The organism is Actinomadura alba (genome assembly GCF_014323705.1).
Classification (GTDB): domain Bacteria; phylum Actinomycetota; class Actinomycetes; order Streptosporangiales; family Streptosporangiaceae; genus Actinomadura_C; species Actinomadura_C alba.
This window is the reverse complement of record NZ_JABVEC010000012.1, coordinates 114,202-170,110: the sequence shown is the minus strand read 5'-3', so window position 1 is coordinate 170,110 and position 55,909 is coordinate 114,202. Positions and strand designations below refer to the sequence as shown.

The 55,909-nt window shown below is 69.8% G+C and carries 58 protein-coding genes (2 of these 58 running past the window's edge); 31 read left to right on the top strand and 27 right to left on the bottom strand.

Annotated features, from left to right (window positions below; translation table 11 throughout):
• On the bottom strand, positions 1–1,039 hold the 5' portion of the coding sequence (locus HKK74_RS17955) for a sensor histidine kinase (RefSeq protein WP_187244368.1). The gene continues 182 nt to the left of window position 1, outside the view; only the first 1,039 of its 1,221 coding nucleotides appear in the window; the start codon lies at positions 1,037–1,039; its stop codon lies beyond the left edge, outside the window.
• Between the two features lie 173 nt (positions 1,040–1,212).
• On the opposite strand from HKK74_RS17955, the gene HKK74_RS17950 reads away from it, so the two are divergent.
• The 5 genes from HKK74_RS17950 (at position 1,213) to HKK74_RS17930 (ending at position 7,913) form a co-directional block, all read left to right on the top strand.
• Positions 1,213–1,944, top strand: a complete 732-nt coding sequence (locus tag HKK74_RS17950; protein WP_222722402.1) for an ABC transporter ATP-binding protein — start codon at positions 1,213–1,215, stop codon at positions 1,942–1,944.
• Entirely contained in the window at positions 1,941–4,373 is a 2,433-nt protein-coding gene (locus tag HKK74_RS40030) for an FtsX-like permease family protein (RefSeq protein WP_187244367.1), read from the top strand. The genes HKK74_RS17950 and HKK74_RS40030 overlap by 4 nt, the downstream gene beginning before the upstream one ends.
• Positions 4,374–4,586: 213 nt before the next feature.
• A complete protein-coding gene (locus tag HKK74_RS17940) occupies positions 4,587–5,396 on the top strand; it encodes a GNAT family N-acetyltransferase (RefSeq protein ID WP_312881584.1) in 810 nt (269 codons plus the stop codon).
• Entirely contained in the window at positions 5,393–6,493 is a 1,101-nt protein-coding gene (gene menC / locus HKK74_RS17935) for an o-succinylbenzoate synthase (protein ID WP_187244366.1), read from the top strand. Before HKK74_RS17940 ends, menC begins: the two co-directional genes overlap by 4 nt.
• Positions 6,494–6,533: 40 nt before the next feature.
• Positions 6,534–7,913 carry a serine hydrolase domain-containing protein gene (locus HKK74_RS17930; RefSeq protein WP_187244365.1) on the top strand — a complete coding sequence of 460 codons (1,380 nt, stop codon included), beginning with the start codon at positions 6,534–6,536 and terminating at the stop codon, positions 7,911–7,913.
• A 158-nt stretch (positions 7,914–8,071) separates the two neighbouring features.
• Here HKK74_RS17930 and HKK74_RS17925 read toward each other — a convergent pair whose 3' ends face one another.
• Genes HKK74_RS17925 through HKK74_RS40885 form a run of 4 tightly spaced genes read right to left on the bottom strand, consistent with a single transcriptional unit; the run spans position 8,072 to position 12,214 of the window.
• Positions 8,072–9,562, bottom strand: coding sequence for an MFS transporter (locus HKK74_RS17925; protein ID WP_246491675.1), 1,491 nt, complete (start codon positions 9,560–9,562; stop codon positions 8,072–8,074).
• Positions 9,559–10,830, bottom strand: coding sequence for an SGNH/GDSL hydrolase family protein (locus HKK74_RS17920; RefSeq protein WP_187244364.1), 1,272 nt, complete (start codon positions 10,828–10,830; stop codon positions 9,559–9,561). Before HKK74_RS17920 ends, HKK74_RS17925 begins: the two co-directional genes overlap by 4 nt.
• A gap of 3 nt (positions 10,831–10,833) precedes the next feature.
• A complete protein-coding gene (locus tag HKK74_RS17915; RefSeq protein WP_187244363.1) occupies positions 10,834–11,202 on the bottom strand; it encodes a nuclear transport factor 2 family protein in 369 nt (122 codons plus the stop codon).
• Positions 11,203–11,215: 13 nt separating this feature from the next.
• Complete coding sequence (locus tag HKK74_RS40885) at positions 11,216–12,214, bottom strand: zinc-dependent alcohol dehydrogenase family protein (protein ID WP_187244362.1); 999 nt, start codon at positions 12,212–12,214, stop codon at positions 11,216–11,218.
• Between the two features lie 92 nt (positions 12,215–12,306).
• Between HKK74_RS40885 and HKK74_RS17905 the strand changes: the two genes are divergently transcribed.
• The gene (locus HKK74_RS17905; RefSeq protein ID WP_312881582.1) at positions 12,307–13,017 is read left to right on the top strand and encodes a TetR/AcrR family transcriptional regulator; all 711 of its coding nucleotides are present in this window, start codon (positions 12,307–12,309) and stop codon (positions 13,015–13,017) included.
• Positions 13,018–13,381: 364 nt separating this feature from the next.
• Positions 13,382–13,780 carry an oligopeptide/dipeptide ABC transporter ATP-binding protein gene (locus tag HKK74_RS17900; protein WP_187244360.1) on the top strand — a complete coding sequence of 133 codons (399 nt, stop codon included), beginning with the start codon at positions 13,382–13,384 and terminating at the stop codon, positions 13,778–13,780.
• 29 nt (positions 13,781–13,809) lie between these two features.
• Here the strand turns inward: HKK74_RS17900 and HKK74_RS17895 are convergent, their stop codons facing one another.
• From HKK74_RS17895 to HKK74_RS17885, 3 genes are read right to left on the bottom strand one after another with little or no spacing between them, the layout of a single operon-like run.
• Positions 13,810–14,124 carry a hypothetical protein gene (locus HKK74_RS17895; RefSeq protein WP_187244359.1) on the bottom strand — a complete coding sequence of 105 codons (315 nt, stop codon included), beginning with the start codon at positions 14,122–14,124 and terminating at the stop codon, positions 13,810–13,812.
• A 7-nt stretch (positions 14,125–14,131) separates the two neighbouring features.
• Positions 14,132–14,398, bottom strand: coding sequence for a hypothetical protein (locus tag HKK74_RS17890; protein ID WP_187244358.1), 267 nt, complete (start codon positions 14,396–14,398; stop codon positions 14,132–14,134).
• 26 nt (positions 14,399–14,424) lie between these two features.
• Entirely contained in the window at positions 14,425–14,637 is a 213-nt protein-coding gene (locus HKK74_RS17885; protein WP_187244357.1) for a hypothetical protein, read from the bottom strand.
• A 167-nt stretch (positions 14,638–14,804) separates the two neighbouring features.
• Between HKK74_RS17885 and HKK74_RS17880 the strand changes: the two genes are divergently transcribed.
• The 6 genes from HKK74_RS17880 (at position 14,805) to HKK74_RS17855 (ending at position 20,562) form a co-directional block, all read left to right on the top strand.
• Positions 14,805–16,064, top strand: a complete 1,260-nt coding sequence (locus tag HKK74_RS17880; protein ID WP_187244356.1) for a sensor histidine kinase — start codon at positions 14,805–14,807, stop codon at positions 16,062–16,064.
• Positions 16,055–16,708 carry a response regulator transcription factor gene (locus tag HKK74_RS17875; RefSeq protein ID WP_187244355.1) on the top strand — a complete coding sequence of 218 codons (654 nt, stop codon included), beginning with the start codon at positions 16,055–16,057 and terminating at the stop codon, positions 16,706–16,708. Before HKK74_RS17880 ends, HKK74_RS17875 begins: the two co-directional genes overlap by 10 nt.
• A gap of 113 nt (positions 16,709–16,821) precedes the next feature.
• Positions 16,822–17,397, top strand: a complete 576-nt coding sequence (locus HKK74_RS17870; RefSeq protein ID WP_187244354.1) for a helix-turn-helix domain-containing protein — start codon at positions 16,822–16,824, stop codon at positions 17,395–17,397.
• 226 nt (positions 17,398–17,623) lie between these two features.
• Positions 17,624–18,568, top strand: coding sequence for an ATP-binding cassette domain-containing protein (locus HKK74_RS17865; protein WP_187244353.1), 945 nt, complete (start codon positions 17,624–17,626; stop codon positions 18,566–18,568).
• The gene (locus HKK74_RS17860) at positions 18,565–19,362 is read left to right on the top strand and encodes an ABC-2 transporter permease family protein (protein ID WP_187244352.1); all 798 of its coding nucleotides are present in this window, start codon (positions 18,565–18,567) and stop codon (positions 19,360–19,362) included. Before HKK74_RS17865 ends, HKK74_RS17860 begins: the two co-directional genes overlap by 4 nt.
• 450 nt (positions 19,363–19,812) lie before the next feature.
• A complete protein-coding gene (locus tag HKK74_RS17855; RefSeq protein WP_222722401.1) occupies positions 19,813–20,562 on the top strand; it encodes a hypothetical protein in 750 nt (249 codons plus the stop codon).
• A gap of 107 nt (positions 20,563–20,669) precedes the next feature.
• On the opposite strand, the gene HKK74_RS17850 is transcribed toward HKK74_RS17855, so the two are convergent.
• From HKK74_RS17850 to HKK74_RS17840, 3 genes are read right to left on the bottom strand one after another with little or no spacing between them, the layout of a single operon-like run.
• Positions 20,670–22,265: an SMI1/KNR4 family protein gene (locus HKK74_RS17850; protein WP_222722400.1), complete on the bottom strand. Its 1,596-nt coding sequence runs from the start codon at positions 22,263–22,265 to the stop codon at positions 20,670–20,672.
• A gap of 51 nt (positions 22,266–22,316) precedes the next feature.
• Complete coding sequence (locus tag HKK74_RS17845) at positions 22,317–22,955, bottom strand: maleylpyruvate isomerase N-terminal domain-containing protein (protein ID WP_187244350.1); 639 nt, start codon at positions 22,953–22,955, stop codon at positions 22,317–22,319.
• Positions 22,952–23,836, bottom strand: coding sequence for an NAD(P)-dependent oxidoreductase (locus HKK74_RS17840; protein WP_187244349.1), 885 nt, complete (start codon positions 23,834–23,836; stop codon positions 22,952–22,954). The genes HKK74_RS17845 and HKK74_RS17840 overlap by 4 nt, the downstream gene beginning before the upstream one ends.
• 127 nt (positions 23,837–23,963) lie before the next feature.
• On the opposite strand from HKK74_RS17840, the gene HKK74_RS17835 reads away from it, so the two are divergent.
• The 5 genes from HKK74_RS17835 (at position 23,964) to HKK74_RS17820 (ending at position 28,183) form a co-directional block, all read left to right on the top strand.
• Entirely contained in the window at positions 23,964–24,977 is a 1,014-nt protein-coding gene (locus HKK74_RS17835; protein ID WP_187244348.1) for a GlxA family transcriptional regulator, read from the top strand.
• A 133-nt stretch (positions 24,978–25,110) separates the two neighbouring features.
• Positions 25,111–25,575 carry an ADP-ribosylglycohydrolase family protein gene (locus HKK74_RS17830; protein ID WP_187244422.1) on the top strand — a complete coding sequence of 155 codons (465 nt, stop codon included), beginning with the start codon at positions 25,111–25,113 and terminating at the stop codon, positions 25,573–25,575.
• Between the two features lie 184 nt (positions 25,576–25,759).
• A complete protein-coding gene (gene bla, locus HKK74_RS17825; protein WP_187244347.1) occupies positions 25,760–26,689 on the top strand; it encodes a class A beta-lactamase in 930 nt (309 codons plus the stop codon).
• A 73-nt stretch (positions 26,690–26,762) separates the two neighbouring features.
• Positions 26,763–26,891, top strand: a complete 129-nt coding sequence (locus HKK74_RS40880; RefSeq protein ID WP_281397804.1) for a hypothetical protein — start codon at positions 26,763–26,765, stop codon at positions 26,889–26,891.
• 11 nt (positions 26,892–26,902) lie between these two features.
• The gene (locus HKK74_RS17820) at positions 26,903–28,183 is read left to right on the top strand and encodes an MFS transporter (protein WP_187244346.1); all 1,281 of its coding nucleotides are present in this window, start codon (positions 26,903–26,905) and stop codon (positions 28,181–28,183) included.
• On the opposite strand, the gene HKK74_RS17815 is transcribed toward HKK74_RS17820, so the two are convergent.
• Positions 28,167–29,819, bottom strand: a complete 1,653-nt coding sequence (locus HKK74_RS17815) for a penicillin-binding transpeptidase domain-containing protein (RefSeq protein ID WP_246491674.1) — start codon at positions 29,817–29,819, stop codon at positions 28,167–28,169. The two genes, HKK74_RS17820 and HKK74_RS17815, sit on opposite strands and share 17 nt — an antisense overlap.
• A 118-nt stretch (positions 29,820–29,937) precedes the next feature.
• On the opposite strand from HKK74_RS17815, the gene HKK74_RS17810 reads away from it, so the two are divergent.
• The 7 genes from HKK74_RS17810 to HKK74_RS17780 all read left to right on the top strand — a co-directional run bounded on the left by HKK74_RS17810 (position 29,938) and on the right by HKK74_RS17780 (position 36,217).
• On the top strand, positions 29,938–30,900 hold the full coding sequence (locus HKK74_RS17810) for a LysR family transcriptional regulator (protein ID WP_187244345.1): 963 nt from the start codon (positions 29,938–29,940) through the stop codon (positions 30,898–30,900).
• Complete coding sequence (locus tag HKK74_RS17805) at positions 30,897–31,817, top strand: serine hydrolase (RefSeq protein WP_187244344.1); 921 nt, start codon at positions 30,897–30,899, stop codon at positions 31,815–31,817. Before HKK74_RS17810 ends, HKK74_RS17805 begins: the two co-directional genes overlap by 4 nt.
• A gap of 33 nt (positions 31,818–31,850) precedes the next feature.
• Positions 31,851–33,029, top strand: coding sequence for an MBL fold metallo-hydrolase (locus HKK74_RS17800; RefSeq protein ID WP_246491673.1), 1,179 nt, complete (start codon positions 31,851–31,853; stop codon positions 33,027–33,029).
• A gap of 19 nt (positions 33,030–33,048) precedes the next feature.
• Positions 33,049–33,219, top strand: a complete 171-nt coding sequence (locus HKK74_RS17795; protein WP_187244342.1) for a hypothetical protein — start codon at positions 33,049–33,051, stop codon at positions 33,217–33,219.
• Positions 33,219–35,318, top strand: coding sequence for a transglycosylase domain-containing protein (locus HKK74_RS17790; RefSeq protein WP_187244341.1), 2,100 nt, complete (start codon positions 33,219–33,221; stop codon positions 35,316–35,318). The genes HKK74_RS17795 and HKK74_RS17790 overlap by 1 nt, the downstream gene beginning before the upstream one ends.
• A gap of 521 nt (positions 35,319–35,839) precedes the next feature.
• Positions 35,840–36,001 carry a hypothetical protein gene (locus HKK74_RS39115; protein ID WP_222722399.1) on the top strand — a complete coding sequence of 54 codons (162 nt, stop codon included), beginning with the start codon at positions 35,840–35,842 and terminating at the stop codon, positions 35,999–36,001.
• A 78-nt stretch (positions 36,002–36,079) separates the two neighbouring features.
• Positions 36,080–36,217 (top strand): hypothetical protein, encoded by a 138-nt coding sequence (locus HKK74_RS17780; protein WP_187244340.1) that lies wholly within the window; start codon positions 36,080–36,082, stop codon positions 36,215–36,217.
• Positions 36,218–36,229: 12 nt separating this feature from the next.
• Here HKK74_RS17780 and HKK74_RS17775 read toward each other — a convergent pair whose 3' ends face one another.
• From HKK74_RS17775 to HKK74_RS17765, 3 genes are all read right to left on the bottom strand, one after another.
• The gene (locus HKK74_RS17775) at positions 36,230–37,456 is read right to left on the bottom strand and encodes a sensor histidine kinase (protein ID WP_187244339.1); all 1,227 of its coding nucleotides are present in this window, start codon (positions 37,454–37,456) and stop codon (positions 36,230–36,232) included.
• Positions 37,453–38,139: a response regulator gene (locus HKK74_RS17770; protein WP_187244338.1), complete on the bottom strand. Its 687-nt coding sequence runs from the start codon at positions 38,137–38,139 to the stop codon at positions 37,453–37,455. The genes HKK74_RS17775 and HKK74_RS17770 overlap by 4 nt, the downstream gene beginning before the upstream one ends.
• 184 nt (positions 38,140–38,323) lie before the next feature.
• Positions 38,324–39,532: a M23 family metallopeptidase gene (locus tag HKK74_RS17765; protein WP_222722398.1), complete on the bottom strand. Its 1,209-nt coding sequence runs from the start codon at positions 39,530–39,532 to the stop codon at positions 38,324–38,326.
• Between the two features lie 196 nt (positions 39,533–39,728).
• Here HKK74_RS17765 and HKK74_RS17760 point away from each other — a divergent pair, with 196 nt between their 5' ends.
• The gene (locus tag HKK74_RS17760) at positions 39,729–40,094 is read left to right on the top strand and encodes a hypothetical protein (RefSeq protein ID WP_187244337.1); all 366 of its coding nucleotides are present in this window, start codon (positions 39,729–39,731) and stop codon (positions 40,092–40,094) included.
• 34 nt (positions 40,095–40,128) lie between these two features.
• The gene (locus HKK74_RS17755) at positions 40,129–40,989 is read left to right on the top strand and encodes a GNAT family N-acetyltransferase (RefSeq protein WP_187244336.1); all 861 of its coding nucleotides are present in this window, start codon (positions 40,129–40,131) and stop codon (positions 40,987–40,989) included.
• Positions 40,990–41,030: 41 nt separating this feature from the next.
• Here HKK74_RS17755 and HKK74_RS17750 read toward each other — a convergent pair whose 3' ends face one another.
• The 3 genes from HKK74_RS17750 to HKK74_RS17740 are packed head-to-tail and all read right to left on the bottom strand — an operon-like array spanning position 41,031 to position 43,474.
• A complete protein-coding gene (locus HKK74_RS17750; RefSeq protein WP_187244335.1) occupies positions 41,031–41,786 on the bottom strand; it encodes an SDR family NAD(P)-dependent oxidoreductase in 756 nt (251 codons plus the stop codon).
• A 43-nt stretch (positions 41,787–41,829) separates the two neighbouring features.
• A complete protein-coding gene (locus HKK74_RS17745) occupies positions 41,830–42,717 on the bottom strand; it encodes an SRPBCC family protein (RefSeq protein WP_187244334.1) in 888 nt (295 codons plus the stop codon).
• Positions 42,710–43,474, bottom strand: coding sequence for an ArsR/SmtB family transcription factor (locus HKK74_RS17740; protein WP_312881579.1), 765 nt, complete (start codon positions 43,472–43,474; stop codon positions 42,710–42,712). The genes HKK74_RS17745 and HKK74_RS17740 overlap by 8 nt, the downstream gene beginning before the upstream one ends.
• A gap of 48 nt (positions 43,475–43,522) precedes the next feature.
• On the opposite strand from HKK74_RS17740, the gene HKK74_RS17735 reads away from it, so the two are divergent.
• Positions 43,523–44,305, top strand: coding sequence for an N-acetylmuramoyl-L-alanine amidase (locus tag HKK74_RS17735; RefSeq protein WP_187244418.1), 783 nt, complete (start codon positions 43,523–43,525; stop codon positions 44,303–44,305).
• 259 nt (positions 44,306–44,564) lie between these two features.
• A complete protein-coding gene (locus HKK74_RS17730) occupies positions 44,565–45,374 on the top strand; it encodes an SAM-dependent methyltransferase (RefSeq protein ID WP_187244333.1) in 810 nt (269 codons plus the stop codon).
• A 445-nt stretch (positions 45,375–45,819) separates the two neighbouring features.
• On the opposite strand, the gene HKK74_RS17725 is transcribed toward HKK74_RS17730, so the two are convergent.
• The 9 genes from HKK74_RS17725 to HKK74_RS39110 form a co-directional block, all read right to left on the bottom strand.
• Complete coding sequence (locus HKK74_RS17725; protein WP_187244417.1) at positions 45,820–46,635, bottom strand: SAM-dependent methyltransferase; 816 nt, start codon at positions 46,633–46,635, stop codon at positions 45,820–45,822.
• Between the two features lie 331 nt (positions 46,636–46,966).
• Entirely contained in the window at positions 46,967–47,089 is a 123-nt protein-coding gene (locus HKK74_RS40875) for a hypothetical protein (protein ID WP_281397803.1), read from the bottom strand.
• 52 nt (positions 47,090–47,141) lie between these two features.
• Positions 47,142–48,074, bottom strand: a complete 933-nt coding sequence (locus HKK74_RS17715; RefSeq protein ID WP_187244332.1) for a DUF2157 domain-containing protein — start codon at positions 48,072–48,074, stop codon at positions 47,142–47,144.
• A 285-nt stretch (positions 48,075–48,359) separates the two neighbouring features.
• Positions 48,360–48,632, bottom strand: coding sequence for a peptidoglycan-binding domain-containing protein (locus tag HKK74_RS17710; protein ID WP_187244331.1), 273 nt, complete (start codon positions 48,630–48,632; stop codon positions 48,360–48,362).
• Entirely contained in the window at positions 48,632–48,994 is a 363-nt protein-coding gene (locus HKK74_RS17705) for a C40 family peptidase (protein WP_187244330.1), read from the bottom strand. The genes HKK74_RS17710 and HKK74_RS17705 overlap by 1 nt, the downstream gene beginning before the upstream one ends.
• Positions 48,995–49,193: 199 nt before the next feature.
• Positions 49,194–51,074, bottom strand: coding sequence for a peroxidase family protein (locus HKK74_RS17700; protein ID WP_187244329.1), 1,881 nt, complete (start codon positions 51,072–51,074; stop codon positions 49,194–49,196).
• A 37-nt stretch (positions 51,075–51,111) separates the two neighbouring features.
• Positions 51,112–52,500 (bottom strand): Dyp-type peroxidase, encoded by a 1,389-nt coding sequence (locus tag HKK74_RS17695; protein ID WP_187244328.1) that lies wholly within the window; start codon positions 52,498–52,500, stop codon positions 51,112–51,114.
• 27 nt (positions 52,501–52,527) lie between these two features.
• A complete protein-coding gene (locus HKK74_RS17690) occupies positions 52,528–53,802 on the bottom strand; it encodes a hypothetical protein (RefSeq protein WP_222722397.1) in 1,275 nt (424 codons plus the stop codon).
• 4 nt (positions 53,803–53,806) lie between these two features.
• On the bottom strand, positions 53,807–54,271 hold the full coding sequence (locus HKK74_RS39110) for a hypothetical protein (protein WP_222722396.1): 465 nt from the start codon (positions 54,269–54,271) through the stop codon (positions 53,807–53,809).
• Between the two features lie 155 nt (positions 54,272–54,426).
• Here HKK74_RS39110 and HKK74_RS17685 point away from each other — a divergent pair, with 155 nt between their 5' ends.
• A complete protein-coding gene (locus HKK74_RS17685) occupies positions 54,427–54,819 on the top strand; it encodes a hypothetical protein (protein WP_187244327.1) in 393 nt (130 codons plus the stop codon).
• A 42-nt stretch (positions 54,820–54,861) separates the two neighbouring features.
• Positions 54,862–55,909, top strand: the 5' portion of a protein-coding gene (locus HKK74_RS17680; protein ID WP_222722395.1) for an esterase/lipase family protein. Its footprint extends 449 nt past the window's final position; the window shows 1,048 of its 1,497 coding nt (coding positions 1–1,048); it begins with the start codon at positions 54,862–54,864; its stop codon lies off the right edge, out of view.

Sequence of the window (55,909 nt, the reverse complement as noted above, 5' to 3'; positions counted from 1 at the left end):
GGCGGACGGTGACGGACGCGTGGGTGGCGCCGCTGTGCTTGGCGATGTTGGTGAGGGCCTCGGCGACGACGAAGTAGGCGGCCGCCTCGACGGCCGCGGGCGCCCGTCCCTCGTCGAAGTCGGTCTCGATCGGGATCGGCTGCCCGGCGGCGAGCGCGCGAAGGGCCCCGGCCAGGCCCCGGTCGGACAGGATCGGCGGGTAGATCCCCCGGATCACCGTCCGCAGCTGGGTGAGGACCTCCTCCACACCGTTCCTGGCGTCCAGGAAGAGGGCGCGGGCCGCCTCCGGGTCGGTGTCGAAGCGGCGGTCGGCGAGCCCCAGGCGCAGCGCGACGGCGACGAGCTGCGCCTGTGTGCCGTCGTGCAGGTCTCGCTCGATGCGCCGCAGCTCGGCGCCGTGCGCCTCCAGCGCCTCGGCGCGGGTCTCGGCGAGCTGCTCGACCCGCTCGACGAGGCTGGTGCGGCTCGTGGGCCGCAGAAGCGCCTCCGCCAGCCGGGCCTGCCAGCGCGCGAACCGCGGCACCAGCCACAGCAGTATGAAGACGTAGAGAGCCCCCTGGACGAACGGCAGCGTCAGCGCCTTCGGCCAGCTGTCCAGGGTGACGAAGGCCGACTGCGAGCCCTCGGGCACCGCCCACCACCACAGCGGCAGCGAGAGCGTGTACGGGATCGCCGGCCACAGCGACACCGCGAGCACGGCGGCAAGCAGGCCGGTGAGCCCGTGCGCCACCATCCAGGCGACGTCCCGCCACACGACCGGGGACCTCACCAGCATCCCGCCCCGCTCGAGGCCGTCGCCCGGCAGCGGCCGGTACGGCACGGGGATCTCGCGGCCCAGCAGCCGTCCGGCCCGGCGCCGTTCGGCGTTCGCGAGCGCCCGCAGCGGTTTCACGGCCGCCGGCAGCCACGGAAGGGCGATGACCAGCAGCACCAGGACGCCCGCCAGCGGCACGAGCCCGAGCATCGCGGGCACGGAAGTGCGCAGGCCCGCGAGGAGATGGCTCGTCGCGTCCGCACTGCGTCTCAGGGCCTTGTTCATGTCACCTCGCGACTCACCGTAAGTGACGCCGGGGTCCCGCGGACCGAGGCGTGCACCCAGATCGATGGTGTAGCGCACTACACCATCGATTCGGGAGCGCGCACCAATGTGACCGGCCTCCTCCGAAGCCTAAGTTCGACCAGGTGAGAGGCGCTTTCCCACAGAGGAGGATCATGACGACGATGACGGCCGAGGCCACCGCGCAGGCGGTGAGCCTGGAGTCGGTCACCAAGGCCTACGGCGCCGTCCGGGCCCTGGACGGCGTCACGTGGACGTTCCCGCGCGGCGGGTTCACCGCGGTCATGGGGCCGTCCGGCTCGGGCAAGAGCACGTTCCTGCACTGCGCGTCCGGCCTCGACCGGCCCAGCGAGGGCACCGTCCGGATCGGCGGCGTGGACCTCGGCCGTCTGGGCGAAGCCAAGCGGACGCGGCTGCGCCGCGAGCGGATCGGGTTCGTCTTCCAGGCATTCAACCTGATCCCGTCCATGGACGTTGAGCAGAACATCACGCTCCCGCTCGAACTCGGTGGCATCGAGGCCGACCCCTCCTGGCTGAACGAGGTGGTGCGCCGCGTCGGGCTGTCCGACCGGCTGCGGCACCGTCCGTCCGAGCTGTCGGGCGGCCAGCAGCAGCGCGCCGCCCTGGCTCGCGCCCTGGTGACCCGCCCCGACGTGGTCTTCGCGGACGAGCCGACGGGGGCGCTCGACCCTCGCACGGCCCGCGAGGTACTGCGGCTCCTGCGCGAGGCGGTCGACATCACCGGGCAGACGCTCGTCCTCGTGACCCATGACCCGATGGCGGCCGCCTGGGCCGACTCGGTCCTCTTCCTCAGCCAGGGCCGGATCGTCGACGAGATGGTCGGCCCGTCCCCTACGGCCGTGATGAACCGCTGGGAATCGCTGTGAAGAACAAGGGTGCGTTCACCGGGGTATTCGCGGCGCTGCTGTTCGCCGCCGCGCTGGTCGGGGCGTTCGGGGTGCTGCTGGAGTCGGCCTGGCGGGCACATGCGCCGGTCGAGCGGTTCGGTGCGGCCACCGCGGTCGTGACGGGGCACCAGAGCGTCAAGGACCGGATGAAGCGGCTCGGTGACGAGCCGGAGGAGCAGAGCCGGCCGCTGGCCGAGCGCGCCCGGGTGCCGGTCGCCATGGCCGAACGGCTGCGAGCCGTCCCCGGCGTACGGGGCGTGGTCGCGGACGTGTCATTCCCCGTCCTGGCGTCCTCGGGGCAGACGATGACCGGCCACGGCTGGGACTCGGCGGCCCTTGGCCCCTACAGGCTGAGCGCCGGGCGGGCTCCACGGTCAGCGGTCGAAGTCGTCCTGAGCCGAGCGGCCGGTGTCCCGCCGGGCGGGTTGGTCCGGTTGCAGATCAACGGGAGACCACAGCCGTACCGGGTCACCGGGCTGGTCTCGTCCGGGCACGACACGGCGTTCTTCACCACGGGAACGGCGGCAGCGCTGTACGGCCATCCCGGCCAGGCGGACGCCCTCGCGGTGCTCGCGGACGCCAAGGTGACCCCCGACTCCCTCCGCAAGGCCGCGCCCGGGCTCACCGTGGCCACCGGACCGGCGCGCGGCGACGCCGAGGACCTCGCCGTGGCCGTCGCCCGGCCGGACATCCTGGAACTGGGCGCGTCGCTCGCCGGCGTCGCCGTGATGACCGCGCTGGTGATCGTCGGCGGGCTGATCGCCCTGTCGGTACGAGAGCGCGCACGCGAGTTCGCGCTGCTCCGCGCGATCGGAGCGACGCCCTGGCAGGTACGCCGACAGCTGATGCGCGAGACGCTGACGGTCGGGGTGCCCGCCGCCCTCCTCGGCGGCGTCCTATCGCTCGCGCTCGGCGCCGGCATGCACGCGGCGATGCTCCACAAGGGCGTCCTGCCGAAGGGCTTCGGGCTGTCCCTCAGTCTCGCGCCCGCGCTGGCCGCATTCTCCGTCACGCTGCTCGCCGCGACCGTGACCGCGCTGCTGGCGTCCCTGCGAGCCTCGCGGATCCGTCCCCTCGAGGCACTGGGCGAGGCCGCCGTCGAGCCCGCCGACCTGCCCCGCCGGCGCGTCGTCACCGGCGTGGTGTTCCTCGTCATCAGCCTGAGCGCGCTCGGGGCGTCCACTGCCACCACCGGGCCCACCGCGACCGCCTCGATCGGCGGTCTGGTCATCTGCCTGATCATCGCCACCGCCCTGCTGGGGCCGCTGGTGGCACGCTTCGGCAACCGGGTTCTGGGCCGCGCGGCCCGCCTGGTGTCGCCGGTGGCCGGGCGGCTGGCCCAGCACGCCGGCGGAGCCGCCGCCCTGCGCGCGGGGTCCGTCATCACGCCTGTCGCGCTGGCCATCGCCTTCGCCGGTACTCAGCTGTTCGCACAGTCCACGGTCGTCCACGCGACGGCCGAGCAGGCCTCCGCCGGCAACCGCGCCGACCAGGTGCTGGTGTCGGCCGGGCCAGGGCTACCGCAGGGCGCCGCTGAGGCCGCGCGCCGCGTGCCCGGCGTCACGGCCGCCACACCGGTCAAGCGCACCACCGTTGTCATGGCGGTCAAGGAACTGGGCGAGAAGAACCTCAGGTCCCTGTCCGCCCTGGGCGTCGGCGAAGACGCCGAGGCGACGATGGACCCGAAGCCGACCTCCGGCCGGCTCGGCGATCTGCGCGGCGAGACCATCGCGCTCAGCCGGGACGTCGCCGGCGGGCTCCACGTCGGCTCTGTGACCCCGCTCTGGCTCGGCGACGGAACCCGCGTCAGGGCCCGCGTGGTGGCGGTGTACGAGCGGGGCCTCGGCTTCGGCGACGTGATTCTTCCCCACGCCCTGGTCGGCGCTCACTCCTCCACGAGCCTGGACGACCACGTCCTCATCCGTGGGAACGCCGGCCTCCGGCCGGTCGCCGCCGCGTACGCCGGGGCCCACGTGATCGATCGCACCGCGTTCGGCGCCAGGCTTTCGCAGGAGCTCCGGCTTCAGGAGTTCATCAGTCATGTGGTCGTCGTGGCGATCACCGGGTTCATCGTCATCGGCCTGGTCACGACGCTGGCGCTGGCGACCGCGGCACGCCGGCGTGAGTTCGCCCTGTTGCGCCTGGTCGGCGCGACGCGCCGGCAGGTGCTGCGAATGCTGCGGCTCGAGGCCGCCATCGTCCTCGGCACCGGAGTCGCGGCCGGGTCCCTCATCGTCGCGGTGACGCTCATGGCCTTCGCCACGGCGGTCACCGGGCTCCCGTTGCCCGAGATCTCCCTCGTGAGCTGCGCAGCGCTACTCCTCGGCGTGGCCGGTTCCGGCGCCGCCGCGATCCTCCTCCCGGCACGGGCCATGCTGCGCCGGCGCACCTCCCCGAACATCTCCTGACGGCCGCCTCTTGGGATCGGGCGACGAATCTCCGGCTCCTCTTGTCGCATGGGACGAACTCCGGGGCTCTGACCTCGCTTAGTGTCCTGGTATCGACTCCTCGGAAGGCCGGTCCGTGTTCATTGAGCCTCAGCTCCGCGCCGCGATGACGGCCGACCTGGAAGAGCTCGTGGTCTGCGGGTCCTTCTCGTCCGGCCACCCGGCGGTGGCGCGGTGATCGAGGTGCGCGAGCTCTACGAGCTGGAGGACCTCTACGAGGTCTACCGGCTGATCGACGCCATCTGGCACCCCGATCCCGGCGCGGAACCGGTCCAGGTCGAGCTGCTGCGCGCCCTGTCGCACGCGGGGAACTACGTGGCCGGGGCCTACCAGGACGGCCGCTTGGTCGGGATGTCGATAGCCTTCCTGGCCGCCCCGCCCGGGGTTTCGCTGCACTCCCACATGACCGGCGCCAGGGCCGGCCGCGGGATCGGCATGGCGCTGAAGCTGCACCAGCGCCGGTGGGCGCTGGACCGCGGGCTGAGCCGCATCACCTGGACCTACGATCCGCTGGTCAGCCGTAACGCGCACTTCAACTTGGTCAAGCTGGGCGCCCGTCCCGTGGAGTACCTGGCCTCGTTCTACGGGGCCATGGACGACTCGATCAACAGCGGGGACGAGACCGACCGGGTGCTGGCGGCCTGGCCGCTGGCGGACCCGCGGGTCGTCGCCGCCGCGGCGGGACGGGCCGTTCAGGCCGGGGTCCCCGCGGGGGCGGTGGCCGCGCTGAGCGACCACGACGGCCGGCCGGTGCCCGGCACGACCAACGCGCCGGCGCTCCTGGTCGCGGTGCCGCAGGACATCGAGGGGCTGCGCCGGCGGGATCCGGAGGCCGCCCGCGCCTGGCGGGTCGCGCTCCGGGACGTGCTGGGCGGTCTGCTGGACGAGGGCGCGCGGGTCACCGGATTCCACCGCAGGTCCTGCTACGTCGTCGAACGCGAGCCGATCGAACGCGGATTCAACCACGCCAAGGGGTCCTCATGAAGATCACCGGAATCGAGCTGCGGCGGATCGCGATGCCGCTGGTGGCGCCGTTCCGCACGTCCTTCGGCACCGAGACCGCGCGCGACGTGCTGCTGGTCCGCGTGGTGACGCCCGAGGCGGAGGGGTGGGGCGAGTGCGTCGCGATGTCCGGGCCGCTGTACTCCTCCGAGTACGTGGACGGCACGGCGGACGTGCTGCGGCGATTCCTGATCCCGGCGCTGCCCGCGAACGTGGACGCCCACGCGGCCGAGCGCGCGCTCGAACCGTTCAAAGGCCACCGGATGGCCAAGGCCGCGCTGGGCACCGCCATCCTCGACGCGCAGCTGCGCGCGGTCGGCGAGTCGTTCGGGCGGTCCCTCGGCGTGGCCCGCGACCGGGTGCCCTGCGGGGTCTCGGTCGGGATCATGGACTCGATTCCCGAGCTGCTGGACGCCGTCGCGGGGTACATCGCCGAGGGCTACGTCCGGATCAAGCTGAAGATCGAACCGGAGTGGGACGTGGCGCCCGTCCGCGCCGTCCGCGAGCGGTTCGGCGACGACCTGCTCCTCCAGGTCGACGCCAACGCCGCGTACACCCTCGCCGACGCCCGGCGGCTCGCGCGGCTGGACGACTTCGACCTGCTGCTGATCGAGCAGCCGCTGGCCGACGACGACCTTGTCCAGCACGCCAGGCTCGCCCAGATGATCAAGACTCCGGTCTGCCTGGACGAATCGATCGAGTCCGCCGCGCACGCCGCCGCCGCGATCTCGCTGGGCGCCGCCGCGATCATCAACATCAAACCCGGCCGCGTCGGCGGGTACCTGGAGGCCCGCCGCATCCACGACCTGTGCCAGGCGCACGGCGTCCCGGTGTGGTGCGGCGGGATGCTGGAGACCGGCCTCGGCCGCGCCCCCAACGTCGCACTGGCCGCACTGCCCGGCTTCACCCTGCCCGGCGACACGTCGGCGTCCCGCCGCTACTACGCCGCCGACATCACCGAGCCATTCGAGCTGGACGACGGCCACCTCGACGTGCCCGTGGGACCGGGCATCGGGGTGGACCCCCTCCCGGAGCGCCTGGACGAGTTCACCACCTCCGCCGAATGGATCCCCCTCTGACCAGGCCCCGGCCTGGAATCACGACACATTGGAGCGTTCGATGTCCCTCAACCGGGGGCGCTGGCAGCGCCTGCTCGACGAGGCGGCGGCCGCGGGCGACGTGCCCGGCGCGACGCTGGCCATCTATCACGGGGGCGAATCTCTGGCGCTGGCGACCGGTGTCCTCCACCTGGAGACCGGCGTCGAGACCACCCCCGGCTCGGTCTTCCAGATCGGCTCGGTGACCAAGGCGTACACGGCCGCGCTGGTCATGCGGCTGGCCGACCGCGGGGTGCTCGACATCGACATCCCGCTGATCACCTACGTCCCGGAGTTCCGCGTCGCCGACCCGGTGGTCTCCCAGCGGCTGACGCTGCGTCATCTGCTCACGCACACCGGCGGGATCGACGGAGACCACTTCCTCGACACCGGGCGGGGCGACGACGCGCTGGAGCGGTATGTCGAGTCGTGCGTCACGCTGGAGCAGGCACAGCCGCCGGACACGATCATGTCGTACTGCAACAGCGGCTTCGTGATCATCGGGCGGGTGGTGGAGAAGGTCACCGGCGGCACGTTCGAGGACGCGATCCGCACCGAGCTGCTCGACCCGCTCGGCGTCACCCGGACCGTGGCGTTCCCGGACGACGTGCTGCGGTTCCGTGCGGCGTACGGGCACGTGCCGGGGACCGACGGGAAGCCGGTTCCCGCGCCGCGCTGGTCGTACCTTCGATCCATCGGCCCGGCGGGCGGGCTCAGCGCGACCGCGGAGGACGTCCTGGCGTTCGGCCGGATGCTCCTGGACGACGGGGTCTCACCGCTGACCGGCGAGCGCGTCCTGCCCGCGGACGCCGTCCGGCTGATGCGCACCGCGCAGATCGCCGTCCCCGACACCCGCCTGGCCGACCACTGGGGCCTCGGGCTGATGCTCATGGACTGGGACGGCGGCCGGGTCGCGGGGCACGACGGCGGCAACGTCGGCCAGGGTTGCCTGATGCGGTTCGCGCCCGGTCATGACACCGCGGTGGTCATCACCTTCAACGGTGGCGACTCCTCGCTGCTGGGCGCGCGCCTGTTCGGGGAGATCTTCTCCGAGCTCGCCGGGATCACCATGCCCGCCCAGGCCGTCGCGGTGTCCGGGGCGCCCCTGCCGGCCGGCGCCGACGACTGGACCGGCACCTACGACAGCGTCAACGTCACCATGCTCGTCGAGCCCGGCGACGACCGCGAGCTGGCCCTGACGCTCATGCCGCGCGGCATCATCGCCGACAACCTCGGCGGCACGAACTTCAAGGGCCCGCTGCTGCCGACCCTGGACGAGAACATCTACGCCGCCGGCCACCTCGGCAGCGGCGAGGCCCAGGCGGTGGTGTTCCTCCAGCTCGGCGACGGCACCCGCTACATCCACTGCAACGGACGCGCGCTGCGCCGCGTCAAGGCCTGAACGCCATGCGAGGGGGCCGTGGCTGCGCGGTCCCCCGCATCGTGCGCCACACTTACCCCGTCCGGTGCCTGCGGAGCGCAGGGTTTGACGCTCCTTCACCACCGACACCACGGGGCTGGTGGAGCGTGCCGGGCGGGCACGCTACACCAGCAAGTGGATCACGATTTCACTGTGTCCGCGTCCTCCGGCCGAGCTGTCGGCCTGCCCTCCGCCGTTCGGGGCCGCGTCGGAGTGCCCGGCCGGTGCAGGGCAAGGGCCAGCAGGCCGCCTCCCATCGAGGCGGCGCCGCCGATCCACATGGCTGTCTGCATGCCATCGGCGGTTGAATCCGTCCCCGCGCTGTCGCCGAGGCCGGCCGCTGTCGCGATGGCCACCAGGATCGCCAGCCCGGCAGCGCCGCCGATCTGTTGGAAGGCCGACGCGACACCGGAGGCGATGCCTGCCTTGTCCGGCTCGACCCCGGTCGCCGCGCTGGCGAACATCGCCGGGAAGGTCATGCCACCGCCGATTCCCCAAACGACAAGCCCGGGCAGCAGCGCCCAGAAGGGCGCCCCCGTGCCCACGGCCGCCGCCGTCAGCACGATGCCAATGCCGTTGACGGTCATGCCCGTCACCAGCGTGACGCGCAGCCCCAACCGTCCAAGCACCCTGGCCAGCCACAGCGCCGCCACCATGGAGCAGGCGGCCAGCGGCAGGAACGCCAGCCCGGCCGCCAGCGCGTCGTAGTGCAGCACGCCTTGCAGGTAGGTGGTGTAGAGGTAATAGCATCCACCGAGCGCGCTCTGGAAGATCAGGATCACCAGCACCGAGATCGCTAGGTTCCGGTTGCGGAGCAGCCCCGGCGGCATCAGTGGGTCCCGGGTCCGCCCCTCCGCAAGCAGGAACGCACCGAGCATCAGCACCCCGGCGGTGATCGAGCCTGCGCCCTGGAGTGACCCCCAGCCCGACTCCGGTCCGTTCACCAGGCCCAGCACGAGGAGTGAGGATCCGACGGTGGCGAGCACCGCGCCCGGCACGTCGATCCGGCCCCACACCCCTGCTCGGTCATTGCCGGGCCGGTCCGGGTCCAGAACCACCGGGGCCGCGGCCGCGGCCAGCAGCGCGGGCGCCGCCAGCACGAACAGCACCCACCGCCATCCCCACGCGTCGGTCAGCACCCCGCCGAGCAGGGCGCCGGCCGCCAGCCCTGCGCTGCCGACCGCGCCCCACACGGCGAGCGCGTGGTTACGCTCCCGCCCTTCCGCGAAGCGGGTGTTGATGAGGGTCAGCGTCGCCGGTGCGAGCAGCGCCGCGCCGATTCCTTGGACGGCCCGGGCGGCGATGAGTGGGGCGGGGCCGCCGGCAAACCCGCCGGCCAGGCAGGCCAGCCCGAACAGGGCCAGCCCAAGTATCAGCATCCGGCGTGCCCCGAGCCGGTCGACCAGCCGCCCACCGAGCAGGAGGAACCCGCCGAGGGCGATGGCGTAGGAGCTGACGACCCACTGCAGGGACTGCGCGGTGAACCCGAGTGCCCGCCCCATGTCCGGCAGCGCGACGTAGACGATGTTGTAGTCGGCGGCGACGGTGAACTGCGTGGCGGCGATCAGGGCGAGCATCAGCCCTTTCGACTGCGGCTTGGACACCTGAGCGCCAGGGCTCGAGCCGGTCATACGGCACCTCGTGGTTGGACGAGGACGGCGGGGTCGACGGCGTAGGCCATGGCTCGGTAGCCGGCGTTGTTGGGATGCAGATGGTCGCCCGAGTCGTAGGCCGGGTTGAGCCGGTCGCCATCGGACGGTGAAGCCATGACGCGGTCGAGATCGATCACTGCGTCGTACTCGCCCGATGTGCGGATCCAGGCATTGAGTGCCTCCCGTTTGGCTTCGCTGTGCGCGGTGTAGTACGCCGATCCCTTGATCGGAGGCAGCGTCGCGCCGATGACTCGGAGGCCGTGGGTGTGTGCGAGCCGGATCAGTTCACGATGCCCGGAGATGATCTTCTCGGTGGAGACGTCGGGGTACGGCGCGAAGATCGGGGCGGGCGATGCGGCCGCCAGCTCGCTGATGCCGAGGTCGTTGATGCCTTCCAGGATGATTACCGTGCGCACGCCGGCTTGGCCGAGGACATCGCGCCGGAACCGTGATGTGGCTTTGTCGCCGAACCAGGCGGAGTCGACCGTGACGCGGTTGCCGGCCATGCCCTGGTTCAGCACGGCGTGCGGCCGGCCGGCGGCAGCCAGCCGTTCGGCGAGTTCGTCGGGGTAGCGGTTGTTGGCGTCCGTGCTGCTGGTGGCTCCATCGGTGAGGGAGTCGCCGAAGGCGACCACGCCGTTGCGCGATGCGGGGCCGATGACGTCCACGCCGCTCAGGTAGTACCAGGACTGCGAGGTCTGCGTGAACGCTTCACCGCCGATGTCGGCCGTGTGGTCGCCAGCGGCTCGGTAGCTGGTCGCAAGGGCCTGGGCGTGGAACGTCGCCGGACCAGTCGGCGCTGCCAGGAAGAAGGTGACGGTGACCGACTCCAGGGTGGCCAGCCGCAACGGTACCGGGTCGCTGGCGAGTTCGGCGCCGACCGGGATCGTGAAGGTCCGTGCCCGGCTGACGGTCAGGTGTCGCAGCGAGCCTGGTCGTACGGCGGCGCCGCGTGAGGTGCGGGCGACCGTAGCGCCGGCGATGGTGAGCGGGGTGGTGCCGTAGGCGTTCGACAGCCGTATCCGGGCGGCCACGCCGCCGGCGCTGACCCGGACGGTCTGGCGGACGGTTTGGTGCGCGAAGCCCTGCTCCGACCAGTTCGGGGCGAAGCCGGCGCTCGGACGCTGTGGCGAGGCGGTCCAGGTGGCTGTCCAGTCGCGAGCTGTAGCGGCGGCCGGTTGTGCGCTCGAGAAGACAAAGCCGGCCAGCAAGGAGATGGCAAGCAGCCATCGTGTGGCAGAAGACATGCGTCAGTCGTTCCTTGTGTCGAAGAAGGCGTAGATGTGGCGGATACGCCCGCCGGCGAAGAGGGCGACGTCCGAGCCCGTTGCTGCGGGCGTGGCCGCATCCGCTTGGCCGAACTGCCAGAAGAACCGTGCTTGGTCGTGGTGGACGTCGACCGGTGCCCTCAGGCTGAACCGGAAGCCGGGTGGAGTCCGCTCCTTCAGGCTCGAAAACGCGGCATCCAGCGACTCCAGTCCTTCCACGGCGACTTCCGGGTCGGTGTAGGTGCAGTCCGGTGTGAAGATCTGCTCGATCGTCGAGCGGCGTCGCGCCGCGTCGCTCTCGTTGATGGCGTTGATGAACTGGTCGATGAGGTCGGTGTAAATAGCGCTCACAGTGGTGTCCCCTTCAGTGCTGGACGGTGACGACGATCTTCCCGACGTGGGTGCTGGCTTCCATGTGGCGATGGGCTTCAGCGATGTCAGCCAGGTCGAAGGTGCGGTCGATCACCGGGGCGAGCGCGCGGCTGCGCAGGCCGTTGTTGATGAACGCTTGGGCCCGGTGGGTGCGCTCTGGATCGGCGAACAGATGGAAGATGGCGTAGCCGTACACGTTGATCGGCCACCACATCGGCATCGGGGTGGGCCGCCCATCGAGCGATCCGTAGACGATCAACATGCCGTCCGGGGCCACGGCGGGCACCAGATCCGGCAGACCGGGACCGGCGACGCCATCGAAGAAGAGCCGCGCGCCGCGGTCGCCGGTGAGCGCGCGCACCTGCTTGGCCACGTCCCCGTCGTCGCCGGCGATCACATGCGCGGCGCCGGCCTGCAGGAGCCGCTCGGCTTTGGCGCCCGTCCTGGTGACGGCGATGGGCGTGGCGCCGACGTAGTTGGCGATCTGGATGGCCGCCAGCCCGATGCTGCTGGAGGCGGCCGTGACGACCACCGTGTCGCCGGCTTGCATCCGCCCGATCTCGATCAAAGCTCCGTAGGCGGTGAAACCGGCCACCCACACGGCGGCACCGGTGACCGCGTCCACGTGCTCCGGGCGGTGCATGAGCCTGCCGACGGGGACGATGGCCCGCTCGCCGTAGATGCCGTGGGTCGACATCCCCTCATCAACGGGCCTGGCCAGCATGCTGACCGCGTCGCCGACGGTGAAGTTCTCCACGCCCGCCCCGACGGCTTCCACGACACCGGCCGCCTCATGTCCCAGGCGGGAGCCGGGCAGGACGGCGTCGTAGTAGTACCCGCCCGTCCGCAGCAAGACCTCGTTGCGGTTGAGGCCGATGGCGTCGATGCGCACCCGTACCTGCCCCGGGCCGGGCTCACCCAGCTCGACGTCGGCGAAGTAGAGCACCTCGGGACCGCCCAGCTGGTCGAACAGCACTGTCTTGGCTTTCATCACACACCCATCTTGATGCGCGGCGTTCTAAAACCGTGCGCCGTTCAAATTCCGTGAGTCGCACTGTAATGCAGCGGTGTAGGATGTCAAACGTGCAAGACCAGACCCTGGGCCGACGGGCGCGGTTGCGAGCCCAAACCACCGCGGAGATCAAGGCCATCGGGCTCAAGCACCTGGCCGAAGGCGGCCCGGACGCCCTCTCGCTGCGCGCCATCGCCCGCGACATGGGGATGAGCGGCAGCGCCATCTACAGCTACTTCGAGACCAGAGACGCGTTGATCAACGCCTTGATCAACGACATCTACACCTCGCTGCTGGACCAGGTGGAAGCCGCCCGCGACGCCGTCCCGCCCGACGACATCGCCGGCCGGATCCTGGCCTGGGGGCAGTCCCTGCGCGCATGGTCGCTGGCCAACCCGGAAGGGTTCCGGCTGATCTACGGTGATCCGGTCGCCGGGTACCACGCGCCCGACAACGGGCCCGCCCCCGAAGCGGCCAAGCGCGCTTGTCTGGGACTCACCGAACTCGTCGCCACCGCCTGGCCATACGCCAAGACCACGCAATCGCGCACCGACCACCAGTGGTCCGACTTCTCATCCGCGCTGGTGTCCACCGTGCGCGAGGAATTCCCCGACCTGCCCCCGGTCGCCCTGGCGCTCGCGCTGCGGGTCTGGGGTCGCATGCACGGGCTGATCTCTCTCGAGGTCTACGGCCACCTCCGCCTCCAGACCGGTGACCCGGCCAAGCTCCACCGCGCCGAGATGCTCGACCTGATCACATCCCTGAACCTCGAAGCAGACTGACTGACCAGCCAGGGACCCTGCGAACAGTTCGATGTAGTGGCGGTGCTCGCCAAAGGAAGATCACTCCACCGGCGTTGGCGCAGTAGTCGGGCGCGTAAAGGACCCCCGCGGCGGTGCAGCTCCGTGCCGTAGTGCGGCTCGGCGAGCACGTTGTTGGCGGCCCCGGCGACCGCGCCGGCGTCCAGGTCCCGCAGGTTGCGATCGTTGATCACGCCGCCGAGCGCGCACGGCGCGAAGACGTCGCACGGGACCACGAAGATCTCCTCGGGGTCGGCGGACCTGGTCATCCCGGACGGCACGGTGATGGGACTGGTCGGGGAGTCTGGATCGGGCAAGTCCACGCTGGCGCGCGCAGCGGTGGGGCTTGGGCCTGACGATGCTGTTCATCTCCCACGACCTGGCCACCGTGCGGTACGTCAGCGACCACATTGCGGTGATGCACCTCGGCCGCGTCGTCGAGTGTGCCCCCGTGGACGACCTGCTCGCCGACCCCAAGCACCCGTACACGCGAACACTCCTGGAATCGTCCGCACGCGACGCACCGCCGCTCCGGGACACGCCCCCCATGGAGACCCAGACCATGGACGCGGAGCCGCCCGACCCCCGGGAGCCGCCGTCCGGATACCGGTTCCACACCCGGTGCCCCGCAGGCCCTGCCCTGTTCCCCGAACGCGTGTCCTGCACGGAGGACGATCCCCACGCGGCCGCGGTGGAACGGCCGCACCAGGCCGCCTGCCACTTCGCGGAGGCGGAGTTCCGATGAACGCGGCTCCGGTCGGCACGGCCGCGGGCTCAGGGCACGTGCAGCCGCAGGTGGAGCATTGCCGCGAACCGCTCGTCGGGGCCGTCCACCGTCTCGATGCGGCCCTCGTCCGCCTTCAGCTGACGTCCGGAGAACGCCATGACCCGAGAACGGCGGTCCTCGATCGTGACCGGCGCGTCCAGCAGCATGCTGACCGCGTTGGCCACGGCGAACAGGTCCCCCGCGGGGATCCCGCCGAGCTCGGGCGGGACCGCGGGTCCCGGGCAGCCGTCGGCGGGCATCGACCGGATCAGCTCGGCAAGCCACGACCACGACGCGCCGCGGATCAGGCCCAGCAGCACCACCCCCGTCTCAGCGACGGCCGCGCACGGCATCGGTGACCGGCACTGGCGCGCGGATCACCAGCGCCGCGGCGGCGTCCTGCGCGAGCCGCCGCAGCAGCCCGCCGATCTCGTCGGGATCCCGGACGCCAACCCCGAGCACCACGGCACCGGGAGGCGGCCGCAACTCGTCGTGCGGATCGTGGATCACCACGCTGCCGAGCTGCGCGGCGGCCCCCGGATCGCCGCACACCAGGTCGAGCAGGGTGCCCCCTAGGTCGTCCAGGAGCTGTTTCAATCCGGTCCGGCCAGGCGGCTGCATGGTCAGCGGCGGTTGCTCAGAAAACTCACGATCAGCCCGGCGATGCACACCACGGCGACGACCCCCGCCGTCAGGTAGACCGCCATGTTCTGGCCGCTGACACTGGCCCAGGCGTTCACGCCGACGCCGGCCAGCAGGACGACCCACAGTACGGCGCGCAGCCCTCCCCCCGGGCGGGCCTGACGACGCTGATTGGTCTGGTATTGATTGCTCAAGACATCCTCCTTGATTCCGGTTTAAACGCTAAAGGCCGCTCTGATCTGCGACGACCCGGCCTGCTACCCAATCGGAAGTACAGCAGGCTGTACCGCTCCGGGTGCCGGGCATCTCAGGCTGCCGGAAACGACATAGAGTGACGATTCGAGTGCTTACGGGGGTGTCGATGGCCGGGACGGAACCCGACGGCCACTCCTTTCTGCGCGACATGGCGGCGCGGGCCGTACGGGAGCCGTTCAAGGCGCTCGAAGACCTGGCGGGCGGGCTGGGCACCTCCCTCCTGGCCCTGCTCACGCTGGTGTTCGTGCTCGCGATTGGCGCGTTGTGCCTGGTCGGGATCGGGCTGCCGCTCGTATCGCGGACGCTCCGGCTGGTGCACGCCGTCGCCGGCAGGGAACGCGCGCGCCTCGTCCAGCGCGGCCACGAGATCATTGACCCGTACCCGCCCGGGCCACCCACCTCGCCGGTCGCGCTCACCGAACCCGCGACCAGGCGCGATCTTGGCTGGCTCGTCCTGCACGCGACCGCGGGCCTGATCCTGGGCCTCATCGGCGTCCTGTTGCCGATCTTCGCCTTCCGGGACACCACCTTCCCCCTGTGGTGGCGGCTGATCCCCGACGGCGAGGCGACCGCGGGCATCGGGATCCCGGTGGACGGATGGACGCAGGTCCTCGCGGTCGGCCTCATGGGACTGGCCTGGTTCGCGGTCACCATCGGCCTGGGGCCGGGCATCGCCCGGTTGCAGGCCGCCCCGGGGCTGCGGCTACTCGGACCGCACCCCGGCCTGGACCTTTCCGCGCGGGTCGCCGAGCTGTCGGCGACCCGGGCCGCGGCGCTCGAATCGCACGCCGCGGAGCTGCGGCGGATCGAACGGTCCCTGCACGACGGCGCCCAGAACCGTCTCGTCGGGGTCGTCGTACTGGTCGGCGCCGCGCGGCGCGCGCTGGCGAAGGACGCGGCGCTGGCCGAGAACGCGCTCGAACGGGCACAGACCGCCGCGGAAGAGGCCCTGGAAGAGCTGCGCGGCGTCGCACGCGCGATCCTGCCGCCCGTCCTGGAACAGCGCGGTCTCGACGGAGCCCTCAGCGCCCTGGCCGCCCAGTGCTCCGTACCCTGCCGGCTGACCGTGGACCTGCCCGGCGCCTGTCCCGCCTCCGTACAGGCGACCGCCTACTTCGTCGCCGCCGAGGCACTGACCAACGTCTCCCGGCACAGCCACGCCCGCCACGCCACCGTCGACGTCCGCCGCCACACCGGGCGGCTGCGCATCCGCGTCACCGATGACGGCCACGGCGGCGCCCACGAGGACGGCGGAACCGGCATCGCCGGCATCCGCAGCCGCGCCGAAGCCCACGACGGGAGCATGACGCTGTCCAGCCCACCCGGCGGCCCCACCGCGATCGAGGTGGAGCTCCCATGCGCATAGTCATCGCCGAGGACGACGCCCTGCTGCGCGAGGGCCTCACCCTCGTGCTGCGCGGTGAGGGACTCGAGGTCGCCGCCGCCACCGCGACGCCGTCCGACTTCCTGGCCGCGGTCGACCTGCACCGGCCCGATGTCGCCGTCGTCGATGTGCGGATGCCTCCGACCCACACCGACGAGGGCATCAAGGCCGCTGTGGTGGCCCGCCGCAGGTTTCCCGGCCTGGCCGTCGTCGTCCTGTCCGCCTACGTCGAGCAGACCTTCGCGTCCGACCTGCTCGCCCACGGCCCCGCCCGCATCGGCTACCTGCTCAAGGAACGCGTGGGACGCGTCGAGCACTTCCTCGACGCACTGCACCGGGTGGTCGACGGCGGCACCGCCATCGACCCCGACGTCATCACCCAACTGCTCAGCCGCCGGCGCGCAGGCGACCCGCTGGGCCGCCTCACCCCCCGCGAACGCGACGTCCTCGCCCTCATGGCCGAAGGCCTCGGCAACACGGCCATTGCCAAACACCTCACGGTCACCGACGGCGCCGTCCACAAGCACATCCGCAGCATCTTCGCCAAGCTCGACCTCAAACCCACCCAAGAATCCGACCGCAGAGTCGCCGCTGTCCTTCAGTACCTCAACACCACCCGCCAGTGACCCCGGCGAGGTGTTGTTGCAGGGCCCGTACATCGGATGGGAGCGGGACGGTGTCGACGCCGGCCAGATCGTGTGGGTGGCATTCTCATTATCAATAATGATAAAATCACCTCGTGGGGACATCGAAGGAACGCTGGGCCGAGTTGGCGTTGCATCCGGTTCGAATACGGATCCTGCGGGCCGTCGCGGGCGCTCGCCGTACAACGCGTGAACTCGCGGAGCTGCTGCCGGACGTGCCGCAGGCCACGCTGTACCGGCACCTTGCGGCCCTCACCCAGGGCGGCGTCCTCAACGTGGTCGAGGAGCGAAAGATGGGGGGTGTGGTCGAGCGGGTCTACGCCTTGCCCGCCGGCGGCGCGGCGCTCAGCGGCGACGCACTGGCCACGGCAACGCCGGAGGACCACGGCCGTTACTTTACCGCGTTCGTCGCCGGCCTGCTGGCCGAGTTCTCCCGCTACCTCGGCCGGCGCCAGGTCGATGTGGTCGCCGATGGCGTCGGCTACCAGCAGGTCGTGCTGCATCTGGACGACGCCGAGTTCGCCCGGTTCGCCCGCGACTTCAGCGAGGTCGTGCGGCCACTGCTCAACAACGAGCCAGGGAAGGCACGGGTACCCCGATTGCTCGCGACCATCGTGCTGCCCGTGGACGAACCGACCGCCGAAAGAGGCGGCGACGACGACACGGCCTGAGCCGACCTCGGTCAGCGGCACATCCGCTCATGGACCGTGACCGCTCATCAGTGTGATCAGAGACCCCGCGGCCGAAGCCGGCATCGCGCGGGGCAGGCAAGGAAGGTGGCTCCATGGCATCGGTGACGATCACAGGAGACCAGATCAACATCCAGTTCACCCCGAGGGAACGGACCTGGACCAGGCGCGAGCGGCTGACCGTCCAGCGGGCTCTGCAGGCAAGCTCATGACGGGCGAACACCTCCGGATCGAGGTGTCGAATCTGACGAAGCGGTTCGGTGCCGTCACCGCCGTGGAGGACCTCTCCTTCACTGTGGAGCAGGGCATGATCACCGGGTTCCTCGGCCCGAACGGCGCCGGAAAGACCACGACGATGCGCATGATCATCGGTCACGTCGCCCCGACCTCCGGCACCGCGACGATCGGTGGCAGACGCTACGGCGACATCCCGTGTCCGTCGGCCACGGTCGGTGCCGTCTTCGACGCCGCCGCGTTCCACCCCCGCCACTCGGCACGTGACCACCTGCTCGTCTACGCCGCGATGGGCGGCTACCCGGCGAGCCGTGTCGCCGAACTGCTCGGGCTGCTAGGTCTGGCCGGCGCCGCCGACCGCAAGACACGCGGCTTCTCCACTGGCATGCGGCAACGGCTCAACCTGGCGACCGCGCTCCTCGGTGACCCTCGCGTACTGCTGCTTGACGAGCCGGGCAACGGCCTGGACCCGGAGGGTATGTCCTGGCTGCGCTCGTTCCTGCGTCACCTGGCCGACGAAGGACGCACGATCCTCATCTCCAGCCACGCGCTCGGCGAAGTCCAGCAGATCGTCGACGACGTCGTGGTGATCCGTCAAGGGCGGCTGGTGGCCTCCGGGAGGCTGTCCGAACTCGCCGGCTCGGCGCCACCGGTCCTGGTCCGCTCACCCGATGCCGCCGTGCTCGCCAGAACTCTCATGGAGAACCCGCCCGAAGGCGTCGCCGCGCCGCGCGTCGAACCGGTCCAGCCGGGGGAGTTGCGGGTGCATGGGCTCGACGCCCCCCAGATCGCCGAGCTGGCCGCGGCGCACCGGTTGCGGGTCCACGGGCTCGTCACCGAGAACGCGAGTCTTGAGCAGCTCTTCCTTGACCTGACCACCAGCGATCTGACGGTCGAAGAACGGGGGAGCGCCCGATGAGACGGTTGATCAAAGCCGAGTTTCGCAGATTGCTGGCGACCCGGATGTGGCTGGTGACCCTGCTGGTCGCCGCCCTTCTCGGCGGCGGGCTGATCGGGATGATGACGATCGTCGGACCGGAGAACTTCGATCCTCCGATGCCGGGACTCCAGACCGAGGCCGGTGTGCGATCGGTCCTCGGCATGCTCGGGTTCACCGCGTTCGTCCCCGCCGCGATCGGCACCCTGGCGGTGACCTCGGAATACCGATACCGAACCGTCAACTTCACCTTCCTGTTCGCCCCACACCGCTGGCAGGTACTGACCGCGAAACTGGTCACCTACGGCGTCGCCGGGATGCTCTATGGGCTCGTACTCACCGGCACGGCGGCCGTGGCGTTCTTCGGTGCCGTGGCCGCACGCGGCGTGTCGCTGGGGATGCCCACCGGAACCGTCATCGAACTGCTCGCCCGCATCGCCGTGGCGATGGTGGCGTACACGGTGCTCGGAGTGGGCATGGGGGCGCTGATCCGCAACCAGACCGCGGCCCTGTGCGTGGTGATCGGCTACCTGTACGCCGGGGAAATGCTCCTCATGATGATCCCTGGCATCAACCTCGTCTACCCATGGCTACCCGGCGGGGCGACCGCATCACTGACGGACTTCACCGCCGTAGCCGACGCCATGTCACAACAACTCTCCACCGACCCCGTCCACCTGCTCTCCCCGGTGGCCGGCGCCATGGTCCTCATGGGATACACGGCGTTGGCGAGCGCTGCCGCGGTGCTCAGACCGATGCGCCGCGACATCACCTGACAGAGGCCGGCGCCCCCGCTGCGCGCGCCGCCAGCCATCCGCTCAGTGCCGGCCCGTCTTGCAGCCGTGCGTCGCAGCACCACGGGCCGCGCAGGCTCTGCTGGTGGTGCAGGGTGAACGTCTCGACGTCATCGGCTCGGTCACCAGATCGGTGAATCAGCCGTGCTGCGCTCAGTGCGGTGGCAGGGGGCGACCAGCCGCGCTACCGGCCTGCCGGAAACGGATACAAAGGGTGCACCCACACCTGCCCGTAGGTGTCCGCGTACGGCGTGTGGCACCGCGTGATCGTCTTCGGTTAGGGTTTGGCGCCCCCGCCACCGCAGACGCTCAGGCGGGTGACCTACCGGAGGTGTGATGCGGTCGGAAGGAGCACCCGGCGAAACCGGCCCCGCCGATCCGGGGACGCCCGCGCGCTCCCCGTGGCCGTCGGACCGCTGGACCAGGCGGACGATGATCACGATGATCGCCGGTCTCGCTGTGATCGTGGTCCTGCAGGCTGTGGTGGCCGTGGTAGTGATCGGCGCGGTGACTGCGGACAGGGACGCCGACCAGTCCCGGCCGGCACCGGCGACCGCGTCACCGCATCCACTGCGGCCACCGCAACCGACCGATGACCAGGCGCCGCCCGGCCCCACGATGAGCACCACCACGATGCCCACGATGACTCCGCGGCCGACGCCTACCGTCACGAGGCTCGCCTGGCGCACCGAGACACTCTCGTCCGGAGCGCAGCTGCTCGTCCTCGGCGATGTGGACGCGGTACCGAGGGACCCCTCGGCCATCTCGGCTGAGGACTATCACGCGGCCGAGGAACGCGGTGATGTCAAGGTCGTCAAGGTCAGGGGCTGGTGGTGCGTCACCAAGGTCGAGGCTCGGCTCAGCCTGTCCGCGGGATACGTGCGCAGCGCCGGATTCGAGACCCGGTGCTCGCAACGGCCGGGCCGGATGCGGCAGCATTTCCGGTTCGAGCGAAGCAGCTGGAGCGGAATGCGCGGCTACAGCGGCGGTGACGTTACGCCGTGGACCGGTGCCCAGATCCAGGCGAGCGGCCAGCGGTCGGTCCCGTGCCCGGCCGGCCGCACAGGAACCTACGATTACCGCCTCCGCGTCTTTCTGCAGATCGAACGACTTCCGGTCGGCGAAGTGCCCGCCCTCAGCAACGACCGATTCCGGGGCGACTGCGGCACCGGCGTCAGCTGAAACGGCATCCGCCGGCCAGCGGTCATCGGCCACCCGCAGCAGGTCACCGAGCCCGCGTATCGATCACCAAGACCTGCGCCTGGTCTGCGGCAGAAACGCCGTGGCTCCTATCTGCGCTTCAGGTGGGAAGGGTGCCGGTGGTGCGGAGCGCGCCCCCGGTGTCCAGGCCGAGGCGCGCCGACCAGGTCAGGGCCTCGTCGAGAGGGGCGTCGTCGTCGGCCAGGCGGGCGGCGGCGAGGGTGGGCGGTGCCTTGCCCTCGTCCAGCAGGATGGTCCACTGCCGCGCGGTGAGGGCCAGGTAGCGCAGGTCGGGCAGGTCTGTCAGGACGGTCAGGTCGCGAACGTCGGCGCGGGAGAGGTCCAGGCAGCGCAGGTTCGGGACGGTGCGCAGCGGGGCGATGTCGATCGGGGTGGTGGTGCCCAGGTCCAGGGAGGTGAGGTCGCGGTGGCCTTCGAGCGGGGTCAGGTTGCCGCCGTCCAGGGTGACGCGCAGGGACTCGACGGGCAGCGCGCGGACCGGCGCCAGGTCGGCGGCGGCGCAGCGGTTGAGGTGCAGCAGCCGCAGGTTCGGGGCGGCGGTGAGCGGGGCCAGATCGACCGGGCTCGCGGCGTCGTTGATGTGGATGGCTTGAAGGCCGGGCGGGACCTGGCCGGGGATCTCGCCGACGATCCTTTCGGGGCCGAGGCTGCGGGCGGGTTCCAGTAGGGAGATGTGGTCGCCGTTCTGCTTCGTAGGCTCCCTGCTCCAGCAGCTCCAGATGGCGGCCGAGCAGCGAGGTCACCGAGTCGGCGAGGTAGGCCGGGCCGCCGTCGTAGTCGCGGCCGATGCGGATGACCTGGCCGGGGTGGCCGTTTCGGGCCGGGGCCAGGTCCACCGCCAGGTAGTTGCCGTCCTCGCCGGTGCCGAAGGGTAGCCAGGCCGGGTGCCCGCCGCGGCGCCGGACGGTGTCGGGCGGTTCGGCGTCGAAGACGACCGAGTCCCAGGCCAGCTCCCAGCCGAACCAGACCGGCTCGTGCTGGTCGGCGTGGTCGGCGACCAGGTCTTCCAGCGCCAGCCAGGCGTTGCCCCCGAGCAGGTAGCGGTGCTCGTAGCCGATGCCGTCGCCGTCGGCGATCAGGTACAGCGCTCGCAGGTCGGCGGGCAGGGGCCGGCCGATGCGGCGTTCGGCCTCGTTGAGTGCGGCGGCGGACGCGGGTGGCGGTAGTTGCTCGGGCCGCCCCAGGATCGCGGCGCGCCGTTCCATGTACTCGCGGAACCGCGCCACCGCCAGCTCGGGATCGCCCGCCGGGGCGGTCGTGCCCTCCTCTTGCCCGGAACCGGGCTGGGGCAGCCGGTAGCCGGGGTCCAGGACGGCCTGGAAACCGCCGCCCCGTCCGCGCAGGCTGGTGATCACGTCCGCGAACGCGACCAGCCCGTACTCCCCGGATGGCCGGCACACGATCTCCAGGCTGGTGCGTTCCCAGCCCCGGACCTCCCGCACCGCCTCCGCCAGCCTCTCCAGCTCCATGAAGGGGCTGGGCACCGGGTTGCGCCAAAGGGGCGCGCCGGGGACGGCGTAGCCGCCGGACACCGAGACGCCGCCCCGGCCCGCCGTGCTGGCCAGCACCGCGTGGGACCAGCCCGCCGGCGCGCTCGCGACGATCTCCTCGACGACCCGCCGCGCGGCCCGCTCGACCATGTCCTGCTCCCGTCCTGTCGGCACTGCCGGTGATCATGGCAGAGGCGGTGACAGATCGGGACGGACTACAGCTTCTCAGCGCACGGTGCCGTCCCACTGCCAGTCCTCGCGCCGGGGTAGCCCGGGAAGTCGAATGCGGCCCGTGCACCACAGGAGGGTGTCGGATGGGCCGTGCCCGGAAGGGGCATCGGGGAAGAGGCGGGTGAGGACGGCGGCGCTGAGGCCCTCGGGCGGGGTCCAGGAGAGGCCGAGGGCGCGGGTGATGTCATAGGTGTGGACGGCCAGTTCGGTGACCCCCATGGCGGCGAAACCAGCGGCGTCGGAGTGGCCCCAGGGGTGCCACGCCCGGGCTTCCGCAGTCGTGTCGCGGACGGTCGAGGTGAGTAGGGATGCGGCGATGCGGATGCCTTCCAGGCAGGTGTGAACGGGGGCTTGGGGGTCGAGTGACGCGAAGAGGGTGATGTAGCGGTCGGTGGGGCGGGCGATGAGCAGGCCCGCGTAGCCGACCAGGCCGAGGGCGAGGTGGTCGAGGGTCTGGCGGCAGGTCCATTCGAGGTCGCCTGCGGGGCTCGACCAGTTCTGGTCGGTTCCCGTGAGAAGGGCATCCAGGCACTCGCCGGTTGCGGCGGACAACAGGTCCGGCCATGGACCGGCGCCGGTGGCGGGTATCTGATTATGCGAGGGATCGGCCAAGGCCGTCGGTGTCGCGGTCATTCGCCGCCCGCCGGGTTCTTCAAGACCTCGATCACGCTCGCGTAGCTGTCGGAGCCGTGGCCGGCGGCCTTGGCCCGTTCCATGGTGGTCTTCAAGAGCTCGGGCAGCGCGTTGTCGATGTTGCGCGCCGCTGCGGCGTGGATGAGGTGGTCGATCGTCGCGATCTGTACGTCGACGGTGGCGTCGTCGCCCGGGTAGCGGCCGGCGTCCACTTGGGAGGCGTACGTGGTCAGGAACCCGGCCACGGCGGTCAGCCAGCGGATCGCGACGGGGGTGAAGGTCGTGGCCTCTGTCTTCTCCGCGCCGACCAGCGCGGTGCCGTGCAGCCAGCCGGTCATGGTGGACCACATCAGGCCGAGCAGAGCGGCATCGTAGAGGGAGGCCAGGCCAAGGTCGTCGCCCAGGTACAGGGGGTCGCCCAGGGTTGCCAGGGTCGGCCGGTGGGCTTCGAAGACGGCGCGTGAACCGCTGTACAGGAACATCATCTCGGGGCTGCCGACGCCGGGCGGGGTGGTCATGATCGCGCCGTCGAGGTAATCGGCGCCGTGCGACCGGGCCCACGCGACGGCCTCGTGCGCCTGCTCGGGGGAGCCGGAGGTGAGGTTGACCAGGACCTTGCCCGCGAGGGAGCCGGCGACGGGGTCGAGGACGGTGTGCAGTGCCTCGTAGTCGAGCACGCAGGCGATGGTGAGCGGGCTCGCCGCGATCGCCTCCTCGGGTGTCGCGGCCAGGCGGGCACCCCGGTCGACCAGCGGCTGGGCCTTGTGCGGCGAGCGGTTCCACACGGTGGTCGGGTGGCCCCGCTCCAGCAACGCGGCCGCCAGCGCCGAGCCCATCGAGCCCAACCCGACGACGGTTACGGCCAGACGATCAGAACTCATGCCACAACTCCTTGTACATCCGCCTGCGGCGGTTGATCACGTACGGACCACGCTCGCAGCGCGCGACGGCTCAAGAAAGTGACAGGGATGACGGCCGACCCCAAATTCCTGCCATACCCTTCGGGGTATGAGTGCTGGTTCCGTCGCCGTGGTCGTGACCGAGGAGATCGGGGTCCCCTCCTGGGACCTGTACGAGTTGAGCATCCCCTGCACCGTCTTCGGGAAGCCGCAGCCCGATCTGGCCGACCCCTGGTACGACCTGCGGCTATGCGGAACCGGAGAGCGGCCGCAGGACGGCGCACCGGCCGGTGCCGGGCTGACGCTGCAAACCCGCTACGGGCTCGACGACCTGGCCGGCGCCGACACGGTCATCGTGCCCTCGGTGCCCGACCCCTGCGTCGAGGAGGGCAGACCGCTGCCACAGGCGCTGATCACGGCCCTGCGCCGCGCCTACGACGCAGGTGCCCGCATGGTCTCCCTGTGCACCGGCGCCTTCGCACTCGCCGAGGCGGGACTGCTCGACGGACGCCGCGCCACCGCCCATTGGATGCACACCGCTCAACTGGCCGAGCGCTACCCGAAGGTACACGTCGACGACTCCGTGCTGTACGTGGACGACGGTGACGTGCTCACCAGCGCCGGGCTCACCGCCGGACTCGACCTCTGCCTCCATCTCGTACGCCGCGACCTCGGCGCGCACATCGCCAACCAACTGGCCCGCCGGATGGTGGTACCCGCCCACCGCCCCGGCGGCCAAGCCCAGTTCATCGACCTGTCCGTGCCCACCACCGACGACAAAGGACTGGGCCCCGTACTGGACTGGGCCCGAGCCCACCTGGACCAACCACTGACGGTCGAGGACCTGGCCCAGCGGGCCGCAATGAGCCCCCGAACGCTCTACCGGCAGCTCCACGCGGCCACGGGGACGACACCTTTGCAGTGGCTGCTCCATCAGCGCCTGGGACGCGCCCAAAGTCTTCTGGAATCCACAGACCTGCCGATCGAGAAGATCGGGGAACTGAGCGGCCTCGGCACGCCGAACAACCTCCGCCACCACTTCCTCAAACACATCGGGGTATCGCCGAGCGACTACCGGCGGGCCTTCCCCCGGACATTGCCCGACCCGTCCCCTGCCACTTGACCCGGAACCTCCCGTCAATCGGCCAGGGCTCCGCGTGACCTGGCCCGTCTTCCGAGTTCGGCGTTTTGCGCATCCCTCGGCTCAGCCGGAGGATGGCCGCCATGGTCTTCAATGCGGCTGAACGCGCCCTCACCTGCTGGCCGCCACCGAGGCGGCCGCGTCCGCTGAAGTCACCCACACCCACGCCGAGGGCATCGCGGGCGCCGTGGCGATCGCTGTGGCCGCCTCACACGTCGCGGGTCCCGGACCGCACGACATCTTCGAGGCCGTGCTCGATCACCTGACGAACGGCCTCGTCAGGCAAGGTGTGGAACAGGCTCGGAAGCTGCCGGCCATCAGCGCCCAGGAGGCCGCAGCGCAGCTTGGCAACGGCTCTCGGATCACGGCGGAAGACACAGTGCCGTTCACGCTGTGGGTAGCCGCTCAGCACCTGAACGACTACGAGACAGCCGTACGGACCTGCGCCGCGGTCGGCGGTGACAGGGACACCACCGCGGCGATCGTGGGCGGCATCATCGGGGCGCGCGCTCCCAGCATCCCAAGCATCTGGCGGCAATACCGCGAACCACTCCCGGCATGGTTCGGCCACGACGCCTGATGGGATCCGACCGGTGTTTCCCCCTCACCGCTTGACCAGCTTTGATATCAATTCAATTATCAATTCGAGAGTGATATCGATATTGGACATCACATGATCGGCTCTGGTCTGCTAGACGGCATCGACGTCCACCCGAGGTCGTGATCACGTAGAGCCACAGGCAAGTGAAAGCAGGCACTACCGAATGTCCTTTGAGCAGTCCGGCCCGTCCCGCCGTGCTGTGCTGGTAGCCGCAGCTCTCCTGCCACTGGCGGGGTGCGACGCAGGTGATCGCCCAGCCTCCGGGTCATCCCCGGCGCCGGGTCGCCGCTCTGTCAGCTCCCCGACGAGTTCCCCGGACAGTTCGCAGTTCGCGGCGCTCGAACGCAAGCACGGTGCCCGTCTGGGCGTGTACGCCCTGGCAACCGGTACCGGCGCGACGGTGGCCTACCGTGCGGACGAGCGTTTCGCGTTCTGCTCCACCTTCAAGACACTCGCCGCGGCGGCGGTCTTGCACCGAAACCCACTCAGTCACCTGGACAAGCGCGTCACCTACACCAAGGCCGACGTCAACTCCATCTCGCCGATCACCATGGATCACGTCGCGACCGGATTGACCATCAGGCAACTGTGCGATGCCGCCATCCGCTACAGCGACGGCACGGCGGGCAACCTGCTGATGCGCGACATCGGCGGTCCGGCGCAGTTGACCGCCTATCTGCGCGGACTCGGAGACACCATCAGCCGCATGGACGACTACGAGCCGGAGCTGAACAGAGTCGGCCCGAAGGACCCGCGCGACACCACCACTCCCCGGGCGATCGCCGCCGACCACCACAAGCTCGTGCTTGGTGACGCGCTGACCGCTGACAAACGCGCCCTGCTCAAAGACTGGCTCGAACGCAACACCACCGGAGCCAAACGCATCCGGGCCGGGCTTCCCAAGGGATGGACGGTGGCTGACAAGACCGGAACCGGCGACTACGGCAGGGCCAACGACATCGCCATCGTGTGGCCGCCCCACACCGCCCCGCTCGTGGTGGCCATCATGTCCGACCGATCCGGATACAACACCCCGCCCAAAGACTCCCTGATCGCCGAAACCACAAAGCAGATCGTCTCCGATCTCACCTAACCTGCTTCACCACCTCCAGGCAGGAGACGAATCCGGGTCGCGAGGGCGTGCCGGCAAGTCCGATCCCGGGCTGATGAAATGGGGCATCCACTACACGAGTGACGATATCGTGGACAATTCACCCATCATGAAGGACCACGTGGACACCGGCATGACCGTCGCCGCCCTCGGGCTCGGGCTCGGGCTCGGCAGGATCCGTTAGGACGCCACCGGATGCCCACCGGCGGCATGGCCGCCCTCCGTACGTCCCGCCCCGCCGGCACGCCGCGTTCAGCCGGGCGGGACGCTGCGGACCGCCAGGCGATCGCGGTCGTCATCGGCGTGCAGGTCGCCACGGCGCTCGGTTACTACGCGGTGATGGGGCACCTCGTGGCCCATCTGCGGGACGACGCGGGACTGCTCGCCGGGACGATCGGCCTGGTGCTCGGCACCCGGTTCCTCGTCCAGTCCGTGCTGCAGCCGCTGCTGGGTGCGCTGACCGACGTGCTCGGGCCGCCCCTCTCCGGGGTGCTCGCGTGCGGGCTCCGCGTGGCGAGCTTCGCGCTGCTGGCGACGGCGGACGGCCCACTCGGCCTGCTCGGCGCGGCCTGCCTGCTCGGTGCGGGCGGCTCGCTCTACCAGCCGGCCGTACAGGCCCTCATCGCCGGAACGTCCCCCGCGCGGCGTCCCGGCGGCTTCGCCGCCTACCTGGTCAGCGGGCAGGTCACGGCCGTGGTCGCGCCGCTGGCCGGGCTCGCCGTCCTGAATGGCGGCGGCTTCGGCCCCCTCGCGGCCGGCGCCGCACTGTGCTGGGCGATCGCCGGCACCCTGTTCCTCTCCCTGTTCCTGGTCCAGCGCCGCCGCCCCCGCACCTCGCCCGGCCCGGGGGCGGATCAAGCCCTCTGTCGTCCCCGAGCCGGTACGGGGGTGGAGACGCTCCGTGGCGTGGCCACCGTCGCCCGCGACCGGGCGTTCCTCCGCTTCGCCGTGGCGACCGCCGCCAGCATGCTGCTCGCCGGAGCGACGACGACGGTCGTACCCCTCAGGGGCTTCGGGCCGGGCTGGACGACCCTGTTCTTCTGCGTCGCCGCCGCGGTCACGGCCCTGGTGCAGCCGTGGTGCGCCACCGGCAGTCGCGCCGACCGTCCGCGCGTTCTCCAGGCGGGGATGCTGTTGATGGGCGCGTGCTACCTGGTGCTCCTTCCGCTGGACGGGGGCGGATTGCCGCAGGCCGTCGGCCTGGTGGCTGTCGCCGCGCTGGGGGGAGCGGGGCAGGGCCTCATGCAGCCCTCGATCTTCCAGTCCATCGCCCGGTACGCGCCTCCCGAGCGGGTGGGCGCCCACCTCGGGGTGTTCTCATTTCTCTCCGGCATCACCGTGTTCGCGGGCGGTCTCGTGGTCGGAGCGCTCTTCGACGCCGGGCCGGCGGGGGCGACCACCGCGCTGGCCGCGCTCGCCGTCCTCGGGGCGGTGTCGGCGGCGGCCTGCGCCCGTCCCCTCACCCGGCGGCCCTGAGGAACCTCGCCGCGATGGGGGCGGCGGCTTCGGCGCCCGTCCCGCCGCCCTCGACGATCACGGCGAACGCCAGGTCGCCGCGGTAGCCGATGAACCAGGCGTGCGTGGGCGGGTCGTCGCCCTCCCCGAACTCCGCGGTGCCGGTCTTGCCCGCCGTCCCGGACGGGAAGCCGACGCCGGCTGCGGTCCCCTCGCTGACGACGGCGGGCATGAGGGAGTGCAGCGCCCGCTCCACGGCGGGTTGCAGCTTGTGCGGCGGCTCGGGCTTGCGGCCCTTGGCATCCAAGGCCTGGGACGCGAGTGAGGCGTCGACCAGGCGGGGCGAGCGCCATACGCCGTCGGCGGCGGCCGCCGCGACGCTCGCCATGTTCAGCGGGCTGGTGAGGACCTGTCCCTGCCCGAACGCGGCGGCGGCGAAGGAGGCGTCGTCCTTGTTGTCCGGGAACGCGGCCCGGACGGCGGGGAGCCCCGCGACGATCGGGGCGTTGAAACCGAACTGGGCGGCGACCTGACCCAGCTGCCGCTCGCCGAGCCGGTCCACGGCGAGACGCGCGAACGTGGTGTTGCACGAATGCGCGAACGCCTCGCGGAGCGGTACCGTCCCGAAGTCCTCGTGGTGGTAGTTGTGGAACGAGCGGCCCCCGACCATGGTGGTGGCCGGGCAGCCGACGCGGGTCCCGGCGTCCATGCCGCCCGCGACCAGCGCCGCCGCCGTGACCACCTTGAACGTCGAGCCGGGCGGGTACTGGCCCATCAGCGCCCGGTTGTAGCCGCCGGGCTTGTTCGCCACGGCGAGGATCTCCCCGGTGGATGGACGCAGCGCGACCAGCGACGCGGGCTTGGCCACCTCGCCGATGGCCGCACCGGCGGCGCGCTGTGCCTTCTGGTCGAGGGTCGTCCGCAGGGGCTTGCCCTCGGCGCCGCCGAACCGCTGGAGCGTCCGCACCGGCTTGCCGTCCGCGCCGACGATCTGGACGGCGAGGGCGGGCGTACCGGCGAGGCGACGCTCGTACTGCCGCTGGAGACCGTCCACGCCGATCGGGTCGCCCGCACGGTACGGGGCGCCGAGCTTCTTCGCGACGTCGGCGGACGCGGGGCCGAGCGGGCCGACGAGCTGCTGGACGGACCCGGACGGCGAACCGCTCAGGCTGCTGCCGTCCGCCGCCTGGACGTCCGCCCGAGTGAGCCACGTCCGCGCGGCGCGAAGTCGCTGCCCTTCCTTGAGGGTCGGGTGCATGACCTGCGGAGACCACGCCACACGCCACTTGCCGCCCCGCTTGGTGAACGACAGTGAGCCGATGTACTTCCAGACTCGTCCACCCGACAGCGTCAGCTCAGCGCTGTACGAGCCGCCCGCCTCGTCGTCATTGGGCCCTTCGACCGAGGCGACCTCGTAGCGCTGCCGCGTGACGCCCAGGTCGTCTCGCATGCGGGCGAACCGTGTCTCGAAATCGGCGGGCGGATGGTCGGTCAGGGCGCGCATCGCGGCGAAGTCGCCGCCGCTCCAGGCCGCGAGGTAACGCTTCGCGGTCTGCTGTGGCCCTTCGTCGTCGCGCAGGAACCACACCGCTCCCGCCCCCACGAGCACGGCCACGGCCGCGATCGCGGCGGCGACCATGCGGGATCGGCGCATCATCGGACTCCTCTCTCTCCGGCAACCTTCGTCAGGGCCCTAAGGACAGCAGCTGACCAGCGAAAAGTCCAAGACTCATATGAATGTGACAGTTATACGTGGATTGATATGATCGCTGCTCGTGAACCTGGTGGGGCATCTGAACTGTTTCGTCGTCGTCGCCGAAGAACTCCACTTCGGCCACGCGGCGGAGCGTCTCGGCATGGCCCAGCCACCACTGAGCCAGCGGATCCAGCGGCTGGAGAAGGAACTCGGCGTGCGGCTGTTCGAGCGGTCGAGCCGGAAGGTGGAGCTCACCGCGCCGGGGAGGCTGCTGTTGGAGGATGCTCGTGAGATCCTCACCCGCGTGGACCGCGTCTATGCCCTCGCCGAGCGGGCGCGCCTCGGCGAGGTCGGCGAGGTGCGCGCCGGCCTGCCGAGCGACCTCGGGGGGCCGATCGTCGCCGCGCTGATCGCCGCGTTCCGCCAGCACCGCCCGGACCTGCGCCTCGACCTGCGCGAGACCGGGACGGCCGAGCAGATCCGCGCGCTGGCCGAGGGCGCGCTCGACGCCGGGATCGTCCGGCACCCGTGCGACACCCGCGATCTGGAACTCGGGCCGATGCTCGGCCAGCCGGTCGGCGTGCTGCTGCCCGCCGACTCCGACCTCGCCGCCTCCGCCGAGGTCCACCTCGCCGACCTCACCGGGCACGACCTGGCCGTCTTCCCGCGCGAGGAGGCGCCAGGGACGTATGACGAACTGCTGGCCGCGTGCCGCCGCCACGGGTACGCACCGCCCGCCGTCCACGAGGCGCGGCATCCGCAGTTCGCGCTGGGGCTCGTCCTCTCCGGGACGGCCGTGGCGCTGGTCGCGCGTACCGACGACGTCGCCGGGGCGACGTGGCGTCCGCTGCTCGGCGAGCCGCTCACCTGGCGTACGTCCTGCGTGTGGCGGCGTGCCCGGGATCCCGAGCAGGCCCGCGCCATCGCCGACTTCACCGCCATCGCGAATGCCGTGCTGCCCCGCGAGGCGGGCATGACGCCGCTGGACGGCGCGCCCGTCCGCCGCGTCGTCCAGCGCCCGGCCTCGGGCTTCCTGGCATGAGCGCCCCCCGCGAGATCACGCCCCGTGAGCTCCGGTCGGACGTGCGCGTGCGGATCGAAGCGGCGTTCCGCGACGCCGGGGTGACGGGATTCCTCCACGCCATCGATATCGAAACCGGACGGGAGGTCGCGGTCCGCGCCGACGAGCCGGTCGTGCTCGCCTCTGTCTTCAAGGTGCCGCTGCTCGTCGCCTTCCACCGGCAGGCGGCGGACGGCCTGCTCGACCCGACCGAACCCGTCACGCTGCGTCCCGAGGACCGCACCATCGGGCCGACCGGCGTGTCCGCGCTGCTGGACGAGGTGCGCATGTCCCTGCGCGACCTCGCCTGCCTCATGATCACCGTCAGCGACAACACGGCCGCCGACGCGGTGCTGGACCGGGTCGGGCTGGACGCGGTCAACGCGACCGCCGCCGCGCTGGGCCTGCCCGGCACTGTGGTCGAGGGTAGCGGTCGCGATCTGCTCGACATGCTGCTCGCCGACGCCGGGGCGACGACGCTGGGGGAGGTGTGGTCCTGGCTGGATGAGCCCGGCGTGCTCGGCCGCCTGCGCGCCCTCGATCCGCACCGGACGAGCCGCAGTATCTCCCGCGAGATGACCCGGCTGCTCGGCCTGATCTGGCGGGACGAGGCCGCGCCGCCCGCCGAGTGCGCGGCCATGCGCCGCCTGTTCGGGCTCCAGGTCTGGCCGCACCGGCTGTCGTCCGGCTTCCCGTACGACGACGTGGTGGTCAGCGGCAAGACCGGGACGCTGCCGACGATCCGCAACGAGGTCGGCGTGGTGGAGTACCCGGACGGCGGCCGGTACGCGGTGGCGGTCTTCACCCGGTCACTGCTGCCGATCGCCGTCCTGCCGCAGGCCGACGCCGTGATCGGGACGGCCGCGCGGCTGGCCGTGGAGTGGCTCCGCCGCCCCTGATCGCCGTTCCCGGGCGATCTCTTCGCTCGTCACATGCCACTTGAGCAGCATCGATATCAATTTCTCGATCAATTCGAGAGCGATATCGATATTGGACATCACATGATCGGCTCTGGTCTGCTGGCGGCATCGACGTCCACCAGAGGTCGTGATCGCGTAAACCCCCGGGCAAGTGAAAGCAGGTACAACCGAATGTCCGTTGAGCAGTCCGGCCCGTCCCGCCGTGCTTTGCTGGGAGCCGCGGCTCTCCTGCCACTGCTGCCACTGGTGGGACGCAAGGCCGAGGCATCGGCCACCGCGCCCAAGAGCGCGCAGGACTACTACGACCGCGCAGCCAGACTGGCCGGCAACGATCCGGTCCTGCTGGCCCTCGTCGATGCGCTCGCCCCGGACTATGTGATGCCGCCTGTGGAGGCACCCGAGCCGCTGAGGATCTTCGACAACGTGGCGGTGGTGAGCACCGGCTTCGTATCGGCCACGGCGCTCCTCACGTCCCAGGGCGTCATTCTCATCGACGCGCTGGGGTCACCGGACGACGCCGAGAAGATCATTGTTCCTCAGCTGAGTTCCGTGGGAGTGGACCCATCGAAGATCAAGTATGTGGTGGCCGCCCACGGTCACTGGGATCATTTCGGCGGCGCCCAGTACTTCGCCGACCAGTACGGGGCCCGGGTCATGATGGGCCCAGCCGACTGGGACCTCATCGCCGCCGACCCCCCGGCCAACGCTCCCAACCGAGACCTGGAAATCTCCGACGGTCAGAGGCTGACCCTCGGCGACACGACGGTCGCGTTCCATCACACGCCCGGACACACGCCAGGTACCGTCTCGTCGATCTTCCCGGTGCGGTGGAAAGGGCGGCGGCACACCGCGATGTTGCTGGGTGGGACCAACCCGCCCGCCGCGACCGCGGACAAGCGGGCCCATCTCTCCTCTGTACTCGCCTTCGCCTCCCGGATGAGGCAGGCAGGTGTGGACGTTGAGCTGAACAACCACGGAACCTGCGACCACGGCCTGAAGCGCATGGAGGAACTGCGCAGCGGGTCTGCGGAACCCGGGAACCCGTTCACCATCGGCCAATCCAGGGCGCAGCGTTTCATGAACGTCATGGAGACCATGCTGCGCGGCCGTATCGCCTCCGACCAAGAGGCGCACACCGCCACCCCTCCAGTGGCCGCCTCACCCGTGCAATCGACCCGCACCTGCTGCTGACGGCCGGTCGGGAGACAGCATGAACCAACCGCGTCCAAGATCACGAACCTGCCCGGCACTCGCAGGCGCAGCCTCGGCCGCGGCGGCGCCTGCGACCGCCGTACTGGCCCAGCGATCCGCCGGGGCCGCCGACGACAAGATCATCGCGGACACCGCCACCGTCCTGGCCCGCGGCCTCGGCAGGCTCTGATGTCACGTTGGGGGACGAAGATCGTACGACTCGCCGCCGCGGGCGCGGTGGCGGGCGTGCTCGTGGCGGGGATCATGGTTCCGGCAGTGGGGGGCGCAGGCCTCGGGTTCATGTCGGCGGAGGACGCGGTCGACCTCAGGCCGGTCGAGCTGGTCGAGCCGCCGCCGGCCGAGGTCACGATCGTGCAGGACGCCAAGGGGAGCGAGATCGCGCGCTTCTACGAGGAGTACCGGGAGGTCGTCGCCTTCGACGAGATCGCCGAGACCATGAAGACGGCGATCGTCGCGATCGAGGACTACCGCTTCTACGAGCACGGAGCGATCGACATCGAGGGCACGATACGGGCGCTGGCCACGAACCTGCAGGCAGGCAAGGTGAGCCAGGGCGGGTCGAGCATCACCCAGCAGTACGTCAAGCAGGTGCTGCTCAACTCCGCCGACACCGGAGCGGAGCGCAACTCCGCTCTGGAGGCCAGCTATGCGCGCAAGCTGAACGAGCTGCGGTACGCCATGGGGGTCGAGAAGAAGTACGCCAAGGATCAGATCCTCGAGAAATATCTGAACATCGCCTACTTCGGTGCCGGTGCCTACGGCGTCGAGGCGGCGGCCAAGCGCTTCTTCGGCGTCAAGGCCGGCAGGCTCACGTTGCCGCAGGCTGCGACGCTGGCGGGCGCCGTACAGGACCCGAACGCCACCGACCCGAACCTCGGCACGAAGCACCGCGATCGGCTGCTGAACCGCCGTGACGTCGTGCTGAACCGGATGGCCGAGCTGGGCAAGATCACCCAACAGGAGGCGGCCGCGGCGAAGGCCACCAAGCTCGGCCACAAGGGCACGAAGATTCCCGGCGGCTGCGAGTCCAGTAAATATCCGTACTTCTGCCTGTACGTCCGGCACGAGATCCTGAGCAACCCCGACTTCGGCAAGACGGCCGAGGCGCGACTGGAGATGCTCAACCGCGGTGGCTTGACGATCAGGACCACGATCGACCCGGCCATGCAGGCGGCAGCGAATCGGGCGATCAGGAAGTATGTGCGCGCCTCCGACGGCCCCGTCGCCTCCGAGGCCCTGGTCCAGCCGGGCACCGGAGCGATCAGGGCCATGGCGGCGAGCAGGCGGTACGGCGTCAGCAAGGCCAGGAACGAGATGTCCTACAACCTCGTCGCGGACGCCGAGCACGGCGGCGGCGTCGGCTTCCAGGCGGGCTCCACGTTCAAGGTCTTCACCCTGATCAACGCGCTGAAGACGGGCATGAAGCTCGACGACGGCCTGAGCGCGGGTGCCGGGTACCGCGCGCCGGGCTACTCGACGTTCAAGAACTGCAAGGGCGAGAACATCGGTGACCCGACGCATACGGTCACCAACGACGAAGGCTCCCCGGGATGGAAGACGTTGCGGACCGGCACCTGGAGCTCGGTGAACACGTTCTTCATGGAGCTGGAGCAGCGGGTTGGGCTCTGCGGGACGGTCACCACGGCCAAGTCGCTGGGCATCCGCCGCTCGGACGGGCGCAAGCTGCAGGAGTTCGAGACGTTCACACTCGGTATCAACGAGATGGACCCGGTGACGGTGGCCAACGCGTACGCGGCGATCGCGGCGCGCGGCAAGTACTGCGCGCCGATGGCGATCACCCGGATCACCGACCGCGACGGCAGGGCCACCACGTACCGGCCGAAGTGCCGCCAGGTGCTCGACCCCGGCATCGCGGACGCCACGGCCGACGTGCTGTCCGGCGTCTTCACCAAGGGCACGATGCGAGGCGTCGGCGGCATCGGGCGCGACGCGGCGGGCAAGACCGGCACCACCGACGACTACGCGACCGCGTGGTTCGCCGGCTTCACCCCTGACCTGGCGGCGGCGGTCAGCATTGGGGACCCGCGCGGCTCCAGCGACCACAAGCTGATCGGGGTGACGATCGGCGGGCGATACTACGGGGCAGTGGCTGGGGCCACCCTTCCCGGGCCGATCTGGAACGACACGATGATCGGCGCGCTGAAGGGCGTCCCGCCGACGCCGTTCCCACCCATCGACTCGGCTCGGTTCGAGGGATGCTCCCAGGATTGCCGGTCCGCGCCGCAGTCCCACGGACGGCGACGGTGACGGCGATGACACCCAGGAGGGGGACGCGCTCCGCGAACTTCCAGTCGTCATGTGTCCTACCGTGGCCGGCCTGGGTCAGACGGCGCGGCCGGCCTTGAGCGCGGCCGCGGGGGGACCCGATGTCGCTGAGCTTTCCTGTTCGCGGGATGGTGTCGGTCTCAGCAGTACGACGACACGACCCCTCGGAATGTGAGGCGACGGGCCAACCTCACAGTTCGGTGCGATGTCTCGTCGAACTGCTGAGGGCAGATGCGACCAAGGGAGTCGTCGACACCATGACCACCCGATCCGAGCCAGGAGACGGCCGGCTCCCGCGACTCCGACGGCCCAGAGGGCCGGCATCGTCAGGGACTTCAAGCAGGCATGGGAAGCCAAGGACATCGACGCCCTCATCGGCCCTCGACCCCGACGCCACGGCGACCGGCGACGGCGGCGGCCTCGCCAGCGCCGAGCTCCGCCCGATCGAAGGCGCCGAGCAGATCGCGCGTTTCTTCGCCGATCGGGCCAGTGCGGTACCCAACGTGACGATCCTGGAGCGCACGGTCAACGGTCAGCCCGGTCTGGCGGCTCAGCAAGACGGCGCCACCGTGGTGGTGATGGCGTTCGACGTCGCAGGCGACAAGATCAAGCACATCTGGGCAATACTCAACCCCGACAAGCTCCGGCCTTGGACGACGAGCTGACACGCGCCTCCGCATCATCGGGTCCGCCGCCGGCCGTCGATGACTGCAGGCAACAGCAGGTCCGACACCGAGATCCGCATGATCGACGTCGGCGACGCCGATGCCATCGCCGCCACCGCGCTCGCGACGCTGACGCCCTCGCCCGGTGAGAGCGGTCTCGGCCGGCCGACTTCACACTGCGGACGGGCAGCGAGAGAGCGGAATCTGAATGAATGAGCCGAAGGGCTTTCACCGCCGGGACGGGGACCGGGCATCCCCCGCGCCGGGGGAGGCCAGCGGCACGGTGAGTTCGACGCAGGTCCCCTGACCCGCGGAGCTCTCGACGCGGGCCTCGCCGCCCACGTCGCGCATCCGCCGGCGGATGGAGATCTCCAGACCGACGCCGCCGTCTCGTACGGCGTCCGGATCGAAGCCACGGCCCTGGTCGACGACGGTGACGGTCAGCCGGTCATTCCCGGCGCGGGCGTGGAGGGTCGCCGTCGTGACTCCGGCGTGCTTGGCCACGTTCGTCAGCGCCTCACCCGCGGCGTCGACCACTGCCGCGGAGACCTCTGGCGAGAGCCGGGTTCGCCGGCCGTCCGTCTTCCGCAGGTGGGCGCCGTTGTACGTCACCCGCAGGCCGGTGCACGCCAGGCGCCGTACGAGCGCGTGCAGCTCCGCCTCCAGGTCTCCCGCGGCATCGGGCCGGACACCCTCTACGAGGGCGCGCAGCCGGGCCGCCTCCGCACCGACATGGGCGCGAAGCTCCGCGTCCGCCAGCCACGGCCCCTGCGCGATGGTCTCGAGGGTCTGCAGGGCGTGGTCGTGCAGGATCCGCGCGTGCTTCGAGCGTTCTCGCTCCTCCGCCAGCTCGGTGGCGCGCGCTATGGCCTCGGCCCGGCTGCCGTCGGCCGCGTGGCCGCTGCGGCGCAGCTGCCGCGTCACCGTCCAGGCCACGAGAGTGTTGGCGTGGTAGCTGAGGGCGTTGGGCAGCACGTTCCAGATCGGGTCCCGATGGAAGACGATCGCGGAGACCGCGTACGAGAGCGACAGGACGGCGGTGACCGTGACCATGGTGGTCACCCGCCGGAACGCGACGCCGATGCCGAAGGACGTGATGATGGTGAACGGGTACATGAAGTGCACCCAGGAGTGCCCGTACGAAGGCGTGATCATGGCCGCGCCGAGGGCGAGGCTCGATGCGCAGAACAGCACGTCCGCGAGGATCCAGCCGGGCGCCACCCGCCCTCGGGCGGTGCAGACCGCGATCAGGACGACGCTCTCGGCGGCGACGACGCCGACCATGACCAGGACCCGGCCGACATGCGGATAACGCGCCAGGTTCAGCGCCAGGGCGATCGCGATCTGGACCAGGCCACCGACGCGGAACCAGGCCAGGGCCTTGAGCAGGGCCCGTTCGGTCAGAGCGGCGGCCGTGACCGGCTCCGCGGGTGCGGTTCCGGCTTCGGCGATCACGGCAGCGGTGGCCGGTTCGGTCTGGCGAGCGCCGCGCGCGTCAGCTCCGCCTTGTTGCCCAGCCGCAGCTTGGCGCGCACCCGCTCGACATAGGTGTCGACGGTGGCCTTGCTGACCCCCATGCGGCTCGCCGCCTGGGCATGGGTGAATCCCTGGGCGATCAGCCCCAGGGTCTCCTCCTCCCGGGCCGACAGCTCACCGCCGGTCGCGCGGCCGGACCGCCGCCGGCTCGCGTGGGCCGCGCTCCGGGCGAGCTCGCTGTGCAGGATGTCGGCCAGCTGAGAGGACAGGGCGAAGCCCCCTGCCGCGACCGTCTCGACCGCGGAGACGAACATCTCGGGACTGGCGTGCTTGGTGACATAGCCGGTGGCGCCGGCCCGGACGGCGCCCACGACATCCTCCGGACGGCCGGAGGCGGACATCACGAGCACCCGGGACATCTCGCTGAAGTCGGAGATCGAGGCCATGCACGGCTCGTGCCCGTCCGAATAGAGTCCGTCCGAATAAAGATCGAGGACCACGACGTCCGGCGACCCGCCGGGAGCGGCGGCGCTCAGCCACTCGGCGAGCTCGGAGGGGGAGGCGGCCGACACCGAGAGTTCGATCCGCCCCGTCTCGAGAAGGATCTGTGCCATGCCCCGCCGAGCCACCGGATGATCGTCCATGATCGCGACGCGGATCACGCTGGCTCCTGTGCTGGGTCGTGACGGTGCGCACTGGCCCCGTCATCGTGCCCCACGGAGCACAGGAGATCAATGAAAGCCGGGCGGTGCCCCCGCAGGGCCCCGCCCGGCATCGCCGCCGGTGTCCGGCCGGACGGTGCGCGCCGTACGGCCGGTGCCGATGGTCAGCGGATCTGCGTGCCGGTCAGCACCAGCCGTTGACCGGGCCGGACAGGCCGGTCCAGAGGTAGGCGTCGCTCACCCAGGTGCCGTCGGTGAGCTTGTTCCAGAGACTCGTCGTACCCCACCTGCCGGTGTGGGTGGTGCCGTTGGCGGAGCAGGCGATGCTCACCGTGGCGCCGTCACCGACGGTGCCCACGAGGCCGTAGCCGGTGCCCGGCCCCGAGCGCTTGTTGACGCTCCCGCCGCCGTAGGCGTCCACCACGCCCTGGGTGAACCCGAGAGCGCCGTAGTTGTAGAGCAGACCACCGACGTTGACCTGCGCGCTGCCGTGCAGCGCGTAGCCCTGGTACGCGCCCGAACCCGGTATGATCACCCATTTGCCGTAGTTGTGCCCGTGCACCGGGACGTACGCGCTGTTCTGCCGCAGTGCGAAGTGCACGTGGGCGCCGGAGGAGGAGCCGCCGCACGAGACGTCGTTGCCGATGTTGCCGAGGAAGGCGCCCTCGCCCACGCCCAGGCCGTTCGCGGCGATGTTGTTGTACAGGTGGTAGTAGTCGGTCGAGTAGCCGCGGTCGTGGATCACCCGGATCCATCCCCTGCCGTTGCCGCACATCGTGTAGGCGGTGCCGCCGCGCGCGGCGAGCACGCGGCCGTCGCCGCCGGAAAGGTCGATGGCGCTGTACGGGGTGTCGGAGCCGCTCCAGCCGTGCGGGCCACCGGTCATGTACCAGGACTGGCCGACGGCGAACGGCAGGCGCATGCCGGTGCGGTAGTCACCGCCCGCGTACATCGGCGTGACGTCGCTCTTCTTGGGCGTGCCCATGTCCGCGAAGAGCTTCTTCTCCTGGCCGGCAACGATCGGTGCCCGCGTGGAGAGCTGCCGGAAGGCGCTCTCGCCCTCGAAGGTGATCTGCCAGCTGCCGGCCTTACGGTGGGCGAGGAACAGCCAACCCTCCGGAGCGGCGCCCTCCTTCTTCGGGGCGACCAGCACGGCCGAGCCGAAGGCCCAGCCCTTGGCCGACTTGCGCATTACGTTGACCTGAGTGTCGCGGGCGGTGGCCGTGCTGAATCCGGGGGTGGACGTCGCCCGGTTGAGCAGCTTCGCGGTGACCGCCTGGGTGAGGGTCGGGGCCTGCGCGGACGCCGGCTGAGCCGTCATGACCGGCGCCACCGTGAGCAGCAGACCGGTGCTGACGGCGAGGCCGAGCCGTGCCAATGAAACTCGACGCATGTGTCGCCCTTTCGTGCGGGGGCCGAAACGGGAGATCCGGGACCTGTGATCGGATCGAATGTCCCGCGCGGGCGCACGAGCGTCACGTCAGGTGAAGCCTGGATGCCGGGGGAGTAGGGCGAAGCCACCACGTTGTCCGGTGAACGCACCACACAATGTGGCGAGCATCACGACGCGTGCGTACGGTGTATGAGTCGTGAGTACGACCAACAACACGCCGCAGTGCAAGCCGCCACGGCTCTACTTGTTCGCCCGGATAGCCGATGGACTGAGCACCGCGGGGCTGAACACCCGCGGCCGGCTGGTGGTGGAGAAGCCGTTCGGCCACGACCTCATCTCCGCGCGGCGGCTCAATACGGAGCTGCACCTGTACTTCCCGGAGCGGTTGCTGCGTGTCGACCATTTCCTCGGCAAGGAGCCGGTCCAGAACCTCGTGATGTTCCGCTTCGCCAACAGCCTGCTGGAGCCCATCTGGAACCGCGACCATGTCGCTGCCGTAGAGATCACGTTGGCCGAGTCGTTCGACGTCGCCGACCGGGGGGCGGTGCGGCGGAAAACATGATGCGAGCAAGCTCCGATCTCGCCAATCATGGGGCATGGGCTGGACTGTCACAACGAACCTTGAGGAGTACCTCGCGGAAGCGGGCGAGTTCCTGCGCGCGGATCCCGCCGAGAACACCGTGCCGCTCAGTGTGATCGAGACCCTCCGGGCGCAAGGAACCGATGTCTACGGCGACGCCACTGCCCGCTTTGGCTGGTGGCAATCCGAAGCGGGCGTTGTCGGCGGAGTCTTCCTGCACACCCGCCCCTACCCGCTACTTCTAAGCGCCATGCCCGAGTCCGCGGCGCAAGAACTCGCCGAGTTCCTTGCCCACCAGCAGATACCCCTGCTCGGGGTCAATGCCGACCAGACCGCGGCTCAGGCATTCGCGACCACATGGAAAGACCACACAGGCGCAGCCAGCCACGTGGGGATGCATCAGCGTCTGTACCGGCTGGAACGCCTCAGCCAGCCCAAACCCCTCCCACAAGGGACATCCCGTATCGCCATGGCTCACGACCGTGACCTTGTGCTGGCCTGGCACGAGGCATTCCACCACGAGTCCCTCGGACCCGAGAGCGTGAACACCACGGTGATCGAAGACAAGCTCAACTACGGCGGCATCACACTGTGGGAAGTCGAAGGGGTACCAGTGTCCATGGCCGGTCGGACCCGCGTGGTGGCCGGCATGGCCCGCGTCGCCCCCGTCTACACCCCACCCGGACACCGCCGCCAAGGCTTCGGTGCCGCCATCACCGCAACCCTCACCCAAACAGCCTTGGACGCCGGTGCCCGCGAGGTCGTGCTCTTCACCGACCTCGCCAACCCGACCAGCAACAACATCTACCAACGCCTCGGATACAGGGCGCTAAGCGACCGGCTCATGCTCATCTTCTCACCGCGAAACAACCCTTGATCGCTGCACCGCCTGCTGCCAGATGATCCACGGGACACTGCCTAGTCGACCAGCGCGCCGCAGCTGATGTTGGCGGTGGCCGCGGTCATGGAACGAGCTCGGTCGGAGGCCAGGAAGGCCGCCACGTTGCCCACGTCCTCGAACGACGCGGCCCGCCCGAGCATCGTTTGCTTCTCGATCCCCTCGACGATCGCCTCGCGACCTTCGAAGCCCTCGGGGAGAGACTCGGGCACGCCACCCGTTCGCATCGTCAGCACACGCACGCCGTGCGGTCCCAGCTCGGCGGCCAGCTGCCGCCGCATGCATTCGACCGCGTGGAACGCGACCTGGCTACCTCCAATGTAATAATCGCGCATCGGGTCGCCTTCGCCGCCGAATGCCAAGATCACACCTGATCCCTGCCTGATCATGTGGCGGGCGGCCGCCCGCGAGGTCAGGAACATCGTCCGCACGGCGGTCACGACCGGCCGGATGAAGTCCTCCGGCGCCATCTCGGCCAGCGGGGTGCCGTGCACGTCGCCGTGCGCTATCAGATTGAAGGACACGTCGATGCCGCCTGCCGTGGCCGCCACGGCGTCGGCATGCTCATCGACCGCCCGCTCGTCCAACGCATCGACTTCGGCGGTCTGGACGAGCCCACCGGCAGACCGGATCTCCTCGGCGACCACCTCGAGTCTCGTCCGGGTGCGACCGGCCAGGAAGACCGTCGCCCCCTCGCGGGCGAAGGCCCGGGCGACCGCGCCGCCGATCGACCCGCCCGCGCCGTAGATCACTGCGTTCTTGCTCTCGAGCAACATTTCATTCCTCCTGATTCGGTGGGGTTTTCCCGCGTGGGTGTTGTCAGCCGTTGATGGTGGTGGTGTCGGGGAGGTCGTAGCTGAGCCAGATGGGGCGCCAGTGCGGGAGATCGTGGAAGCGGCGTAGTTCGGCGAGGCCGGCGAGGATGCCGCTCCAGGCGGCGTAGGGGGGTTCCTGCGTGTCGAATCCGCTCTGGATCAGGGTGAGCCGGGTGGCGCCGTCGGTGCCGTCGAGTTCCCAGGTGGTGACGCCGGGGCCGCCCCAGTCCACCGACAGCCGGCGGCCGGGTTCCAGGTCCAGGATCTTCGCCGGGTGGGGGTGGGCGTCCACTCCGCCCATGGCGTAGCGCCCGCCGACGTGCGGCTCGATGTCGATGCGGCAGCCGAACCACCGGCTGGTCTTGTCGGAGTCGATCAGCGAGTCGAACACCTCCTCGGGTGAGGTGTCGATGAGGACCTGCGCGTTCATCTGCTGGGAGGTGAAGTCGCACCTGGGGGTGGGCTCGCGGCCTTCGAGGTAGTCGACCAGGTTCGCCAGCGCCAGGGCCCAGAAGGTGTTCAACACGCCCCGGATGCCGGCGCCGGTGAAGGCATCGGAGAACTCGAAGTGGGTCTGCGACAGTGTGATGATCGTCGAGTCGCCGTCGGCGCTGTCGTCTTCGGTGTCGGCGGCCAGGCCGATCTCGACGGTGGTGTCCTCGCCGTCCAGCAGCCAGGAGAAGCGCAGCGTGTGGTCGTCGACGTGCAGCAGCCGCTGGTGGGGTGCCTCGCCCTCCGGGGTGTGGCGGCCCCAGAACTCGAACCGGTGCGGCAGGTCGACCTCGGCGTGTTCGGCCAGCCAGATCCGCAGTGCAGTGGCGTCGGTCAGGGCGTGATGGACGTCACTGATCGGCGCTGCCACGCGGGCGCGGCGGATCATCGGCTCACTCACGGTCTTCTCCTTTGGGGTAGCAGGCGACGGCGAGTTTGAAGGCATCGCCCTCAGCGCCGCCGTACCGGGTGAACAGGTCGGCCAGCGTGGTCTGCAGGTCGGCCAGGAACTCCTGGCGGCGTTCCGGCGGTACCCGGATCTCGCCGGACACCCCGACCGAGGGCAGTTCGGGCGCGGTCCGATCGAGCGCGGCGATGTCAGATTGGACCTCCTCCACGAGATCCAGCAGGTAGCCCAGACCCAACTCGTCCTGCGCCTTGCGCAGACCGATCCGTCCGACCAGACGGGGCGAGAGCCAGTAGGAGCGGGCGGTGGCCTGGTAGATGCCCTCGTGGATGCCGCGGACTTTGCGTTCGGACACCTGAGTCACCAAACCGGCCGCGACCAGGCGTTTGACGTGGTAATAGACCCGCTGCGCGCTCTGGTCGAGGCGGGCGGCGACCTCGGTGCAGGTACGCGGCTCGGCGAGCTGCCGCAGCACCTCAATGCGCTGGGGCTTGAGCAGGGTCTCCGCCTGCTCGATCTGTTCCAGGTACAGGACGTCCTTCATCGTGAAAATGAGTTTGTATATAAAATTTAGTTTTGTCAATAGGTAGTCGGCGGATTCGCGGCCGTGACCACGACGGTCGACCCGTACGTTCCGCTGGGTGGTCGAGCCCCGTCTCGAATGGGCATTCCGACGCTGAACCTGCGGGAACACACCCGGCTGTGCCAGACCTGTGCGCTTCAGTGCAGACTGTGAGGTGCTGTCGTCCACGTCACGGGATCACTGGTGAGAATCGTTGCCGGCGCTACGGGCGCCGTCATGGCGTTGACCGTCGCGCTCACCGGGTGTGAGCACGCCCCCTCCTCGGGTGCTGCCCAGAAGTCCTCTGCGGTGAACGCGGCAACCACATCCGTGCCGGGAGGCGTGCGACCATCGGGGGCCCCGCTGGCGGGGAAGGTGATCGTGCTCGACCCTGGCCACAACGGCGGGAACGCCGAACACCCGGAGATCATCAACAAGCCCGTCGACGTGATCACCGGGCGCAAGCCCTGCAACACCACGGGCACCGCGACCGACGACGGCTATCCCGAGCACGCGTTCACCTGGGACGTCGCCGTAAGACTTGAGATGATCCTGCGCGGCAAAGGCGCCACTGTGGTGCTCACCCGTCCGAACGACACCGGTGTGGGCCCCTGCATCGACAAGCGCGCCGAGATCGCTAACAAGGCCAAGGCCGACGCGGCGCTGTCGATCCACGCCGACGGTGCGAAGGCCAGCGGGCACGGGTTTCACATCATTGAGCCGGCGCTCATCAAAGGCCACACCAACAAGATCGTCTCCCCGTCGAAGAAGCTCGGTATGGACATGCGGGACGCGTTCATCCAGTACACGGGGATCCCGTACTCCAATTACATCGGGAAGAACGGCATCAGCGTCCGCAATGACCTAGGTGGCCTCAACCTGGCCAAGGTGCCTTCGGTGTTCGTCGAGTGCGGCAACATGCAGAACCCCGGTGACGCCGCGAAGCTGAAGGACCCGAAGTTTCGCCAGCGAATCGCCAAGGCGCTCGCCAACGGCTTCCTGAAATACCTCTCCTCGTGACCAATGCGTGGAAGCGATCTACCCCGGTCCCTCAGGTAGGCGTCGGAACCACGGCCCGACGCGGGGGTGAGCTGGGAGACCTTCTGCCCGGCGCCGAAGCAACATCCACGATTTCACGACTTGCAGCTGCCGGGATCGGCAAAGATCGGCGTCGACCGGGGCGTTCGGAGTACCCTTCCGAAGGGCATTTCCTCATCGATGCAAGGCACGGGAGCGCGCAGTGAGCTACGACGGTGAACCGTCGGTCGGAGACATTCCCATGGACGTGCCGACGTCGGCTCGCGCCTACGGTTGGCTGCTGGGCGGCAAGGACAACTACGAGGCCGACCGGCAGTTCATCAGGGGGCAGCTGAAGTCCTTCCCCGCCGGGTTGGACATCACCCGGCAGAACCGCCTGTTCCTTTATCGCGCCGTCCGCTACCTCGCCGAAACCGGGATCCGGCAGTTCATCGACATGGGCTGCGGCCTGCCGACCGACAACAACGTGCACCAAGTCGCCGAGCAGTTCGCCCCGGACGCCCGCGTCGTCTACGTGGACATCGATCCGATCGTGCTGGTGCACGGCCGGGCTCTGCTGGCCAACAAACCCTCCACCACGGTCATCACCGCCGATATCCGCGACCAGGATTCGATCCTGGACCACCAGGACGTCAAACGGCTCATCGACTTCGACGAGCCGGTCGCGGTGCTGTTCTTGTCCGTCGGCCACCATCTCCCCGACTCCGACGACCCGCACCGGGTCCTGCACACCGTCATGGACCGGGCCACGCCCGGCAGCTTCCTGACCTTCTCGCAGGTGGTGTGCGACGACCCGGCCAAGGGTGCGCTGATGACCGAACAGGTCACCAGCGCCGGGATCCCGTGGCAGACCCGTACCCCTGCCGAGGTCGACGCGCTGTTCACCGGCCTGGAGCCGGTCGAGCCCGGCCTGTGCAACCTGGTGGGCTGGCGCCCGATGGACCTGCAGCCACCCCTGGCCCCGGTCCCCGCCGAACTGACCCAGTACGAGGGCGCTTCCCAACGGGACCGCAGCATCTACGAGTACGGCGGAATCCTACGCAAGCCCTGACGACCCGGCCGAGCGCCCCGAGAATGGCCACGTACTTCGCGTTGGGTCTCTGGATGAAGACGACCGCTCGACGGAGTGTCGGCTAACGACCGTTGATCGACGCCTCTCGATCGTGCGGTGTCAGCCGGCCGGGGCCGGGGCCCGTGGGGGTTTTGTCGGTGGGGCTATCGCGACCGGAAACTTCGCCCAGCCGCTTTGCCGCCGGGCGGGCACAGAAGCCGCCAGAGATGGTAGCGAGGGCTGGCGCAGCGGCCCGCGGTTCTTGCCGGCTGTGGCTTTCCGACTCGCGCGAGCGACGAGTATGACGAGTGGTTCGCGACCATCAACGCCTGGGCGCCCGCCTTAGCCGCAGCGATGCGTGAGCAGGCCAGCACCTGACTGTTGTGGTGAGAAGAACGGGCCGGTCAGCGGGGTCGGACCCACCACCAGACCTCACTCTGGGGCATCATGGCTTCTTGGCGACACCGCAGAAGGCCTCCACCTCGTCCGGCTGCCCCCAAGGGGTGGTCTCCGGCCGCCAGCGCGATACCGACACCACACCCGGCTCAAGCAGTTCCAAGCCGTCGAAGAACTCAGCGATTTGCTCGGGGGCGCGCAGCCGGTAGGGGTCGCCTGCCTCGGCGCGGGTCTTCTCCGCTTGAGCGGCGGCCTCGGGGGCCACGACGTTGGTGCCGTCTTCCAGAACCAGGTAGCTGCCCGATGGTAGTGCCGCCATCAGGTGGTCGCGGATCGCTCTCGCCTGCCCGTCGTCCCACACGTTGCCTAGGATGCCCAGCATCATCAAGGCAATCGGCTGAGTGAAGTCCAGGGTGCGGGCCGCCTGGGTCAGGATGCTGTCAGGGTCGCGTACATCGGCGTCGATGTAGTCACAGTCGCCCTGCGGGGTGCTGGTGAGCAGAGCGCGGGCGTGCAACAGCACCAGTGGGTCGTTGTCGACGTAGACGATCTTGGATTCGGGGGCGACGCGCTGGGCGACCTCATGGGTGTTGTCGACGGTAGGTAGCCCGGTCCCGATGTCCAGGAACTGCCGGATCCCCGCCTCACCAGCCAGGAACCGCACCGCCCGCCCCAAGAAAGCGCGGGAGTGCCGAGCGACGTCTACGATTCCCGGATAGACCTCCCGGACCTGATCACCGACCTGCCGGTCGACGGGGTGGTTGTCCTTGCCGCCAAGCCAGTAGTTCCACACCCTTGCTGAATGCGGGGTGGTGGTGTCGATCGCGGGCTTTGGCCTGTCAGATGCGGGCGTCTGGTCAGTCATAGGAGCCACTCTTTGGTCGGAGGGTCGGGGCGTTGGCCGGCCTTTGATCATTCCAGCCTCAGTCGGTGCGTCACGCGGGAATGGCGATCTTTGCCAGGGGGTCCACCGGTCGAGTCCGGAGTCGTTCTGCGTCGTTCGGAATTGTCGCCGCCGGGCAGGAGAAGGCACAGCCGGCCGTCCGGACCGGCAGGAGACCAAGCCCGCGCGCGGTGGATGACGCCGAGCGGTGGGCGGACGAACACGCCGCGCGGGCCGTCGAGGGAGGACGTCGAAACGCCGCCAGATCCGCCCGATCGTGGACTTCGGCAACCCGGTCCGCTCGGCCATCGACCTACGCGACCAGCGTCGCCTCGCCCGGCGTCTTCTCCAGCGTGAACGCCACCACCTCCTCGACCTGATCGAGCAGGATCGATGGTGGCCGACCCGGCCGCGGCTCATCGGCCAGACCCGCCAACCCATGCTCCCTGTTGGTCGTAACCCATCCGCAGGGGTGGTCGCGATTGTTGTCAACCGACGTTGCGGTGCCATATCAACCCGAGGACCCCGGCCCCCAGCAGGATGAACCCGGTGAGGACCGTCATGATCCCGCCACCCAGAGCACCGTTGGTGAGATTCCAGATCGCCTCGGGGACGGCGATGGCGATTCCGGCGACCCCCGCGACGATCAGCACCCACGTGTTCTCCCACATGTAGAGCGCCAGGCATCCCACCGCGATGACCAATGTCAGGAGGTATGGCCACGCGCCGTGGTCTGTCAGTAGCACGGGCCACTGAGCTCCGATCAGAGCCAGCACCGATCCGATCCCAAGGCCCAGCGCTCGGTGCCGCAACACGCCCGCCGCCGCAAGCGCCGCGAAGACGGTACCGAGAGCGATCACGGCGAACGCCTCGAGCAATCTCGATCGGAGGTCGATCAGGTCGAGCAGCATGATCGTCGCGGTCATGCTGAGCACGCCGATGGCCAGCAGCCCCACCGATCCCGGGAAGCGGACGTACCCGGCGACCGCAACGACGAGGCCCACCACACTGCCGATCAGCGCCTCATTTTCGTGTGCGAGTTGGGCGGCACCGAGGGCCGCCGTGCCCGCGCCGAGCGTCCACAGCACACCAGCGACCCGCCGGCGCGCCGCCGAGCCGGTTCGCTGCACCACGAGAGCGACGCCCAGCAGAAGTACCGTGATCAGCCCGAGCAGGCCGAACCGCACTCCCCTGGACAGGTCCTGCCAGGCCGGTCCTAACATGGCCATGGCGCCGGCCAGCACCAGCGCACCGCCCGCGTACGAGATGATCTCGGTCCAGCGGGCACCTCGTTGCGGTATCGGTGCGGCCAATGCATCCCGTACCGCTTGTGTGATCGGCTCGACCTGCGCCGGTGCCACGACCCGCTCCGTCACCAGCCGCTCCAGGGCATCCCGAATGCGGTCTTCGTGTTGATTCATGCAGCGATCATGTTGCCCAGGTGATGCCACCGCCTGAGTACAGATACTCAAGTCCCCCTTGATGTGTACCTGCGTGGCGGGCTCGATCGGCTAGCGCACGGCTCGAGCAGGCTCGACTGGCGGGCCAGTTGCACTAGAGCGGGGCCGGTCGGTCTCCATGGAATGGGGTCGTGGGTGCGGCGTTCGGGCATGCCGGGCATCATCGGCAGTACCGAAACGGCAACCTCGGCCTCGGCAGGTGAAGCTGCGGAGCTTCCGGTAGGTACGGAGTCGACCAAGTCACCCTTACGCCATGGTCTGGAGCACCGCCCTCAGCACGACCTCCGACTCCTCGTCGTACACGCCGGTCACGGTGATGTTCGCCTTCTGCTGCAGCCGCTTGACGCCCGCTTCGGTCAGCGGGCCGAAGTTCCCGTCCACGTTCAGTTGCGGAGTGAGCCCGGCCATGGCCAGGTCGTAACCGGTGCCCGAGTGGCGGTAGCCGCGGCCGGTTCCCCAGGACAGCACCTGGAACCTGACGTGCACGCTGTTGGAGCGCGCTCCGGTGAGGTCGGCCATCATCTCTTCCGACAGGTCGAGGATCGCTGGGATGTCGTGCTGATGACGTCGGTGTTGCCCCAGTCGAAGAAGACGACGTCGCCCGGCCGGGCCCGGTCCACGTTCACCGCCGTGCCGGGGTGCCAGCGCCCGAGGTTCTGAAAGTCTTGCGCGTGCCACACGGTGTAGGCGCGGTCCCCCGCAGGACACACCGCCTTGTGGTTCCCGGACCTGTACGCGCAGTAGGTCACGAACGCGTCACACCAGGGGAAGTTCCCCGCGTAATCGTTGCCGTTGCGTTCCCGATACCACGCCTGGATGAAGTTGGGCTCGCCGAGCCCTACGTGCTTGCGCACTTCGATGAGCATACTTTCAACGGTCATGGCCTGGCCCTTCTCCACGGTAGACACCGTCGGGATCCGGCTCGCCGTTACCGGTCGCGGAGCGCCTGTTCTTCGTCGGGCTCGGTCGCCGCGTTCGGTGTCCGATCGACGTTATCGGCGACCAGTCGGGCTTCCTCGATGCCCGGTTCTTGTGGTTGGGCCATGGGATCCTCCTCGGTTCATGACGAGCGCGCCGCTGTCACGGCACCGTCGTGTCCGCCACGTGAGACCACGGCATGAACGCGTTGGGCACACCGGCGAGCGCGGGCCGCAGGTTCGGGTAGTGGCGCAGCAGCACCGACGTCATGGTGTTGTCGGCCACCCAGGCCAGGCCCTCCCGCGTGTAGACCTCCGGCCGGTAGAACTCGGAGAGGAACCGGTCGGCGTTCAACCGGCGGGTGGCCATCAGCAGGAAGATGCGGAAGGCCGTGTCGCTGAAGGCGAAGCCCTGTGGCCGCCTCTCGGCGTACATGCCGATCATGAGGTCTACTTGCTCGATGTCGCCCTGATAGATCTCCTCGATCTCCCTGGCCGTCGCCGGGTCACCGGTGAGCTGGAGGAAGGTCTTGGCCGGCGCGAGCCGCAGCAGCCGTCGGAACTCGTTGTAGCGCGGCACGCCCAGCTCCCTCGTACGCAGGATGTCGGTGGCGGCGAGGTCCTGCAGGTGGCCGTCAGGCCGGTGGAACTCCTGCAGGAACCGTGGGAAGTTGTGCAGGGTGACCAGCCCGGGATGCATCGTGCCGAAGGAGTACAACAGGTTCTCGATCCCGTGCCGTTGTACGGCGTCCGCCGCATGTGGGCCCGCCAGGTCGCGCAGGGTGATGGTGGCCAGCTCGTGGTCGTCGGCGAGTGAGCGGATCCGGAAGTCGTCGGGCACCAGCGGGTGCATGCGGTAGACCGCGACGAACTCCTCGGTGAGCGCGAACGGGACGCCGTCGAGCCGGGTTCGTGACCCGGGGATCCCGCTGATGAGGTCGCCGCGTCCGATCCGGCCGAGCATGCGGTGCACCCGCTCGCCGGCCAGGCCCCACCAGTTGGCGCGCAGGCCCACCTTGGTCGTGGGGTGGCTGATGACCGCGGGTGTCCACTCCACGGTGTGGATCTTGGCGATCAGCGCCGCGTTGATCAGCCGGGCCCGCTGGAACAGCTCCGCGTCGCCCCAGGTCGGGTGCTCGGCGCGGAGCCGGTCGCAGATCGCGTTGTGCTCGTGGGTGAACAGCGTGTGCATCATCAGCAACCCGGCCCAGAAGCCGGGCACCTGGGTGGGATCGATGGCCGGGTCGTCGGGCAGCCACTGCAGCCCCTCTGGGGTGACGCGCAGCTTGCCGTCCTGCCCCGTACGGAGCTGCCTTTGCACCTCGGGTCCCGATCCGTAGATCTGCGAGGCGTCCCACCAGTGGGTCTCAGTGCTCGCCCAGGTCGGTGGCCTGGCGCCGGGCGGCATGGTCGGGTCCGGCCGGCTGCGCAGCACTGTCATGGGCGGCGCCGGCCACGGGTCGTCGGCGGCCAGCGGGATCTGCCACGGTTCGTCCTTGGGGCTGGGGCCGTGGCTGAACCAGTCTCGGATCATGAACTGCAGCCAGGGGCTGACCAGGGCGTTGACCGACGTGGCCGGGATCAGCTCGGTGCGGGTCAGCAGCCGGCGGCTGATCTCGCGGGGATTCGGTGACAGGATCTGAGGTGGTGTTTCCGGGAACGTCGCCTCGATCGGAATGTTGCGTCCGAATCGCGCCCCGGCCATGCCCATCCGGGGGTCGGCCGGGTCGTTGTGCGTGCCGTCCGCGGTCCTGGCCGTGCGGTCCTCTGGCGTGTACGGGCGTAACGGCGGGCGGTTGGTGGCGGGCTGGACCTCGGTGTCGAAGAGGTTCTGCCGGCGCATGGTGTCGCGGAGCCCGAGCAGCACGAGTAAGCCGAGCGGTGTGGGCAGTCGATGCCAGCCGATCGTACGGTCCAGACACGCCGCCGTGCCCTGGTAGAGGCGCGCGAACACCGATCGCGCGCGTGCTCGCCGTACCTCCGGTCGAGCCCGCTCGCGGACGGGTACGGGCCGTACCGCTGTGTGCCCCTTGGCCTTGACCATGCTGATCACCTCTCCGTACGTGGGAAAACGCGGCGTCCTAACGCCGTGCCCTTGTGCGGTGGCCACCCGATGCGCCGCGCGTCCGGGGCAGCCGGGCCAGGTAACGCAGGGCTCGGATGCCCGGCAGGAAGAAGTAGGCGCCGCCCCGGACGCGGACGAAGGCCGGCAGGCCCAGATGGCGCTCGCGCGCCGGCCGGGCCTGAACGGTGAAGGTCGTGCCGCCCGGGCCACGCGGCCCCACAAGGGGGTCCGTGGCGTCGGACAGCCCGTTGAACGCCGGATCGTTCACCCAGGTGTGCTGGACGAACTCGTACTGCCTGGCGAGATTGCCGCTGAGGCAGAGGAAGTACAGCCCGGTGGCGCCGTCGGTGTCGTAGGGGCGGCCGCGGCGCAGCAGGCGGTGCCGGTCGTTGATCTCCAGGGACTTCGCGGTGCCGGGGTCCGGGTCGAGCGAGTCCCGCGGGTTGGCCCGGCGGATGTGCGCGCCGATCGGGCAGGCCAGACCGTACGGATCGGCGCGGTGGTAGCCGAACTCATTATCATCGCGGAGCCGGGGGTCGTCGTCTGGGGTCTTGACCAGCGGGGCGCCGCTCGGCCAGCGGCCGATCAGCCTGGCAGCCAGTAGGTCCGGGCCCGCCGGCCCGGCGGCGTCCTTGACGTACCTGTGGAAGGCGGCGACATCCTGTTCGAGCTGGCGGAGCACCAAGTAGCTGCCGCCTCGGCCCAGGTCGGCCAGGCCGTCGCGGCGGTGGTCCCGGGGGAGCAGCCGGTCGGGGTCGGCCGAGGAAGGTAGCAGTGGCCGGTCGGTGAGCAGGCCGTAGGCGTTCGGATAGCCGAGGACGAACTCGCCCGCAGGGACGGTCCGTGCGGCCGCGGCGGCCTTCGACAGGCCCTCGATCACCGGCTGGGAGATGCCGTCGCGGAAGCCGAACGGCTCGGTGTCGGTGAACGGGAGTGTGCGCAGCTCCGCGAGCACGGTCAGGCCGCCGGCCCGCAGGGCTTGGCACAGCAGGTCCTGTTGGGCGTTCAGCAGGGTGGCGTCGCGAGCATAGAGCAGCACCATGCCGTCACACCGGGGGGACGCGGGTCCGCCCCACAGCCATGACCGCGGGTCGGTATCCCCGGTGTCGCCCAGGAATCGGCTGCGATGCGGCGCGGTCATGCCCTCGGTGAACTCGGCCGCGAAGCCCTCCATGATCGGCGCGGGTAATCCCAGCCTGCGCAGCCCGGAGGCGGTCAGGGCCAGGTGGAGGGCGACATCGCCGGTGAACGGGCCGGCGTTCGGGATCCGTGGGATCAGCCCTTCGAGCGTGTCACCGGCCGCGGGGTCCTCGACACCGAAGAGGGTGAAGCACCCGGCGGGCAGCGTGCGGTAACCGCGGGCCACCAGCCCCTGGACGTCCTCCAGTTCCAGTTCCGGCTGCATGCTCGTCACCTCCTCGCGATCGCGACCTCACAGCATCCGCAGCCAGCGTTCGGCCTCGGCCGGGCTCATCTCACCGTTCAGGCCGGCCCGGATGAGCGCGTTCCGCTCGATGTTGCGTGCGGTGAGCGATTCGTAGGCCGAGTACCACGCCGCAGTGGGTATCTGGTGGCGCCGCAGGTAGTACTTGAAGGCTTGCTCGTCCCGCGCACCGCCGAACAGCAGCCAGCGGGTCCGCGGATATCCGACGCCGTTGCCGAACACGGCGTTGAGGCCCCAGGCGACCTTGTCGATGAAGTCGTCCATGTAGCTTTCGAGACTGCCGTCGTAGTCGCTGGCGAACAGCACCCGCCGCCGGTCGTCCATGGACACCCAGCGGGCGAAGTGAATGGTCTTCACTCCGGCCAGATCGGCGTGGCCGTAGTGATGGCGCACGGCGTAGTCGATGGCGCTCAGCACCAGGCGGATGGTCAGCCCCCGTAGCGGCCCCGGCTTGACGAGGCCGACGGCGGTGAACGGGTTCTGTGCGGCCAGGTCCTCGAGCTCGGCCAGTTCCTGGAGTTGCTCGGGTGCCGGGCGTTCGGTGTCGGGCTCGTCTCGCAGCTCGTGCAGGCGCAGCAGCACCGCCCAGACCGGTGCCGCGACGATCAGGGCCGGGAGGGCGGGCAGAAGCAGCGCCGGCACGCCGAAGCGGTGCAGCGCCTCTTTCGCCCGCCACGACAAGGCCGGCCGGGGCGGCGGGTGCAGCGCCCATGCGAGCTCGGGCGTGTCGTTGACGTAGGCCCGGATCTCCTGCCGAATCTGGAGCGGGGTGCGGTCGGACAGGTCCTCGTGCTGCCCGTCCAGGAACTCCTCGATGGCCGCCCGCAGCGTGGCCTCGGCACGGATCTGCGCCTGACCACGGCCGATCGTGTTGACGTAGAAGGCGTCAGCGGGCATCGAGTGCGCCCGCAGCCAGCGTAAGCGCGTCGTACGGGACGCTCCGGTTCCGGGATAGCCGGTGCAGTAGCCGAAGACCTCGTCGACGCCTTCGCCCGCGACGTCCAGAAGGTTGGCCAGGTGACGTCCCAGCGGAGCGTCCACCTCTCCCAGGTAGACGAGCCCGGCCGGGATCACCGCACCGGTCAGGTCCTGCTGTTCGGGCAGGACGAAGAACCGCGCGAAGTGGACGCCGGGTAACCGGTCGAACCGGAACGGCGCACCGGCCATGCCCGCCCGGCCCACCTCTACCAGTCGTTTGCGCAGTTCGTCGGCTCGCCCCTCATCGATAGGGGCGCGAATCGTCACGGCGATCTGATGCGGCATGTCGTCACACCCGCCCGGCAGAACCCGTACCGAAGCGCAGGGAGAAGGCGGCCATGACACGCCGGCCGCGAAAGAAGATCACGCCCAGGTAGAGGTTCGGGGCGACCAGCCTGATCTCGTCTTGCAGCCCGCCCACCGGGCCGGGGGTGTGCGAGTAGTCCACGACGACGCACTCCTTCCCGTCGACCAAGCTGGGTCCATGCCGGACCTCGGCCGGAAACCTGCGAAGGCCGAACGGAGTCACCTTGTTGAGCAGCCGCCCGTGGTCCCGGTCGAAGACCTTGCCCTGCCAGACGAGCAGGTGCACCACCCGTGCGATGGCCCGTCCGAGCACCGTGCCGGAGAAGAGCAGCGCGGTCCCCTGGGCCTCCCCGTCCGGGATCGGCCCGGCGGGGCTCGCCCGGAAGATTCGGTCGAGCCCGGCATTGGGTATGGAGAGTATGTCGGTCGATGCAGGCAGGACGTACATGATCCGTCCTCGATCCCTACGTAGGGCCTCTTATGGCTTCTCCAACGAACGCTTCTCGACGTTGGGTAAAACCCGCAACCTAGAATGACAATATGTACATATAACCGCTTAAAGAGTTATTTGTTCTGCGCCTGCTCTGCTAGGGGATGAGTGCGATGGCTCTCAATTCCGATCAAGCCCGCATTGCCCTCGGTGTCATCCGACTGTTCAACGGCACGATGGCCATGGTGGCGCCGGAGTTCATGCTGCGCCGGCTAGGCGCCAATCCGGTCGCCAATGGGGTGGCGATCTACCCGTTTAGGATGTTCGGCGTCCGGACCGTCGTGCTGGCCCTGGACCTGTTGTGGCCGCCGACGCTCGGCGGGGAGGCGCGCAGGCGGGCCCAGTACGCCGGAATCGCGATCCACGCGACCGACGCGGTGTCTGCCGCCTCGGCCGGCCTGCGGCACCAGTTGCCCCGCCGGGTCGCCGCCGTCGCGACCGCCATCTCCGTCACCAACACCGCACTGGCCATCACCATCGCCCGTGCCGACTGCACGTGCCGATGATGGTCGTGCACCTGAATGGGCATCTGTGCCGGGGGATAGATCATGATGGCGAAGCTGCCGATCGTCTACGTACGAGGGTTCGCGGGTTCGGGCATCGAACAGGCCGTAGCGGATCCCCTCTACGGGTTCAACGAGGGCTCCGTCCACGTTCGAGTGGGCGCGGGAGGGGATCCGATCTTCTATCAGTTCGAGGGCCCGCTGCTCCGGTTACACCAGGACGGGGGCTACGAGACCTTCGTCCACGGCGATCAGATGGCCTACCTGAGACGCGAGCCGAAGGTCGACCCGGCCAGCATCTGGATCCACCGGTTCTACGACGTCTCCGCGAGCTCGCTGAGCAAGGACCCCAAGGAGTTCCGCCTGGAGAAGGCGGCGGAGGATCTGCTCGATCTCATCGAGTTGCTCCAGGCCAAGACCCGGGCACCGCGGGTGCACCTCGTGGCCCACTCGATGGGGGGCCTCATCTGCCGGTGCCTCATCCAGAAGATCATCCCGGATCGGCGGCCGGGGCGGAAGGCTACCGAGTTCGTCGACAGGCTCTTCACCTACGGCACGCCCCACAGAGGCATCGCCTTCGATCTCGGCTCGCACATCCTGGGATGGCTGCGTGACGCCGGCGTAGAGGGCGCGGACGTCTTCGGAGCCGACCGGATGTACGAGTACCTGACCCCGGCCCAGCGGCTGCGGACCGACGGGGAGTGCCCCGAGGGCTGGGATCCGGCGCGGATGACCGACGCGGAGTTCCCGCTTGACCGGATCTGCTGTCTGGTGGGGACCGACCCGGAGGACTACCCCACGGCGCACGGTCTTTCGGCTCTGGCCGTCGGCCCCAGGAGCGACGGGCTCGTTCAGATCGAGAACGCCTACGTGCCGGGGGCGCATCGCATCGTCGTCCACCGCAGCCACAGCGGCCCCTATGGCCTGGTGAACTCGGAGGAGGGCTACCAGAACCTGCAGCGGTTCCTCTTCGGTGACCTTCAGGTACGGGCGGAGCTCGTGGGTCACCGCCGACCGCCGGAGCAGGACCTCGACGTCGTCTGGCAGGCGGAGGTACGGCTGTCCGTCCGCGGCGTCCCGGTCATCCAGCACG

Excerpts from the sequence above, each read along its gene's own strand:
- HKK74_RS17950 (WP_222722402.1), top strand. The coding sequence starts at position 1,213 with ATGACGACGATGACGGCCGAGGCCACCGCGCAGGCGGTGAGCCTGGAG.
- menC (WP_187244366.1), top strand. The coding sequence starts at position 5,393 with ATGAAGATCACCGGAATCGAGCTGCGGCGGATCGCGATGCCGCTGGTG.
- HKK74_RS17930 (WP_187244365.1), top strand. The coding sequence starts at position 6,534 with ATGTCCCTCAACCGGGGGCGCTGGCAGCGCCTGCTCGACGAGGCGGCG.
- HKK74_RS17925 (WP_246491675.1), bottom strand. The coding sequence starts at position 9,562 with ATGACCGGCTCGAGCCCTGGCGCTCAGGTGTCCAAGCCGCAGTCGAAA.
- HKK74_RS17920 (WP_187244364.1), bottom strand. The coding sequence starts at position 10,830 with ATGTCTTCTGCCACACGATGGCTGCTTGCCATCTCCTTGCTGGCCGGC.
- HKK74_RS40885 (WP_187244362.1), bottom strand. The coding sequence starts at position 12,214 with ATGAAAGCCAAGACAGTGCTGTTCGACCAGCTGGGCGGTCCCGAGGTG.
- HKK74_RS17880 (WP_187244356.1), top strand. The coding sequence starts at position 14,805 with ATGGCCGGGACGGAACCCGACGGCCACTCCTTTCTGCGCGACATGGCG.
- HKK74_RS17875 (WP_187244355.1), top strand. The coding sequence starts at position 16,055 with ATGCGCATAGTCATCGCCGAGGACGACGCCCTGCTGCGCGAGGGCCTC.
- HKK74_RS17865 (WP_187244353.1), top strand. The coding sequence starts at position 17,624 with ATGACGGGCGAACACCTCCGGATCGAGGTGTCGAATCTGACGAAGCGG.
- HKK74_RS17860 (WP_187244352.1), top strand. The coding sequence starts at position 18,565 with ATGAGACGGTTGATCAAAGCCGAGTTTCGCAGATTGCTGGCGACCCGG.
- HKK74_RS17855 (WP_222722401.1), top strand. The coding sequence starts at position 19,813 with ATGATCACGATGATCGCCGGTCTCGCTGTGATCGTGGTCCTGCAGGCT.
- HKK74_RS17845 (WP_187244350.1), bottom strand. The coding sequence starts at position 22,955 with ATGACCGCGACACCGACGGCCTTGGCCGATCCCTCGCATAATCAGATA.
- HKK74_RS17840 (WP_187244349.1), bottom strand. The coding sequence starts at position 23,836 with ATGAGTTCTGATCGTCTGGCCGTAACCGTCGTCGGGTTGGGCTCGATG.
- HKK74_RS17835 (WP_187244348.1), top strand. The coding sequence starts at position 23,964 with ATGAGTGCTGGTTCCGTCGCCGTGGTCGTGACCGAGGAGATCGGGGTC.
- bla (WP_187244347.1), top strand. The coding sequence starts at position 25,760 with ATGTCCTTTGAGCAGTCCGGCCCGTCCCGCCGTGCTGTGCTGGTAGCC.
- HKK74_RS40880 (WP_281397804.1), top strand. The coding sequence starts at position 26,763 with ATGAAATGGGGCATCCACTACACGAGTGACGATATCGTGGACAATTCA.
- HKK74_RS17820 (WP_187244346.1), top strand. The coding sequence starts at position 26,903 with ATGCCCACCGGCGGCATGGCCGCCCTCCGTACGTCCCGCCCCGCCGGC.
- HKK74_RS17815 (WP_246491674.1), bottom strand. The coding sequence starts at position 29,819 with ATGATGCGCCGATCCCGCATGGTCGCCGCCGCGATCGCGGCCGTGGCC.
- HKK74_RS17805 (WP_187244344.1), top strand. The coding sequence starts at position 30,897 with ATGAGCGCCCCCCGCGAGATCACGCCCCGTGAGCTCCGGTCGGACGTG.
- HKK74_RS17800 (WP_246491673.1), top strand. The coding sequence starts at position 31,851 with ATGCCACTTGAGCAGCATCGATATCAATTTCTCGATCAATTCGAGAGC.
- HKK74_RS17795 (WP_187244342.1), top strand. The coding sequence starts at position 33,049 with ATGAACCAACCGCGTCCAAGATCACGAACCTGCCCGGCACTCGCAGGC.
- HKK74_RS17790 (WP_187244341.1), top strand. The coding sequence starts at position 33,219 with ATGTCACGTTGGGGGACGAAGATCGTACGACTCGCCGCCGCGGGCGCG.
- HKK74_RS17780 (WP_187244340.1), top strand. The coding sequence starts at position 36,080 with ATGATCGACGTCGGCGACGCCGATGCCATCGCCGCCACCGCGCTCGCG.
- HKK74_RS17765 (WP_222722398.1), bottom strand. The coding sequence starts at position 39,532 with ATGCGTCGAGTTTCATTGGCACGGCTCGGCCTCGCCGTCAGCACCGGT.
- HKK74_RS17755 (WP_187244336.1), top strand. The coding sequence starts at position 40,129 with ATGGGCTGGACTGTCACAACGAACCTTGAGGAGTACCTCGCGGAAGCG.
- HKK74_RS17750 (WP_187244335.1), bottom strand. The coding sequence starts at position 41,786 with ATGTTGCTCGAGAGCAAGAACGCAGTGATCTACGGCGCGGGCGGGTCG.
- HKK74_RS17735 (WP_187244418.1), top strand. The coding sequence starts at position 43,523 with ATGGCGTTGACCGTCGCGCTCACCGGGTGTGAGCACGCCCCCTCCTCG.
- HKK74_RS17730 (WP_187244333.1), top strand. The coding sequence starts at position 44,565 with ATGGACGTGCCGACGTCGGCTCGCGCCTACGGTTGGCTGCTGGGCGGC.
- HKK74_RS17725 (WP_187244417.1), bottom strand. The coding sequence starts at position 46,635 with ATGACTGACCAGACGCCCGCATCTGACAGGCCAAAGCCCGCGATCGAC.
- HKK74_RS17715 (WP_187244332.1), bottom strand. The coding sequence starts at position 48,074 with ATGAATCAACACGAAGACCGCATTCGGGATGCCCTGGAGCGGCTGGTG.
- HKK74_RS17710 (WP_187244331.1), bottom strand. The coding sequence starts at position 48,632 with ATGGCCGACCTCACCGGAGCGCGCTCCAACAGCGTGCACGTCAGGTTC.
- HKK74_RS17705 (WP_187244330.1), bottom strand. The coding sequence starts at position 48,994 with ATGACCGTTGAAAGTATGCTCATCGAAGTGCGCAAGCACGTAGGGCTC.
- HKK74_RS17700 (WP_187244329.1), bottom strand. The coding sequence starts at position 51,074 with ATGGTCAAGGCCAAGGGGCACACAGCGGTACGGCCCGTACCCGTCCGC.
- HKK74_RS17695 (WP_187244328.1), bottom strand. The coding sequence starts at position 52,500 with ATGCAGCCGGAACTGGAACTGGAGGACGTCCAGGGGCTGGTGGCCCGC.
- HKK74_RS17690 (WP_222722397.1), bottom strand. The coding sequence starts at position 53,802 with ATGCCGCATCAGATCGCCGTGACGATTCGCGCCCCTATCGATGAGGGG.
- HKK74_RS39110 (WP_222722396.1), bottom strand. The coding sequence starts at position 54,271 with ATGTACGTCCTGCCTGCATCGACCGACATACTCTCCATACCCAATGCC.
- HKK74_RS17685 (WP_187244327.1), top strand. The coding sequence starts at position 54,427 with ATGGCTCTCAATTCCGATCAAGCCCGCATTGCCCTCGGTGTCATCCGA.